Annotated in this window: 49 protein-coding genes (1 of these 49 running past the window's edge); 10 read left to right on the forward strand and 39 right to left on the reverse strand. The window is 53.5% G+C overall.

The genetic code is table 11. The annotated features are described in order from the left end of the window. Nucleotides 1-165: 165 nt before the first annotated feature. Complete coding sequence (locus KU854_RS10245; RefSeq protein ID WP_218358466.1) at nt 166-516, reverse strand: GFA family protein; 351 nt, start codon at nt 514-516, stop codon at nt 166-168. Between the two features lie 125 nt (nt 517-641). Between KU854_RS10245 and KU854_RS10250 the strand changes: the two genes are divergently transcribed. Beyond that, nucleotides 642-908, forward strand: a complete 267-nt coding sequence (locus KU854_RS10250) for a hypothetical protein (RefSeq protein WP_218358467.1) — start codon at nt 642-644, stop codon at nt 906-908. 22 nt (nt 909-930) lie between these two features. Here KU854_RS10250 and KU854_RS10255 read toward each other — a convergent pair whose 3' ends face one another. The 4 genes from KU854_RS10255 to KU854_RS10270 all read right to left on the reverse strand — a co-directional run bounded on the left by KU854_RS10255 (nt 931) and on the right by KU854_RS10270 (nt 5,380). Beyond that, complete coding sequence (locus KU854_RS10255; RefSeq protein ID WP_218358468.1) at nt 931-2,526, reverse strand: N-acyl-D-amino-acid deacylase family protein; 1,596 nt, start codon at nt 2,524-2,526, stop codon at nt 931-933. 11 nt (nt 2,527-2,537) lie between these two features. After that, nucleotides 2,538-3,821 carry a TRAP transporter large permease gene (locus KU854_RS10260; RefSeq protein WP_218358469.1) on the reverse strand — a complete coding sequence of 428 codons (1,284 nt, stop codon included), beginning with the start codon at nt 3,819-3,821 and terminating at the stop codon, nt 2,538-2,540. Next, nucleotides 3,818-4,300, reverse strand: a complete 483-nt coding sequence (locus KU854_RS10265; RefSeq protein WP_218358470.1) for a TRAP transporter small permease — start codon at nt 4,298-4,300, stop codon at nt 3,818-3,820. Before KU854_RS10265 ends, KU854_RS10260 begins: the two co-directional genes overlap by 4 nt. A gap of 81 nt (nt 4,301-4,381) precedes the next feature. Further along, entirely contained in the window at nt 4,382-5,380 is a 999-nt protein-coding gene (locus tag KU854_RS10270) for a TRAP transporter substrate-binding protein (RefSeq protein ID WP_218358471.1), read from the reverse strand. 388 nt (nt 5,381-5,768) lie between these two features. Here KU854_RS10270 and KU854_RS10275 point away from each other — a divergent pair, with 388 nt between their 5' ends. From KU854_RS10275 to KU854_RS10290, 4 genes are all read left to right on the forward strand, one after another. Beyond that, complete coding sequence (locus KU854_RS10275; protein ID WP_218358472.1) at nt 5,769-6,659, forward strand: LysR family transcriptional regulator; 891 nt, start codon at nt 5,769-5,771, stop codon at nt 6,657-6,659. 405 nt (nt 6,660-7,064) lie between these two features. Next, entirely contained in the window at nt 7,065-7,649 is a 585-nt protein-coding gene (locus tag KU854_RS10280; RefSeq protein WP_255555517.1) for a DUF3223 domain-containing protein, read from the forward strand. Continuing rightward, nucleotides 7,646-8,566, forward strand: coding sequence for a HamA C-terminal domain-containing protein (locus tag KU854_RS10285; protein ID WP_218358474.1), 921 nt, complete (start codon nt 7,646-7,648; stop codon nt 8,564-8,566). The genes KU854_RS10280 and KU854_RS10285 overlap by 4 nt, the downstream gene beginning before the upstream one ends. A gap of 13 nt (nt 8,567-8,579) precedes the next feature. Continuing rightward, nucleotides 8,580-11,105: a DEAD/DEAH box helicase gene (locus KU854_RS10290; protein WP_218358475.1), complete on the forward strand. Its 2,526-nt coding sequence runs from the start codon at nt 8,580-8,582 to the stop codon at nt 11,103-11,105. A 427-nt stretch (nt 11,106-11,532) separates the two neighbouring features. On the opposite strand, the gene KU854_RS10295 is transcribed toward KU854_RS10290, so the two are convergent. From KU854_RS10295 to cuyA, 8 genes are all read right to left on the reverse strand, one after another. Beyond that, nucleotides 11,533-12,009, reverse strand: coding sequence for a peroxiredoxin (locus KU854_RS10295; RefSeq protein ID WP_218358476.1), 477 nt, complete (start codon nt 12,007-12,009; stop codon nt 11,533-11,535). Nucleotides 12,010-12,126: 117 nt separating this feature from the next. Beyond that, nucleotides 12,127-12,840: a cysteate racemase gene (gene cuyB, locus KU854_RS10300; RefSeq protein ID WP_218358477.1), complete on the reverse strand. Its 714-nt coding sequence runs from the start codon at nt 12,838-12,840 to the stop codon at nt 12,127-12,129. 3 nt (nt 12,841-12,843) lie between these two features. Further along, nucleotides 12,844-14,124, reverse strand: coding sequence for a TRAP transporter large permease (locus KU854_RS10305; protein ID WP_218358478.1), 1,281 nt, complete (start codon nt 14,122-14,124; stop codon nt 12,844-12,846). A 44-nt stretch (nt 14,125-14,168) separates the two neighbouring features. Then, entirely contained in the window at nt 14,169-14,687 is a 519-nt protein-coding gene (locus KU854_RS10310; protein WP_218358479.1) for a TRAP transporter small permease, read from the reverse strand. 91 nt (nt 14,688-14,778) lie between these two features. Further along, nucleotides 14,779-15,768, reverse strand: a complete 990-nt coding sequence (locus tag KU854_RS10315) for a TRAP transporter substrate-binding protein (protein WP_218358480.1) — start codon at nt 15,766-15,768, stop codon at nt 14,779-14,781. A 64-nt stretch (nt 15,769-15,832) separates the two neighbouring features. Next, entirely contained in the window at nt 15,833-17,020 is a 1,188-nt protein-coding gene (locus KU854_RS10320; protein ID WP_218358481.1) for a DegT/DnrJ/EryC1/StrS family aminotransferase, read from the reverse strand. Between the two features lie 37 nt (nt 17,021-17,057). Then, on the reverse strand, nt 17,058-18,371 hold the full coding sequence (gene hisD / locus KU854_RS10325) for a histidinol dehydrogenase (protein ID WP_218358482.1): 1,314 nt from the start codon (nt 18,369-18,371) through the stop codon (nt 17,058-17,060). A gap of 32 nt (nt 18,372-18,403) precedes the next feature. Beyond that, nucleotides 18,404-19,414, reverse strand: coding sequence for a D-cysteate sulfo-lyase (cuyA, locus tag KU854_RS10330; protein ID WP_218358483.1), 1,011 nt, complete (start codon nt 19,412-19,414; stop codon nt 18,404-18,406). A 154-nt stretch (nt 19,415-19,568) separates the two neighbouring features. Between cuyA and KU854_RS10335 the strand changes: the two genes are divergently transcribed. The 3 genes from KU854_RS10335 to KU854_RS10345 all read left to right on the forward strand — a co-directional run bounded on the left by KU854_RS10335 (nt 19,569) and on the right by KU854_RS10345 (nt 23,153). Continuing rightward, complete coding sequence (locus tag KU854_RS10335; protein ID WP_218358484.1) at nt 19,569-20,471, forward strand: LysR family transcriptional regulator; 903 nt, start codon at nt 19,569-19,571, stop codon at nt 20,469-20,471. Between the two features lie 203 nt (nt 20,472-20,674). After that, nucleotides 20,675-21,925, forward strand: coding sequence for an L-methionine/branched-chain amino acid transporter (gene yjeH, locus KU854_RS10340; protein ID WP_218358485.1), 1,251 nt, complete (start codon nt 20,675-20,677; stop codon nt 21,923-21,925). Between the two features lie 337 nt (nt 21,926-22,262). After that, entirely contained in the window at nt 22,263-23,153 is an 891-nt protein-coding gene (locus KU854_RS10345) for a homocysteine S-methyltransferase family protein (protein ID WP_218358486.1), read from the forward strand. Here the strand turns inward: KU854_RS10345 and KU854_RS10350 are convergent. Genes KU854_RS10350 through dctP form a run of 4 tightly spaced genes read right to left on the reverse strand, consistent with a single transcriptional unit; the run spans nt 23,143 to nt 26,744 of the window. Continuing rightward, entirely contained in the window at nt 23,143-23,925 is a 783-nt protein-coding gene (locus KU854_RS10350) for an alpha/beta fold hydrolase (protein ID WP_218358487.1), read from the reverse strand. The genes KU854_RS10345 and KU854_RS10350 overlap by 11 nt on opposite strands. 5 nt (nt 23,926-23,930) lie before the next feature. Next, nucleotides 23,931-25,232 carry a TRAP transporter large permease gene (locus KU854_RS10355; RefSeq protein WP_218358488.1) on the reverse strand — a complete coding sequence of 434 codons (1,302 nt, stop codon included), beginning with the start codon at nt 25,230-25,232 and terminating at the stop codon, nt 23,931-23,933. Nucleotides 25,233-25,254: 22 nt separating this feature from the next. Continuing rightward, nucleotides 25,255-25,776, reverse strand: coding sequence for a TRAP transporter small permease (locus KU854_RS10360; RefSeq protein ID WP_218358489.1), 522 nt, complete (start codon nt 25,774-25,776; stop codon nt 25,255-25,257). A 17-nt stretch (nt 25,777-25,793) separates the two neighbouring features. Further along, entirely contained in the window at nt 25,794-26,744 is a 951-nt protein-coding gene (gene dctP, locus KU854_RS10365; protein ID WP_418885851.1) for a TRAP transporter substrate-binding protein DctP, read from the reverse strand. Between the two features lie 413 nt (nt 26,745-27,157). Here dctP and KU854_RS10370 point away from each other — a divergent pair, with 413 nt between their 5' ends. Continuing rightward, nucleotides 27,158-28,063 (forward strand): LysR family transcriptional regulator, encoded by a 906-nt coding sequence (locus KU854_RS10370; protein ID WP_054778641.1) that lies wholly within the window; start codon nt 27,158-27,160, stop codon nt 28,061-28,063. A 20-nt stretch (nt 28,064-28,083) separates the two neighbouring features. Here KU854_RS10370 and KU854_RS10375 read toward each other — a convergent pair whose 3' ends face one another. The 22 genes from KU854_RS10375 to KU854_RS10480 form a co-directional block, all read right to left on the reverse strand. Beyond that, entirely contained in the window at nt 28,084-28,662 is a 579-nt protein-coding gene (locus tag KU854_RS10375) for a hypothetical protein (RefSeq protein WP_218358491.1), read from the reverse strand. Next, entirely contained in the window at nt 28,663-29,973 is a 1,311-nt protein-coding gene (locus KU854_RS10380; protein ID WP_218358492.1) for an eCIS core domain-containing protein, read from the reverse strand. A gap of 38 nt (nt 29,974-30,011) precedes the next feature. Beyond that, the gene (locus tag KU854_RS10385) at nt 30,012-32,138 is read right to left on the reverse strand and encodes an eCIS core domain-containing protein (RefSeq protein ID WP_218358493.1); all 2,127 of its coding nucleotides are present in this window, start codon (nt 32,136-32,138) and stop codon (nt 30,012-30,014) included. A 12-nt stretch (nt 32,139-32,150) separates the two neighbouring features. Then, nucleotides 32,151-32,570, reverse strand: coding sequence for a hypothetical protein (locus KU854_RS10390; RefSeq protein WP_218358494.1), 420 nt, complete (start codon nt 32,568-32,570; stop codon nt 32,151-32,153). A 12-nt stretch (nt 32,571-32,582) separates the two neighbouring features. Continuing rightward, nucleotides 32,583-35,912: a DUF6519 domain-containing protein gene (locus KU854_RS10395; protein ID WP_218358495.1), complete on the reverse strand. Its 3,330-nt coding sequence runs from the start codon at nt 35,910-35,912 to the stop codon at nt 32,583-32,585. Between the two features lie 10 nt (nt 35,913-35,922). After that, nucleotides 35,923-38,007, reverse strand: coding sequence for a hypothetical protein (locus KU854_RS10400; RefSeq protein ID WP_218358496.1), 2,085 nt, complete (start codon nt 38,005-38,007; stop codon nt 35,923-35,925). Further along, nucleotides 38,004-40,700: a putative baseplate assembly protein gene (locus tag KU854_RS10405; RefSeq protein WP_218358497.1), complete on the reverse strand. Its 2,697-nt coding sequence runs from the start codon at nt 40,698-40,700 to the stop codon at nt 38,004-38,006. The genes KU854_RS10400 and KU854_RS10405 overlap by 4 nt, the downstream gene beginning before the upstream one ends. Nucleotide 40,701: 1 nt before the next feature. After that, nucleotides 40,702-43,233 (reverse strand): baseplate J/gp47 family protein, encoded by a 2,532-nt coding sequence (locus KU854_RS10410; RefSeq protein WP_218358498.1) that lies wholly within the window; start codon nt 43,231-43,233, stop codon nt 40,702-40,704. Continuing rightward, complete coding sequence (locus KU854_RS10415; protein ID WP_218358499.1) at nt 43,230-43,595, reverse strand: GPW/gp25 family protein; 366 nt, start codon at nt 43,593-43,595, stop codon at nt 43,230-43,232. The genes KU854_RS10410 and KU854_RS10415 overlap by 4 nt, the downstream gene beginning before the upstream one ends. Before the next feature lie 9 nt (nt 43,596-43,604). Next, the gene (locus KU854_RS10420) at nt 43,605-43,928 is read right to left on the reverse strand and encodes a hypothetical protein (protein ID WP_218358500.1); all 324 of its coding nucleotides are present in this window, start codon (nt 43,926-43,928) and stop codon (nt 43,605-43,607) included. An 11-nt stretch (nt 43,929-43,939) separates the two neighbouring features. Continuing rightward, nucleotides 43,940-44,449: a phage baseplate assembly protein V gene (locus KU854_RS10425; RefSeq protein ID WP_054778631.1), complete on the reverse strand. Its 510-nt coding sequence runs from the start codon at nt 44,447-44,449 to the stop codon at nt 43,940-43,942. Then, complete coding sequence (locus KU854_RS10430) at nt 44,446-45,573, reverse strand: hypothetical protein (protein ID WP_218358501.1); 1,128 nt, start codon at nt 45,571-45,573, stop codon at nt 44,446-44,448. Before KU854_RS10430 ends, KU854_RS10425 begins: the two co-directional genes overlap by 4 nt. Beyond that, nucleotides 45,573-45,917 carry a LysM domain-containing protein gene (locus tag KU854_RS10435; protein WP_218358502.1) on the reverse strand — a complete coding sequence of 115 codons (345 nt, stop codon included), beginning with the start codon at nt 45,915-45,917 and terminating at the stop codon, nt 45,573-45,575. The genes KU854_RS10430 and KU854_RS10435 overlap by 1 nt, the downstream gene beginning before the upstream one ends. 30 nt (nt 45,918-45,947) lie before the next feature. After that, entirely contained in the window at nt 45,948-46,571 is a 624-nt protein-coding gene (locus tag KU854_RS10440) for a CIS tube protein (RefSeq protein WP_218358503.1), read from the reverse strand. Then, on the reverse strand, nt 46,572-46,811 hold the full coding sequence (locus tag KU854_RS10445) for a hypothetical protein (RefSeq protein ID WP_218358504.1): 240 nt from the start codon (nt 46,809-46,811) through the stop codon (nt 46,572-46,574). A gap of 9 nt (nt 46,812-46,820) precedes the next feature. Further along, nucleotides 46,821-48,479 carry an eCIS core domain-containing protein gene (locus tag KU854_RS10450; RefSeq protein ID WP_255555518.1) on the reverse strand — a complete coding sequence of 553 codons (1,659 nt, stop codon included), beginning with the start codon at nt 48,477-48,479 and terminating at the stop codon, nt 46,821-46,823. Further along, nucleotides 48,472-50,484: an ATP-binding protein gene (locus KU854_RS10455; RefSeq protein ID WP_218358505.1), complete on the reverse strand. Its 2,013-nt coding sequence runs from the start codon at nt 50,482-50,484 to the stop codon at nt 48,472-48,474. Before KU854_RS10455 ends, KU854_RS10450 begins: the two co-directional genes overlap by 8 nt. Continuing rightward, nucleotides 50,481-51,788, reverse strand: a complete 1,308-nt coding sequence (locus KU854_RS10460) for a Pvc16 family protein (RefSeq protein ID WP_218358506.1) — start codon at nt 51,786-51,788, stop codon at nt 50,481-50,483. The genes KU854_RS10455 and KU854_RS10460 overlap by 4 nt, the downstream gene beginning before the upstream one ends. Next, nucleotides 51,785-52,642 carry a hypothetical protein gene (locus tag KU854_RS10465; RefSeq protein WP_218358507.1) on the reverse strand — a complete coding sequence of 286 codons (858 nt, stop codon included), beginning with the start codon at nt 52,640-52,642 and terminating at the stop codon, nt 51,785-51,787. The genes KU854_RS10460 and KU854_RS10465 overlap by 4 nt, the downstream gene beginning before the upstream one ends. A gap of 10 nt (nt 52,643-52,652) precedes the next feature. Then, complete coding sequence (locus KU854_RS10470) at nt 52,653-53,453, reverse strand: hypothetical protein (protein ID WP_218358508.1); 801 nt, start codon at nt 53,451-53,453, stop codon at nt 52,653-52,655. Nucleotides 53,454-53,463: 10 nt separating this feature from the next. Beyond that, entirely contained in the window at nt 53,464-53,991 is a 528-nt protein-coding gene (locus KU854_RS10475) for a phage tail protein (protein WP_054778626.1), read from the reverse strand. 76 nt (nt 53,992-54,067) lie between these two features. Next, nucleotides 54,068-56,014: a phage tail sheath family protein gene (locus KU854_RS10480; RefSeq protein WP_218358509.1), complete on the reverse strand. Its 1,947-nt coding sequence runs from the start codon at nt 56,012-56,014 to the stop codon at nt 54,068-54,070. A 547-nt stretch (nt 56,015-56,561) separates the two neighbouring features. Here KU854_RS10480 and KU854_RS10485 point away from each other — a divergent pair. Continuing rightward, nucleotides 56,562-57,671, forward strand: the 5' portion of a protein-coding gene (locus KU854_RS10485; RefSeq protein WP_218358651.1) for a DEAD/DEAH box helicase. Its footprint extends 456 nt past the window's final position; 1,110 of the gene's 1,566 nt are visible here — the first part of the coding sequence; its start codon is at nt 56,562-56,564; its stop codon lies beyond the right edge, outside the window.

Raw genomic sequence — 57,671 nt, forward strand, 5'->3', positions numbered from 1 at the left:
CGCGAGGGTAAGGGCTGTGGTCAATTGCAAAATAAAAGGCTCTAAGTATGGGGACTTAGAGCCTTTATAAGCCATCTGTTGGATCGTTCAACCGATCATTTATCTCTTAACTGATCGGCATTACCCGGAAGGGCCTTTTCTCTCACTGTATTGTCTCTGACAACCTCAGAGAGAAGCCCCGTCAAACACATCTGCGGGTAACTTGGTGGTGTCCAAACTGTCGATACATCCCAGATTCACACGATAGTGACCCGGTTTGCGCACCGTCTGGTGGAATGGGTAAATTCCGCACTGGCGACAAAAATGGTGTTTACCCACATCACTGCCAAAGGTGTAGGTGGCCAGCGCACCTTCATCCGCCGTGATGGTGATTTGCTCCGGCGACAAAGTAAACGCGCTCATCAAGGCGCCTTTACGCTTACATATTGAGCAGTTACAACGCAGGCCAGATTTAATTTCCTGCTCTTCAAATTCAAAGGTGACTGCGCCACAGTGGCAACTTCCGTTGTATTTCATATGCTGTCTCCAATTTAAACGCAACTCGCGTTATTGAGCATTTTTAAATCATATATGCAGATCTTGCAGAAGATGAATTGTATTCTGAAAAAGCGGGAGCAAATTGCAGTGTCGGGATTCAAACCATGAACAGAAAAGTCATCATCAACGGTAAAGAGATCACCAACCCAATCGTCATCATGGCGATTCAGGCTGGCGCACTGATCATCGCCGCACTGGCTATCGCCTTCTTCTTTTTTGTTGTTTTGCCACTGATTGGCATATTTATCGGTTCAGTGTTTATCGCCGTTATTACCCTGCTGGTGGTGATCGCCCTGTTGGTGATTCTGGGTGTTTACGGCAGTGTCATTATGGCTTACCTGTCTTCGCTGTTCAGCGGAAGAAGGCAGTAAACGCAAGCTCTCCCTTTCCCCGTTAATCGCGGTTAAACCTGAGTACCCTGCCCGCATCGCTTTCCGTTCTTTTTCCTTCAAACATAGAAAACACGCCATTGACCAGCACATGCACAATGCCAGATGCATACACGCGCGGCTGCGAAATACTGCATTCACTTTTCACCAGCGCCGGGTCAAAGACCGTGATATCGGCATAAAAGCCCTGCCTGAGTTGCCCACGTTGTTTTAGTCCCAACCTTTCCGCGGGCAACGCGGTTAACCGGCGGATGCCTTCAGCAAGGGAAAGGACGGCATTTTCCCGCACATAGTTTTGCAAGAAACGGGCAGCCCAGCCGTAGCCACTCAATGAGCCAATGTGCTCTTTCAATACGCCATAAGGCGCCAACGCCAACGTGTCTGAGATGACGCCACACTCCGGTTGGCTAAGGCAAAGGCGGATATCGTCATCGGAAAAGTTTTTCGATGTCCAAAGCACCGCTGCCATTTCTTCCTCTTCAAGCAACAGGTCAAACACACAGTCATAGGGCGATACATTCCGCTGCTTACTGATCTCGTCGAAACTCATGCCCACCGATGCCGCATTGGCTTTGGAATACAGCAGCACAATGTCCTGCCAACGGTTAGCCGACACCAGCCGCCACATCGGCGTAGGATTTTGTTTGATCTTTTCGCGCTGCACCGGATCCTGCAGTCGCAAACGGATCGCATCCTCTCCGCCTTCCAGCGCCCAGGCAGGTAAAATCTGCATCATACTGGTATGCGCCCAGGTGTGCGGAATGACATCAAACCCCACATCAACGCCGAGTTTCCTCGCCGATGCAATCAACTCAAGGGTATGGGGCACGGCATTTTCGGGTGCACCAAACTTGGGTTGAAGGTGGGAAATCTGCAAACGTACGCCGGACACCCTTGCCGTTGCCAGCGCTTCGGAAAAGCCCAGATCGTAAAACACATCGCGGTTGCGAACGTGAGTCGCGTATAAAACCCCGTGTTTGGCGGCCACTTCACACAGCGGCACCACATGTTCCGGCGAGGTCAGTTTCCCTGGCCAGTATTCAAGGCCGGATGAAAATCCCATCGCCCCTTCCTGAATGGATTTGTCGAGGAGCGCGGCCATTTCCTGCACTTTCTGGTGGGATGGCGCGTTTTTCTCATTGCCCATCACAGCGCGGTAGAGTGATCCATGGCCGACAAACGCCGCCACATTCACCCCCAGTGAACGCGCTTCCAATCGGTCGAGGTACTCGCCAAACGAACGCCAACCAAACTCCACACACCCTTTTTTAAAACCGAATGACATCTCCTGCGCGTCGTGGTCACAGGCTGCAGGCGCACTGCTGAAACCGCACTGGCCGACAACTTCTGTCGTCACACCCTGATGCACCTGGCTTTCCGCGCGTTTGTTTGCCAACAAGGTAAAATCCGAATGGGTGTGCATATCAATAAAGCCCGGGGACACAGCCAAACCGGTCACATCAACGTGTGAGTGCGATTCCGCCGCCGACAAATCGCCAATCGCCGTGATTTGCTGGTTTTCAATGCCAATATCCGCGATGTATCCCTCGCCGCCCAAACCGTCGTAGAGGGTTCCACCTTTCAATACCAAATCAAACATGAGCATTTCCTCTAACGCATTGGGCCAAGAACCAGATCAGGCAGGAAGGTCACCCAACCGGAGAAAAAGACGAGCAGCAGGATCATGAGCACATAAGGAATAAGCAACGGCAGAACGCCGATAGATATCTGCTCGATGGTGTCGTTACTGATACGGGAAGCAACAAACAGGTTTACCCCGATGGGCGGTGTCAGGAAGCCGATTTCACAGGTCATGACGGTGAACACACCAAAGACCACAGGGTCGATACCCAGACTGGTGACCAGCGGGAAGAAGACCGCGGTGAAGATGATGATCTGCGGAATACTTTCCAGCCACATGCCGACGATGATGTAAAACACACCAATCACCAGCCAAGGGGAATCAATCAGCCCCTGGAACAAGTTGAGCACGGCATCTGGAATATCAAACAGGGTCACAAGCTGACCGAATGCCTTGGTCGACCCGAGGATGATCAATACGGTGCCGATAACGATGGCGGTGAACTTGAACGCCTGGAACAGTTTCGCCCACGTCAAGCCGCGGTATATCACCAAGCCGACAAACAAGCCGTATGCCACCGCGACACCCGCCGCTTCGGACGGCGTGAAAATGCCGGCATAGATACCACCCAGGATCAGGATCGGCGCAAACACTGCCCATTTCCCATCCCATAACGCTTCAAGCAAAGGACGCCACTGGAAACGCTCACCGGTACCGCCGTAGCCGTTCTTCATTGAGATAACAAAGACCACCAACATCAACATCAATCCCAGCAGTAACCCGGGAACAATACCGGCCAGAAACAGGCGCGGAATGGAAACATCAGTGACCAACGCAAAAATAATCAGCAAGTTGGAGGGCGGGATCATGCTTCCCAAAGCACCGGCCGCCGCAGCAATGGCGCCTGCAAAGCGGGAGCGATAACCTTCCTGCTGCATAGCCGGAATGGTGATAGAACCGATTGCCGCCGTGGTCGCCGGGCCGGAGCCAGACAAGGCCGCGAAAAACATACAGGCTACGACAGTCACCAGCCCCATGCCGCCTTTGTACGAGCCCACCAGTTTCTGCGCAATATTCACCAGCTTTTCTGACATGCCCCCCTGCTCCATCAATTGCCCCGCAAGGATAAACAGGGGAATCGTCACAAGTGGGAAAGGTTCGAATGCCGTCCACGCGGCCTGCGCCATCAGGGTTAAGGGAATGTCCGCAATTAACAGTCCGGCAACAGTAGCAATGCCTGCGGCAAACGGGATCGGCACGCCAATCAACATGGTCATCACGAAGATAACGGCCATCACTAATGGTCCATTCATAGCGGCAGCCCCTTGAATCCATCTTTATGCCAGCGCCAGTAGACCTGAACGATGCGGAAAAACATCAGCGAAAACATGATGGGAATAAACATCTGCACCCAGCGCTGCTCAATACCGAGCCCCGGTGTCTGGTAGGTCACTTCAAAAAGTAATTGGGTGTAGATGGTGGTTTGAACAACCATGAAAGCCACAAAGGCCAGCCACAAACCGTCGGCAAGGACGATTGAACAAATCTGAAGGCTGCGTGGCAGACGCATCACCAACATGGTGATCCTCAAGTGCGCTCTTTCCCGCACCGCCATGCAGCCGCCGAGATAGACCGAAAAGATCATGCCGTAAACCGCGGTTTCTTCAGCCCAGGGCGCAGCGGAATCAAACATAAACCGCAGCACTACCTGTGTGAGCACCGAGCAAACCACCAGACTCAGGAAAAAGACGCACAGCACCTCTTCAAGATACTGATCTACTTTCGCCAGCATACTGCTCTCCTTTTTCGGGAAGAGGTAAGACGCTGACACCATCCTTTGGTGTCAGCAGGAAGGAGTTATTGAGGAGATGAATCAGTTATCGGCAGCCCGGACAGATTCCAGCAGGTTCTGGAAGTCTTCGCCCTTTCCGGCAGCAAACTCGTCCTGCACTTTTTTACCCGCTTCGATAAAGCCGCTCTTATCCACTTCGGCAGTTTGCATGCCCCCTTCCGTGGTGAGGAACTTACGGATATCTGCCACCTGCGCAGACACTACTTCTTTCTGGTAAGCACCGGCTTCGGCAGCCGCCCTCATCACGGCTTCACGCTGTTGGTCATCCAGCTTGTTCATAATGCGTGGGCTAGCGAAAAGCGGCGAGAAATAGGTGAAGTGTTCCAGCACCGAGAAGTAAGGCATAAATTCATAGAACTTTTGCGACTTCACAAATGGCGTACCGGCATCACCGCCATCGACGGCGCGGGTTTGTAGAGCCGTTGGGGTATCTGCCCAAGGAAGTGGGATTGCCGCAGCACCAAAGGCATCGAAGGTATCCAGCATTACCTGGTTTTTCGGCACACGCACTTTCATGCCTTTCATATCATCAATGTTGGTGATGAGGTTGCGGGAGTTGAAGAAGTCGCGGTCACCCACCACACCATACGTGAGCAGATATACACCGGTGTCTTCTTTCAGGCGATCCGCCATTTGCTGGCCGACATCCCCTTCCAATACACGGTAGGCGTGGTCTTTGCTTTCAAAAATATAGGGAAGGACAAACGCATCCATCAGGGGAAAATGAGGAGAGACGTTATTAGCAGTGATGATGTACATATCCACCGTGCCCAACTGCATCGCCTTGAATGCTTCATCTTCGGTGATCAACTGGCCGCAACAGCGGATTTTCACATCAATAGTGCCGTTGGAATGCTTTTCCGCCAGCTCTTCGAACTTGGTGGCAAGCACGCCATAACTGCTCGATTCAGCCGTCGCGTACCCCAGGTTGATCGTCACATCTTTAGCGAAAGAGACTTGGGGAAACAGCGCCAATGACGTCAGTAACATAGCTGACGGGATAAACTTCATATACTTCATTGCATTCTCCAGTTTTACTTAACTTTTCATCGCATGCTTTATCGGGAAAGCATGCTCGCCTGCCAGAACCCTTGTCCGGCGTCGTCACTCTGGTCTGCCGTTTCAACACATTGAAAAGGCGAACTCAATTAACTCTCAGGCTTAACGAAAAACATCGAGCCGCGCGTAGCGCAAAACTGGAGGGCAACTGCTTCCTCTGTACATATGTCGGGAAGTTTAGCCAGCATTCAGGAGTCAGCGGGTTGCTGCGTGTTACATCCTGTAACTGAGGGGAATAATCCGGATACAAATTACGCCCAGCCTCTCCTTTTACTCCTCAAGCATAGCCATGCTTTGATTACCTGCCTAATATCAATTAGGCATCCATCAATACCCATTAGGTATCGATATGAAAATCGAACTGAGACAAATCCGTTACTTTCTGGTCGTGGCTGAAGAACTGAGTTTCCGTAAAGCTGCACAGCGCCTGAACATGGCGCAACCAGCGTTAAGCCGCGCAATACAACAACTGGAAGACAGGTTGAACGCCCCACTTTTTACCCGCACCAGCCGCAGTGTGGTGTTAACCGCTGCCGGTGAGGTATTTCTGCAAGGATGTGGGGCAATCTGCGAACAGGTTGATGCGCTGGAAAACCGGGTGCATCAAACCGTGGCCGGTAAAGTTGGCAGTTTAGTGATTGGCTATACCGACATCGCGATCAGCGGCGAGCTTCCCGCTCTGGTCAAAGCCTTTCAGGCGATCTATCCCGATATTCACATCGACTTGGTTCATGACTTCACCTTCCAACAAACTGAGAAACTGAGGAATGGCACGCTGGATTTTGGTTTTCTGACCCTGCCCGTCAACGATCCCCAGATTGAGCACCTGAACGTTCAGCGAGATGAATTTGTGGTGGTGATGCCAGAAGGCCACCCATTGGCACAGGAGGATGAAATAGAATTGGAATGGCTGGCCAATGAGCCGTTTATCATCGGGCCGGACGCTTCATGGAACAGCTACAACCCACAAATGAAAGCACTCTGCCTTGGCGCTGGTTTCCTGCCCAACGTCAAGCAGGAAGCCTATAACGGTGAAGGGATTCTGGGGCTGATTTCAGCCAATATGGGCGTCACTATCTACGCCTCCTGTATCGCCAATTACCACCGGCGAGGAATTGCTATTAAACCCATCGCCCACTGTGATGCAGAAATCATCACCGCAATGGCATGGAACAAATCCGACACCACACCCGTGCGACAGCGCTTTATCGACTTTGTGAAGGATTTGCAGGGAGAGTGAGTGGAAATAATGCTCTTGGTTCTTCCCCCTTTTTAAGGGGGAAGTTAGATGGGGTTTTGGCTCTTTGTGTTTTGGTGGCGTGAATTGGAAAGGAACAAAACCTTTAAGTGACTTTGCTACATTAGCAATCAATAAATTACTTCAAGTATAGGAAACTTCTACAAGCAAAGGGCAAGATCTGCCCCTTTCAATAATGTGCTTAACTCCTCTGATTTCAAAGCACAACTTGAAAACCGACATCTTCGTTAACTGACTAAAGTAAGATGTTATCCCGCTTCGCCTACCTGCAAGGTCTTTTTGATAACTCCCTCCGCTAATAGCCTGATAGATAGAGATTTGTTTTGTAGCTCACCATATCTCAATGCAATAATGCTAGTTGCTATTGATCGCATTTATGGAGTGAATATGGCTAAACCAGTGGAACTTGCTAATGGAACCAGTTTCAAAACTCAATCAGAAGCAAAGAAGTATTTCAAATCTATCCTAAACTCTTCGCCTTTTGACAAGACGTTCACAACACATGATGAAGAGTTTTCAAACATACTTGCTCTATACAAACGGCATCCAGAGTTTCATTGGAAAACTAAAGACGTATCTCAAATAAAAGAGTTCACCATAAAAAGCTCAGGACAATTCCGTACTAGATGTTTCCACGTAGTTCATCAAGATGGTTCTCTCGCAGACTGGAGTTATATAACCGCTATAAGTTCACAATCAAAGAGTCAATTTCAGTGTTTTATGGACGGTGCAAGGTCTTTACTTGAAAGCCATTCCTATAGTTTTCGTGATGCGGATTTTAAAACTAAATGCGTCAGTTTCATCGAATCCCGAGGTTTTGCTACAGATACATTCCCTTCAAACTGGATATCTAGACCTGAAAAACTTCAATACCGTTCTAGCTTAACCGACGATGTCTCAAAGGATTTTCTAAATTGGTATGAAGAAATGAATTATAGAGCTTCCCTAGCGTCACTTGAGGATAGCAAATGACCATCAATATTAATCGATATTTATCAGTAGATAAAAATGCATATGATGCTTGCATTGGTTGTTTGGAGCACGAGTATGAAATAGAAGGTTACAATACCAACATAAGGCTCCACTACCTAAAGTTCGATGGTAACGGGCAGCCTATGGTTAAAGCACTTGCCAATCTACTGTACGAATTCATAATCGATTACTGCATTTCATCTGCAAATAGGCCAGCTCAACTTACCGCTAGAGAGTCCGCCAGACTGACTAAGGAAGCTAGAAAACTATTTCGTCATCCTGAAATAGATGAAGACAATCCAGATAGAACAGGTGAAGCTGGTGAGTTACTTTTGTTCTTCTTAATCGAAGCTATCTTAGGGGCTCCTCAAATGGTCTCTAAAATGGAATTGAAAACTAACCACAAAGACGAAGTCAAAGGCTCGGATGGTATTCATGCGAAGTACAACCAAGAAGATGACCTCGTAGACTTCTTTTTTGGAGAAGCCAAGCTTTACGTCGATTCAAATTCAGCTATTCAGGCAGCATTGTATAGCATTGACGACTTTCATAGTGTCGAGATGCTTGAACATGAGTTCACGATGGTGACTAAACATTTCAAGTATTCGAATGAAGAGACTAAGAAGGCTCTGACGTCTCTAATCATTTGCGGGGAGCCAGGGCCTAAAGCTCGACTAAATCACGCCTGCCTAATCGGATATAACTACAAAGACTTTAGTACTATCGATGGCGGAAATCCCAAGGCTCTAACAGAGAATTTTGTATCAAAGTTTCAAGAAGAAGGGTTACGCTTGACTAGAACTCTACAGAAAAAAATAGCCAATATGAATTGTAATCACCTTTCTTTCGAGTTTTTTTTCCTTCCGTTTCCTTCAGTAGATGATTTCAGAAATGCCTTTAATAAAGCGTTAGACTAAGGATTAGATCAGCATGAGTGAAATACTCGACATTCAAATGCTAGTAAGGAAACTAGAAAAGGCCAGCATTCAAAACCAGTTGCCCTCTAGCTTCACCTCAGAAAATACAGTTTATTTAGAAGAAAAGGAAATTAAAGCGCTTGTAAGCCATGCTTCTGTTCTATCTCTTGGAACAAGTGATGACGTCAATGAATCATACGAAATCATTACTAGGCTTCTTGAGCAAACTAACGGGAATAGCAAACTCGTTAAAGCGGCTGCTGAAGTTATCTTATCTAGGATCGGTAATTTTCCTGGTAGGGAACTATTACGACGCAGATACGCAATTGAGAGTGGCATACCTGCCCCTTTAAGACTGGAAATCATCGCTCGAGAATCAGAAAATACAATTATTGACGAGGCCGAAAATGAAATACAACTCACTGACTTCCAGCTTCAGCTGTTCAAATCATTAGAAAATGAACAAAACCTGAGCATTTCCGCACCTACATCTGCTGGAAAATCTTTTGTATTGAACCTTTCTTTATCCAATCAGATCAAAGAGAAAGAATGTAGTAGTATTGTTTATGTAGTTCCTACGCGCGCCCTAATCTCAGAAGTGTCTATGAGAGTCCGTGAAGCTATCAAACGAATTGGTCAAGATAAAGCTATTATACGAACAACACCATTTCCTGTTGATAGAAAAAAGATTCCCACCAATGTTGTATATATTTTCACACAAGAACGTCTATTGAACTTTTTAAGCGCAACAGATGTAGAGCCTGAAATAGATACTCTAATCATCGACGAAGCACACGAGATACAAAATGGTAAACGAGGAATAATCCTTCAAACAGCAATTGATGTTGCCTTAAAGAAGTTTAGTAACGCTAAACTCCTTTTTGCAAGTCCTTTGATAAAAAATCCTGAGTACTTCTTATCTCTATTTAAACGAACGACTAATGGCAAGTTCTTTACAGAAGTGATATCACCTGTATCTCAAAATATATTATTAATAAATCAAGTGGCAAGAAAAACAACCAAAATGCACACCTCATTGCTTAACAGCAAAGGGACTACAGAAATTGGTGAGTTCAACCTCCCTTTTCAACTAAGAGGTAGTAAAAACCAGCAAATAGCCAATTTGGCGCTATCGTTATCAGATGACGACTCTGTCATTGCTTTTTCAAATACTCCTTCAAGTGCAGAAGAACGTGCAATTCAAGCCTCTCAGTTAGCTCAAAGCATTGATATGAATGAAGATATAGAAATGTTTATAAGCTTCATTAAGCAAGAGATTCATCCTAACTACGCGCTGATAAACTGCTTAAGAAAAGGGATTGCTTTTCACTATGGAAACATGCCCTCGCTGCTACGTACGGGTGTAGAAGATCTTTTCCGAAATGGTGATATTAAACTCGTGTTCTGCACGAGCACTTTATTACAAGGGGTAAACCTTCCTGCTAAACACATTATTATTGAAAACCCAAAATCTGGCGATAATGGTATGACCCGTGCTGATTTCCTCAATCTGGCAGGAAGAGCTGGTCGACTACTCAATGAATTTCATGGAAATGTGTGGTGCATTAGACCTGAGGAATGGGATAGTCAGTGTTATACCGGAGATAGGCTACAAACTATCACATCATCTATCAACAACATATTGGCCGATGGTGGCACAGAGTTGCAGAAAGCAATTAATCCAGATACCTTCGAGGACTCTTGGAATGACAAAAGGCAGGATGAAGCCGATGTAGCAATAGGTAAGCTATATAGTGACTATATCGATACCAAAGATTTTTCATTCATGGAGCAATATCGCACAGATGTAAATAGCAGTGAATTGGACCAGACTATTGAACTTGTTAAATCATTAGAAGTTACCCTACCTGAAGAAATTATTAATAGAAACCAGTCATTGCGACCAGATCAGTTAGATAGGTTATATGCGAACTTGTTGGATCAAGACAATATCGAGGACTTCTACCCCATATACCCATATCTATCAGGTGCAAAGGCCAGAGTCGAAAAAATACTAGAGGTTATTGAAGTTAGCTTCGAGTGGAAACTACATGAAAAGTTCAAATCCTGGCTCAGTTTTCTAGCTTATGAATGGGTACGGGGTGTACCGATTGGGAAGATACTCCATGAAAGAGTTTCTTTTCTAGAGGATACCAAGGGAAGCGACAACATTAACCCTACTAAGGAAGTAAGGTCTTGTCTAAAAGTTCTAGAGACGGATATTCGATTTAAGATGGTGAAGTATTTTTCTGCCTATCTGGAAATTCTAAAATATATAGCTCTTGAAAAAGAGTTAGAATCTGCAGAGACAATAGAGCCTTATCACATATATCTTGAGTTCGGCTCATGTCAAAAGAGTGTTCTAAATCTAATGTCGATTGGTCTTTCTCGGTTTACTGCGATACATCTAGATAAGTGCTTTAACTTCAGTGAAAATGAGGAACCAGAAGGATATTTAGCAGAGTTGAAGCATATAAATATACATAAGCTAAAAATGCCTAAGTTATGTATAAATGAAGTAATGACGCTGGTTAGCTAATGCAACAACAATGCCTACGCTAATAGTCATAAGTATTCGCGCTAGTAGAATCAAACAACCGGAGAACATATTCAAAGCTCGGTGTTAGGTTTTGTTTGCGCTAGCTTGTCCTCAACTAGGTCGACTTCAAATATAAACTAGGGACAGCTCTTGATTTTTACCTTTCATTAGCTCAGGTATTGTGAAATCGAGTATTCAAATCAGGGGAACGAACGGTGCTGGCTCACTTTGGGACAAAACCAACCCCATCCTAACCTTCCCCTTGAAAAGGGGAAGGGACTAAAAGCTGGAGGCGCATACAGGCTTGGAGCAAAAACGCGTCAAACCAATCTTTCGGCAGGGATTTAAAACTAAGAAATGTGCTTTTGAGGATGTGGACGAAAATTGGTTCAGAACAAGCCATTCTGAACCACTTTTATCTCAGAAATTACTTTAGCGTTGCCAAAATAGTCTCAGCGTTGCTGACTTCAAATTGCTTTGGTTCTTCAACGTTAAGCTGGGTTACTACGCCATTCTCAATCACCATTGCATAGCGTTTTGAGCGAATGCCACCAAACGTGGCGGTGTCCATCTCAAGGCCGAGGGCTTTGGTAAAGCTGGCATCTCCATCACCCAGCATCCGGATCTCTGTTGCGTTTTGCGCTTCGCCCCACGCTTGCATCACAAACGCATCGTTAACAGAAACACACGCAATAAGATCAACACCCGCCGCTTTAATCTCATCAGCCAAAACGACATAACCCGGTAAGTGAGCATTAGAACAGGTGGGTGTAAACGCGCCGGGTACAGCAAAAAGCACAACACGTTTGTTGGCAAACAACTCATCGGTGTTGTGGTTTACCATCCCTTCATTGGTGAGTTCGCTCAGCGTTGCTGTAGGTAGTTTTTGACCTTTCTGGATCATGTCGCCGTTCCTTGTTTGATTGTCTTCAAGCAGTGTAACGACCCATGCATGAACAAACCACTCATTCGCGAACTGAGTCAGTCATTGTTACAGTCGTTGGGGCCAACAAATCCAGGTTTAATAACTCTTCCCCTTCACTTTCTCTACAACGTGTTCAGCGAGGATCTGCGCCGCATCAAAGACTGGCAGTTCAGTTTTCAGCACAGTCGAAATCACGGAAAGCTCGGTGCAGGCGATAAGCAAACAGCCAGCGCCTTGTTGACGAAGGTCGTCCGCCGCCTGATTCAGATCGTCGATCATTTCCGGGGTTTGGGTTTTCGCTTTCACCGCTTTAATCAGCGTCATCACTTTTTCCTGCAAATCGGCTTGCGGGAAAATGGGCGTCGTCTCGTATCGGGCAAAGGCTGGCACGTAGAGCTCGGTCATTTGCACGGCTGTCGATGCGAGCAAACCGACTTTTTTGATATCCGGAAAATGGTGGTTGATGGTAGTCGCGGCCAATTCCAGCAAATTCACCACCGGCACAGACACCGCCTCTGCCACATCTGGGTAGAACTTGTGTGCGGTATTGCAGGGAATGACCAGAAAATCCGCCCCGCCCTTCACCAACCCCAGCGCCATTTTCGCCATGTAGGGGCCCGGGCTTTCACCGGTTTTCTCAATCAGCGCCTTGATGCGCGATGGTACTTTCGGATCGTTATCCACCAACATACGGATGTGGTCGGCATCATCATCCGCCGGGGTGGCGGTGATGATACGCTGCATTAAATCAACAGTGGCTTCCGGCCCCATTCCGCCAAGGATCCCGACGGTTAGTTCCTTTTGGTTCATTCGCTAATATCCCATCATACTTGGCAGCCACAACACGGTTTCCGGGAAGTAGCTCATCAAAAATACCACTGCAATTTCCACCAGCACAAACGGTAATGCTTTCACGGAAATCTCTTCTATCGTCACCTTGGCAATGCTGGAACTGATAAACATGTTCTCGCCCAACGGCGGCGTTGAAAAACCGATTTCACAGCAACAGACCAGCACCACGCCAAAGTGAATTGGGTCGACCCCAAACTGAACCATTACCGGAAGCAGCACTGGCGTAACAATCATGATGGTCGCCAGCGTTTCCATAAACATCCCTATCAGGATAAGAAACAGGATCACCACCAGCCAGATCAGCGCCAAGCTATCGGTCATGGAAAGCAGTGCATTGGCAATGGCGGTTGGCGTGTCGTTTTCTACCAGAATCCGGCCGAATGCCGTGGCTGCAAACATGATGATCAGTACACGCCCCGTCAGCCAAGTGGTAGAGCTGAGCGATTCTTTCAGGCCGTCGAGGGTCAGTTCTTTATGCAGAAACTTACCCACGAACAGGGTATAAAACACAGAGACTACCGCCGCCTCTGTTGGTGTAAATAGGCCAGAATAGATGCCGCCCAATATCACCAAAGGAGCCAGAATCGACCAGATGCCCTCTTTGCACGCTTTGCCCAGCGCACCTGGTTCACGTTTGTCTGCGCCGACATAGCCGCGTTTTTTACTGATGACATAGTTGGCAAGCATCAAACCGCCCGCCAGCATAATGCCGGGGATGACACCGGCGATAAACAGCTTGCCAATAGACTCACTGGCCGTGACGCCGTAAATCACCATGGGAATACTTGGCGGGATCACCACGCCTAACCCGCCGGACGAAGCTGTCAGTGCCGCCGCGTAGCCTTTGTTGTAGCCCTTATCTGCCAGTGCCGGGATCATCAGCATACCGACAGCGGCGGTTGTTGCCGGGCCCGAGCCTGAAATCGCGCCGAAGAACATGCTGGCAAGAATGGCGGAAAAGCCAAGGCCACCGGCCATTGAGCCTGCCATTAACTCAGCAATATGCACCAAGCGGCGGGAAATACCGGAGGCCTGCATCAGCGCGCCGGAAAGAATAAACGCGGGCAGCGCCATGATGGGGAACGAATCCACGGCGTTCCAAGCGGTCTGCACCAGCGAGACATAATCATCGCCTGATAGCAGATACACCAACATGGCAGAGCCACCGAGGGCGATCACTATCGGCGCACCTATCAAGAGCAAGCCGAAAAAAGAACTGAACAATACAAGGGATGCCGCCATGACAGGCTCCTTTTAATGGTTAACGCAACACTCCGTGTCGCCCCTTAAATTTTGTTTTGCTCCATCTCAATGTCATCGACATCTTTGAATTCCACCCCTTTCACCAGCTTGAGGTAGTTCACCTGCAAGATACGGATGGAAGTCAGGGTGAACGAGATGGGGAAAATGAGATAGAGAAATGCCATCGACCAATCCAGCGCCGGTGAGCGGAACGGAAACTCCATCAGGCTCTCAATCACTTCAATGCTCTTGATGGTCATCAGGGTGTTAAAGGCAATCCAAAACAGGTCGGCGATAAATTCCACGCCGTTGCGGACTTTAGTTGGCAGCAGTTTCAGATGGAATGTGACCCGGTTATGGGCAGAAAGCCGCGCCGCATATGACGCCCCCAGAAACACGAACCAGACGAAAGCAAAGCGCGATAACTCCTCACTCCACGGAATGCCGTAATTGAACACGACCCGCAGAATGACCTGGATAAACAGTAAGGTGACGAAAAGACAAAGCAACGCCTGACAGGCATAGCTTTCGAACTTATCCAGTTCTTTTAGAAAACGTCGCATTTGGGCTCCTTAACAAAGGGAATCGTCCCTTTGGTGTAGTGAAGAAACCATCCTCTCCCGCACAATGCAGGAGAGGATATCTGGCTCAGTTTTACTTTTGCTGCAGTTTATTCAGCACGTTGTCGAAGCTTTCTTTGCCACCAATGTCGTCATAAAACGCTGGCCAAACTTTCTCTTTCGCCAGTTTGATCCATTGGTCTTCATCTTCCAGCTCGAACACTTCCACACCGTTCGCAATCATGTTCTGCTTGGCGTTTTCAGATTCTGTCATCTGGAATACCAGCGCATACTCTTGCGCTTCAAGGCCTGAACGAATCAGGATCGCTTGATCTTCTTCACTCAGTTTGCCCATGGTGCGGTTACCAATCAGCAGAGGTTGCAGAGAATATTGGTGATGGACTTCCGTCAGGTAAGGCTGCACTTCGTAGAATTTCATGGTGTTGTTCACGATGTACGGGTTGTCCTGTCCGTCCACCACTTTTTGCTGCAGTGCGGTGAAGGTTTCTGTCCACGCCATCGCGATGGGGTTCGCCCCGAACACTTCCCACGATTTCAGCATGATGCTGTTTTGCGGTACGCGAATTTTCAGCCCTTTTACGTCTTCCAGGTTTTTCACCGGACGCTTGGAGTTTGTCAGGTAACGGAAGTTGGAATAGGTCCAGCCCAGAATGTTCATGCCTGCTTCTTCTTTGGCAAGACCATTCCAGTACGCGCCCAGTTCACCAGTTGTCGCCAACACTGCTTGTGTTGAGTTGGTGATCAGGTACGGCATGGTCAGCGCGCCCAGTTTTTTCGAAAATGGGGTCACGTTACCAATACCCACCAGTGCCATATCCAGCGAGCCAAGACGGGCGTTTTGTACCATTTCCGTTTCACTGCCCAGTGCACCACCGGGGAACAGTTTCACTTTGATGTCGCCGTCTGAGTAATACTCCACCAACTCCGCAAAACGGGTCGCGAATGCCCCCTGATCAGAATCGATTGGGTCACCCATACCGAGCTTCATGGTCTTCGCACTTGCCAGAACAGGCAGTGCCAGAGCGGAAATTGCCAGATACTTCACCAGTTGTTTGCACTTCATATCCTTTACCTCAATGTTGGATTACATCCGTGAATGTTTAGCGTGTTAACGCTGGTTTGATGGCTTAGCGTTCGTTGAGAACTTCAGCGATAACAGACGCAATGATTTGTCCGTCTGCTTCGTCGAACGTGAGTGGAATACGCATGTCGAGCAAGGTGCCGAGCACGCGTTCGGTTTGGGGAAGTTCCCGGGACGTATCGAGATACGCCCAGTGGTTATATTTGCTGCTGTAGCCGGAAGGCTTGCTGTCGCCCAGCCATTTGAGCACCACACCGCGGGCTTCACAGCCACTGACCAGTGCGGACAATTGCGCAGGACTCAGATCCGGAAAGGAGAACTGGATTGAGCTGCCGACAAACTCTTCCTCTGGCGGACGGTTTGGTAAACGCACGCCCGGCAAGGTGGAAAGCGCATCCGCAAAGGCGTGATACAAACGATTCCAGCGCTGGCATTGCTCGTCCAGACCTTCCAGTTGCGGTGCCAGAATAGCCGCACGCAGGTTGTCCATCCGTCCGCTGTAGTTAGGCGTTGCTGTTGCAATCTCGCTGAAGGTTTCCAGCGGCGGCAGTGTCGGGTGGCGGTCAAACAGCATGTAGGAGCCCGAATAGATGATGGCTTTGGCCATCACTTCATCGTTATCCGTTACCAGAAAACCGCCTTCACCGGAGTTGATGTGTTTGTAAGTCTGGGTGCTGAAGCAGGACACCAATCCAAAGGTGCCGCTTTTGCGCCCGTTCCAGCTTGCGCCCATGGTGTGGGCGCAATCTTCAATCACCACAATGCCTTTCTGGTTACACAGCGCCATCAGGGCATCCATATCCACCAGATGACCGCGCATGTGGGAGAGCAGCAAAAACTTCGCGCCGCTCTCCTCTGCTTTGGCGGCAAGATCTGCCAGATCAATGGTCAGATCTTCCGTGGTTTCCACCAACACAGGTACGCCACCGGCATTATTGATAGCCCCCGGCACCGGTGCCAGCGTGAAGGCATTACACAGCACCGGATCACCGTTTTTTACCCCTGCGCACAGCAGCGCAATGTAGAGGGCGTAACCGCCGGAGGCACAGCTCAGGCAATATTTCATGCCCAGATAGGTGGCAAACTGTAAATCCAGCAAGTCAGCCACACTGTGCTCGCCTTGCAAAGTATTGTAGCGGTGCAAACGTCCGGTTCGCATCACGTCAATCGCACTGGCAATCGCAGATTCCGGGATCGGTAACTGCTGGGTAAAAGGCTTGGTAAACCTGCGCATACTGTTGTCCTTCACAGTCCGGAGAAGTCGTTCGCAATCAGTCATAGCGTTTTTGCTGGTAGACGTTGAAATCCCAGTCTGATTCAGGGAAATACTTGGTCAGTCGCCAGTCACACGCCCGTGCATGCCCTTCCATTCCTTCGGTACGGGAGATGCGTGAACCCGCCGTGCTGAAGGTCAAGCTGGCATCCACGTCCAGCTCCTGCGTGGTCAGGATCTTGAGGAATTTCTGCACATTCAGGCCGCCGCTGTACCGCGCCGCTTTTTTGGTCGGCAGGATATGGTTGGTGCCGGAGCATTTGTCACCGTGGCTGACGGTGCTGCCTTCACCCAGAAACAGGGAGCCGTAATTGCGCAAATGCGCTTTCCACCAAGCCAAATCCTGCGCTTGCACCTGAACGTGCTCACACGCCCATTCATCACTGACCTGCGCCGCTTCTTCGCGATCGTCACACGCAATCACCACACCGTAGTCACGCCATGCCGCTTCACACACATCGGCATTCGGCATGTCTGCGATCACCATAGGCATCAGCTCAATCACCTTTTCACCCAGCGATTTACTGGTGGTGAACAGCCAGACCGGTGAATTGGGGCCATGCTCAGCCTGCGACACCAGATCCACCGCGATGGTCATTGGGTCGGCGGTTTCGTCTGCAATCACTGCTGATTCTGTGGGGCCAGCGAATACATCAATGCCCACTTCCCCAAACAACAGCCGCTTGGCCTCTGCCACGTAGGCATTGCCCGGCCCGACAAGGATGTCGGCTTTTTTGCCGGTAAAGAGACCGAATGCCATGGTTGCAATCGCATGAACGCCACCCATTTCAAGAATGATGTCTGCGCCCGCTACGTCCATGGCGTACACCACGGCAGGGTTGATGCTGTCGCCGCGGGGCGGTGAGCAGGCAATCACGGTTGGCACGCCCGCGGCTTTCGCAGTGGCAATGCTCATCAGGGCAGATGCGGCGTGGGCGTAGCGGCCACCCGGCACATAACACCCGGCGCAATCCACCGGAATCACACGTTGGCTCAGCTTCACGCCGGCTTCGGTTTCAATTTCAAATTCCGTTAGGCTGGCGCGTTGTGCTTCAGCGAAACGGCGGATCTGGCGGTGGGCAAAGTCGATATCGTCTTTCACCTGCTGCGGCACAGATGCAATCAGCGCGGCTTTTTTTTCTTCTGACAGGATGAACTCACCCTGCCAGTTATCGAATTGCTTGGCGTACTCTTCCACGGCCGCCGTCCCTTCACGGCGGATGTGGGCGAGGATGTCTTTCACTACCTGCTGGATGCGCTCGTCTTCGGTCTGCATCTCGGACTCACGCTCAGCGCGTTTCAGATATTCCATGTCTGTACTCTCTCAATCCGTGATGAAAACAATCAGCAGTACGGGGTAAATTCAAACGCTTCACGATAGCCAGGTAGCGCCTGCGCACCGCCGGTGTGAAGGAAGACGATGTTTTCGCAGTCGTTGAATTCGCCTTTACGGATAAGGTCAATCAGGCCTGCTGCACCTTTGCCGGAGTAAACAGGATCCAGCAGGATGCCTTCATAGCGGGCAAACATTTCAATCGCTTCAAGGGTGCTGTCAGCAGGAATACCGTAGCCTTCGCCGACATAATCGCAGTTGGCACGCACATCTTCGCGCTTCACCGCGCCCGGAATACCCAGCAGTTCGCAGGTGCGTTCTGCCAGCGCGAACACATTGCCTTCCTGTTGTGGTTGCGGCACACGTACGCCGATACCCAGCAGAGGAATTTGGCTGTTGGTGGCGATAAGGCCAGTCACCAAACCCGCCTGAGTACCTGCTGAACCAGTGGCATGCACCAGATGGTCGATCTTCAGTCCCATGTCATTGGCTTGTGCCAGCAGTTCCAGCGCACAGTTGGCGTAGCCCAGCGCACCGATTGGGTTCGAGCCACCGCCCGGAATGATGTAAGGGTTTTTGCCTTCTTCGCGCAGTGTCGCCGCCACTTCTTCCATCGCCGCATTCATGTCTGTGCCACCCGGATATTTGCTCAGTGACGCGCCGAACAGTTGATCCAGCATCACGTTGCCGTTGCTTACATAGTCCACATCTTCTGAGCCGGTGCGATCTTCCAACAGGATGTGGCATTCCATGCCGCATTTCGCTGCGATTGCCGCAGTCTGGCGGCCGTGGTTCGTCTGGGTCGCGCCCTGGGTGATGATGGTGTCAGCGCCTTTGGCTTTGGCATCTGCCATTAAAAATTCGAGTTTGCGGGTTTTGTTACCACCGCCGGCAAGGCCGGTGCAGTCATCACGCTTGATCCAGATAGTTGGGCCACCCAGCGCTTCTGACAAACGTGTCAGTGGCTCCAGTGGCGTTGGCAGATGGGCAAAGCGCAGGCGAGGAAAGCGAGATAAATGCATAGTCGTAGTCCCTTTTGATAGAAAGTAATGAGCAACATATTTGCAACAATTTCAGAGTGTGAGACGTTAGGGACTTACGCCAATACCTATATTGAAGACGTAGCGGTTACTTTTCGGCATAGCACAACTGGCAGGACGCTAAGAGGCTGTATATATGGAATTAAAGTGGTTAAAAGACTTCATCGCACTGCACGAATCGGGCAGTTTTTCAAAAGCAGCGGAAGCACGATTTGTGACACAACCCGCATTCAGCCGTCGCATCCGTTCTTTGGAAAATTGGTTAGGTGTGGCATTGGTCAATCGGGATTCCCTGCCCACAACCCTCACCGAGGAAGGTCGGCTTTTTGTCGACGATGCCCAGCGCCTGTGCAATGAAATGGATGCTATTCGCGCCCGTTTGCAATCGCGCAAAAACAGCCACTCGCTGATTTTTCTGGCGCAGCATTCAACCGCAGTGTCGTTTTTCCCGTCTTGGATCCAGACGCTCAGCCCTTTGGTTGGCGACACACTGGTAAAACTTGTGCCGGGTAATATCCATACCCTGAACGAATCTTTTCTCGCGGGTTCCGGTGATTTTATGCTGACCTTTGGCTCCCAGGAGTTCGACAACCCGCAGGTTAAACGCACCAGTCTTTGCATCCAGGTAGGAACAGATACCCTGGTACCGGTCTCCGCCCCCGATGAATACGGCTATCCCCTGCATACCTTTGCGGAAGGAAAATCCTGCCGTTTGCTCGCTTTTCCGGATGAAACCTACCTTGGTAGCCTTATCAAGAAATCGGCTATCGCCAACATACCGGGAAGATACCGTTTTGATCTTGTGTGTGAAAACGAGATGGCGGAAGGGTTGAAGGCGATGGCGAAACAGGGATTTGGCGCAACCTGGCTGCCATCAAGCCTGATCAAACAGGAGCTTGCTGAACAGAAACTGGTGATTCTGGGTGCCCCCTTCCCCACGCTTGAGTTGCGGATTTTGCTCTACCGCAACCGCCACAGCACCAAGCCGGAAGTAGAGCGTTTCTGGCAGTACCTGAGGGAGCTTTACGGGCAGGAATAACGCGCTAGTTGCTGGTGTTGACGTCATCGTAGTCTTTGAGCGAACAGTGCGCGAAAACCGTCATTTTGTCAGCTTCCTTAACAAAATCCGTCAAAGTGACCGCTATCTAAGACAGATTGCGCGGTGCTTTTTTGTCCGTTACGGATTAATCTTGCGTTTCATCACTCACAGAAACTCCCCTGAGCCGGACATAGGACGTGACCATGCATCAGTTGAAAAAAGAGATCACCCTACTCTCCGGCATTGGACAACTGTCCACTACCCTGATGGGAACCGGACTTTTTATGATCCCCGCCATTGCTGCCGGGATCGCAGGAGGTTTGTCTCTCTGGGCATGGTTCATTTTGTTTATCGCTATTTGCCCGATAGCCCTCACGTTTGCCCAACTCGGCAAACGCTACCCAAGTGCAGGCGGCACCGCCTATTTCGTCCGTCAGGCCTTCAACCGCCGCGCCGAACGCAGTGTCGCCTGGCTGTTTGTCAGCGTGATCCCGGTTGGTGTCCCCGCCGCCATCGCCCTTGCCGCGGGCTTTTTGCAGCAGTTGCTTCCTTCTCCACTGGACACTTCCCTGATCGCACAGCTGATCACCATTCTGTTGTTGGTGGGGGTTAACCTTGCGGGCACCAAATCCTCCGGCCAACTGCAAACCTTGATCGCCCTGAGCATTTTCCTTCTGGTAGGCAGTTTTTTATGGCGTGGCGACATCACCACCGCCGATCTTGCCATGCCGCCTTTGCAGGACGGTGCAATCTGGCCAATTGGCGCCGCGCTGGCCGTCATGTTCTGGTGCTTTGTTGGTATCGAAGCCTTCGCCCACATGGGGGAAGAGTTTAAAAACCCGCAGCGCGATTTCCCTATCGCCATCATTGCCGGCTGTTTTGTTGCAGGTGCGACCTATTGGGCCATGTCTGTCGTGATCCTTAAATTCGGCGCCTATGGGACGCCGGAGTTCGACAGCACCTCCATTCCCTGGCTGAGCGAAAAACTGTTCGGCCCCAACCTCAAACTGCTCGTCAGCGTGATTGGTTTTTCTGCCTGCTTTGCCAGCGTCAACCTCTACACCCAAAGCCTTTCCCGCATGGTGTGGGCGCAAGCCCGCGAATACCGCCCCAGCGGAAAAATGGCGCAGATTTCCAAACGCGGCGTACCGCACAATGCCACATTGGCGATTGGGGCTGTGTTGGCTGTCTCCTGCGTTATTGGTGAGTGGTCAGGCTTCGATTTGGAGTTTTTCCTCAAGCTCGCCAACAGCATTTTCGTGCTGGTCTACCTGATGGCGATGCTGGCGGCCGTGAAGCTGCTGTCCGGCGCGGGTAAATGGCTGGCGATGATTGCGCTGGCGCTGTGTACCTTTGTTTTCATTTGCCTTGGCTGGTCAATGCTTTATGCGCTTACCATTTTTGGTCTGTTGATGCTGCAACGCGACAAAACAGGTTGTAAAGCCGCCGCCTGATTGTGCCACATCGACAATCCGGTCAAAGTGTGCAATTTTTCACTAAAGCCTCTTAGGGGCTGTTGATCTTTGGTGATGATTTTTGCAGCAGTTTGTGGGGATTTTGTGCAAGGCAGAGGCTTCGATGTGTAGCTAGCCTACATGAGAAGCCGATAACGCAGCAGAAATTCCCCACAAACGCTGCCCGAAGGGTTCTGCTCTAAGCGTTTTATGCTTTGTTGAGGTGTCTTTGCTTAGAATGACTAGGCTGCACACACCTCGCCGCGCCTAAAACGCTTATAGCGAGAACAAAATTTAACCACCAAAGATCAACAGCCCCTATGATTAAGGAAAACCGATGTTCGTATTACTTGATGGCGGAATGGGACGCGAACTCCAGCGCATTGGCGCGCCCTTTTCGCAACCGCTTTGGAGCGCACAGGCGCTGATTGAAGCACCGGACTTCGTCTATCAGGCGCACGAAAACTTTATTGATGCCGGATGCGATGTGATCACGGTAAACAGCTATGCCTGTGTGCCGTTCCATCTTGGCGATGAACGTTATCAGCAGCAGGGTTTCGCACTGGCGCAACTGGCGGCTGAAATCGCCCGCCGCGCTGCGGATGACAGCGAACGTGAGGTACGCGTTGCAGGCTGCATTCCCCCCGCTATGGGTTCTTACCGTCCCGATCTGTTTGATGCTCTAAAAGCTGCCCCGATTATCAAAACCCTGATTGATGCCCAGGCCGACTATGTCGATTTCTGGCTGGCGGAAACCATCAGCGCGATAGAAGAATTCCGCACCGTGAATCAGGCGCTGGCGCTCTCTGCGCTTCCTGCCTATTACGCCTTTTCCCTAATGGATACCGAAGTAGACCAGCCACGCCTGCGTTCAGGCGAGCCGGTGATTGAAGCCATTCAGGCCGCCTGCGAAAGCGGCGTGGATGGGATTTTGTTTAACTGCTCACAGCCGGAAGTAATGCTGGATGCGATTGGTGTCGCAAAGCACGTGATTGACCAGTATGGCGCTGAGATTTCGCTGGGTGCGTATGCCAACGGCTTTACGGTGATCAGCCACGACCACGAAGCGAATGACAGCCTCACCACAGTGCGGGATTTAACCGCCGATCAGTATGCAGCCTTCGTCAAAGCCTGGCTTGACGCGGGTTCCAACATCATCGGCGGTTGTTGTGCCATTTTCCCTGAGCATATTGCCTATCTGGATGCCCTGAGAAAAACTAGCCGGTGATCGCCAGTCGCCTCGCTTTCACCTTCTCGCTGGTGAGGAAATCCAGCACCAGCAGGTTAAAAATCGGGGATTTCTCCAAGTGGGCATTGTGGGCGGCCTGCGGGATCACCGCGAGGTTGGTATCGCCAATATTGCGCCACAGGGTTTCTTCCTGCTCCCACATGTAAGAGCGGTCACTGTCCGGCCAAAGCACAAGGGTTTTGGCTTTGATCTGGCTGAGCCTGTCTACTGACGACCAGCCATCCATTGCCTTCAGGCCGTTAATGTAAGTTTGGGTAGAAACCCGGTTCGCCAACTCCATCCCTTCGAAATAGTCCGGGTCTTCATCACCGTCTGAAAACCAGGTTTTGACCGTGTCACTGGCGACCTGCGCTGTACCTTCAGTTTCCGCGCGGCGAATACTTTCCTTGATAGGCTCGAAACGTCCCGGCAGCGCTCCCATCGGGCCTGTCGCGTAGAGCACCAGCCCTGCCACCCTGTCAGCAGCTTTAATAGCTACTTCCTGTGCAATCATCCCGCCCATGGAGTGACCAATCAGGTGGAAGCAATCAATCCCCAGCGCATCGAGTTTTGCCAGCACGAAATCGGCGAAACCCTCAACAGAGTCCAGCCCCACTTCGTGCGCCTTACCGCCGTAACCCGGCAAATCAAACGCCACCACATCAAAGCGGGTGGAAAAGAGTTCAAACTGCTTTTCCCAATAGGTCAGACCGCTCAAAAACCCGTGAACCAATACCAAGGTTGGTCCCGTGCCAACACGCAAACAATTCATCGACATTATTCCATTAAGTTAGGCAGCCAAAGCGCCGTATCCGGCAGGCCAATTAGCACAAAAAGCAGAACCAGAAGCGCACCAATAAACGGCAGACAGCCGATAATCACATCGCCTATTGTCACTTCATCCCGCGCAAGGTTTTGTATGACGAAAAGATTGAGCCCGACCGGCGGCGTCAATACCGCGACTTCCATGGTGATGGTGTACACCACGCCGAACCAGATAAGGTCAAAGCCCGCGGCGGAAACCAGTGGATAGAGGGTCGGCAGGGTAATAAACGTCATGGAGACAGGTTCAAGGAACATGCCCAGTACGATGTAAAACACCACAATCATCGCCAGTACCGCATAAGGAGACAGGTTCATCTCAACGAACAGCTGGGTAAACTGCTGCGGGATTTGGTGATAGGTCATCACAAACCCAAACAGCACGCCGGAGGAAAGCAGTAGGCCGAGGTAACCCATGGTCTGCATGGTGGACTTGAGCGCCTCCAACAGCCCTTTAAGCCGCAATCCGCCGAAGAAATACGCCAGCACCAACGTAAAGACTGCTGACACACCTGCCGCTTCAGTCGGTGTCGCAATACCTGCGTATATTGAAACCGTGATCACCAGACCCACGATAGTGACGGGCAGAATCGCAGACAGCGCCACCAGCCAGGGAATAGGCGTAATGCTCTCCCTGCCCGGAATATCCTGCGGTGCCACTTTGCCCCAGATAGTCACAATAAGGAAAAACATCGACACCAGCAGCAGTCCCGGCAGCACACCGGCGATAAACAGCGCACCGATAGACTGGTCAGTCACAATGCCGTAAAACAGCAGGATAAGGCTCGGTGGCAGCAAAACACTTAACGTGCCCCCGGCAGCCAGTACCCCGCTCGACAAGCGTTTGCCATAGCCAAGCTTAAGCATTTCCGGCAGCGCCACACCACCAATGGTGAGCGCACCCACCATGCTGGAGCCACACACCGCACCGAACCCCGCGCAAGCACCAATACTGCCGTAAGCCGCTGCGCCTTTAAGCGGCAGTTTGCTGTGCATAAACCAGTAAAGGTTCGGGCCAATGGTTGAACGCCCAATCAGTTCGCCAAGAAAGACAAACAGCGGCACCGCGAGGAGGATGTAGTCAAACCACACGCCCCAGAGTTTGAGCTCTACCGTCACCAGAGACGATTTGAGGCTCAGGATATCCAATAAAAACGGGATGGACGCTGCGGCCAGCGCAAAGGGGATCGGCAATCCGATGACGATAAACCCCATCAGCAGCCCCAGCATTCCTAACCCGACGACATACCATTCCATATCACTTCCCTATGATTGAGGCTTATTGATCGCCCAGTTCCGATGCGGTTTCATCGTTCGCTGCATGTTCCTGCTCGCCGAAAACCAACAGGCAAAGCGCGGTGATGCAGAACATCAGCAAGGCGATAACAACGGGGATCCAGAAGTAGAAGCGCGGCCAGAGCAGGATTTCCGAGGCTGCACCGGAGTCCATCGACTTAAACATGGCTTTGGAAGAAGCAGCGAGGAAAAAGCTCCCTACCGCCAACATCACCAGCATGTTGAGTTTATCGACAACCCGTTGCAGCCCTTTCGGAAATCTGTCGCGGAAAATCCCGACCTTGGGGTAAGCGTTATTTAGCAGCGCATAGGACACGCCGAGAAACGCTACCGGTACCAGCAAAAGTGCGGTCGCTTCCGTGACCATGCCATCCGGTTGGTTAAGCAGGTAACGTACGCCGACGCCGTAAGTGATCCAGAAGGTCTGAACCAGCACTATCGCGGCGCCGATATACAACAGCGCCAGCGACAGCAGGTTGAGCCATTTAAACAACTGCGTTTTCATGGACACACCCACATTGGTTACTCGGTATGGGCAGCAAACAGAGCACGGACTTTATCAGCCAACGGCACGCCACACGCTTCATTCACTTCCGGTGTCCATTTTTCCTGGATGCCTTTCAGCAGCGCTTCTGTGCGTTCTTCCGGCATAGAAACCGCCGAACCACCGTTTGCCATCACCGCATTGCCCACACGCTCATCAACCCAGAATTCATAACGCGGCTTGAGCCAGGTTTCCGCTTCTACGGCTGCCTCTTTCAGCGCTTTCTGGTTCGCCGGGCTGAGGGAATCAAACTTGTCTTTGTTCATCATGTAGATGATGTTGCCGTAGAACATGTTGGCGTTAACCATGTACGGCATCACCGACCAGAGCTTCCACGAACTGTAGGTCGCGACGCCCATGTTGATGCCATCCACCACGCCACGTTCGGCAGATTGGAACACCTCTTTTGGCGCTACAAATACCGGTTTGCCGCCCCAGGTTTCAATCATCAGGCTGACCAGTGGGCCAATGGATCGCACCAGCTTGCCGTCCAGTTTACCGATGTCAGAAATTGGCTCTTCAAACCACCACTCCTGATCGTAGGAATAGTTCGAATTGATAAGGGGGATCAAATCAGATTTGGCGGCTTCCGCTTCAATCAGCGCAGCATAGTCGCGGTCGAGTTCGATCTGCTTTTCCAGATTGATAGCAACCGGATATAAAGACGTGACACGGTAACATGGAAGGCGTTTATCCGCCGGGATCCAACTGATGTCAGACACCCCACCCTGCACCGCATCCACTCCTTCACTCCAGCCATGAAGCGTTGAAGACGGGAACACCTGCACTTTCAACTCGCCGTTACTTTTCTGCTCGGCAAGTTCGGCAAATTTCTGGAAGCCTTCATAACGGACATCCGTTTCATTGACGTAAGTGGAAAGACGGATAGTTTCCGCTGCCTGTGCGCAAAACGGCAATACGCCGACCATGGCAATTCCCAGTGCAGTTTTGACGCTTCGGCTGATATTGAGGTGACAATTCATAGGACATCTCCCTTGTTCGATCCTGGTTTACCTCACCGGACGAGTGATTCCGGCCAAAAGACTTATTTAAGGATGAACAGGCAGGGGCATTTTGCGTTATGCCAAATCAGTTGGCAGTCATACCGCTTTTTAAGGTGGCAGATTTAATTCCTAATTTACAGAAAGTTAGCTAGGGATATCTGCCCTGCCAGAGAAGATAAAAAGTTTTCCGCCTTTACGTTCAAAAACACAGGGAGATAGCCAAAATCCACGATGTCTTATCCTTGAGCCTGACACATACCATCACTCTGATAGTGTTTAAATTGAGTTACGCTTCATGGAACGAAGCGCATCCAATTGCAGTAAGTCTGGAGGGAATATTGGACTTTAAACTGTTGGAAGACTTCGTCTGCCTGGCGCAGGCAAACAGCTTTACTGCCGCCGCGCGGGAACGTTTTGTCACGCAGCCCGCATTCAGTCGCCGCATCAAAGCGCTGGAACAATGGGTTGGCACTGAGTTGGTGAACCGGGACTCTCCCCAACTGGAATTGACAGCGCAGGGTCAGGCATTCGTCAAAGAAGCCGAAGAGATCTTAAGCCGCCTGTATCTGGCGCGGGAGTCAGCGCGGGCGCTGAAAAAAACCACCGGAAATGAAATCTCCGTCGCGGCGCAGAATTCGATTGTGCAGACCCTCTTTATGCACTGGATGCAGGAAATTGAGCGCGAAATCGGCCCGGTTTATGTCCGCCTTTCTTCCGATCGCCTTGCCGACTGCATCGAGATGTTTCGCAATGGTTCGGTGGACTACCTGCTTTGTTATACCCATGAGGATTTGGGCAACGCACTGGATGACGCCCGCTTTCAGAGCACGGTGATTGGCGCAGAAACATTGGTTCCGGTTTCACTGGCGGTCGACAGAAAACCGCGCTTTCAATTACCGGGCAATGTGAGCGACCCGACACCACTTGTGGCTTACACTCACCAGTCCCTGTTTGGCAAAGCGATTGATCAACTGATGGAACGGGAAGATTGCTACCTCAGCCGCCGCTATGAAAACCCTTTTGCCCATACCCTGAAATCCATGGTGGTTGGCGGCTATGGCATGGCGTGGTTGCCCCATTCCTTTGTGAAAGGCGAACTGAAGCGCGGCGAACTGGCCCTCGCTGGGGATGAAAGCTGGAATGTGCCTTTTGATGTCCGGCTTTACTACCGCGAACCGGAAGATACGCTGCATTCTAAGATCAAAGAGATCTCAGCGCGATTGGCGGCGAAAAACACGTCATAACTGTACTGCTTCAATTCCTGTTAACGATAAGCTGACCAGTAGCGCGTAATCACCTCTCCCAGTTCATCATCCGGATAGTCATCGCCATACAATTCACGAAAACGCTCGATACACACCAGTACGGCGTGTTTTTCTGCGTCGGTCAATGTGCCGTAGCGATGCAAAAAGAGCGTGTCCGGCCAACCCGATGAATACCACTCGTGATAGATGCTGCCGAGACTGCTGACAAACGCCAACTCACTTTGCCCATCAAACCGCTCAAGCAGTAACTCAGCGTCACCCACGTTTGGGCGGGTCAGGCTGTCCACCATTTCGTCGGAAAACAGCCCAAGGTTTCCGTCATCTTGCAACATGGCAGCGAGAAACGCCGGAAGGTAATAGTGAAAAGCCGCTGGAGTCAGCATCCACAGGTTTCCGCTGATCACATCGCGGATTTCTGTTGGCGTTAACTCCCAGGGGGACTTGGCAACCAACAGCGTTTCCAACGGCTCTCTTTCCGGATCAAAAGCGTCAGCCACCAGTAAACGGTGGTTGTCTGGCTTTTTTCTGTGCCCAAACGCAACTTTCAATGTTTCGATGACTGCCTGGTTCGATCCCATTTATGCTCCGCTATCCTCATCACTGGGTGAAATGGCTTCTTGCAACGACGTCAGCAACGCAAGCAGTGCTGTAGCCGCGGCACCAATGGCAGCCGCTTCGCCCGCAGCAACGCCTGCCGCTGCAATCGCCGCAATGATTGCTTTAATCAGCAGTATAATCGCCGCTATCAAAGCAACAATCACTGCCAGCGCCACAGCCGCCATGCCGCCCAAAATCGCCGCGTGGGAAGCTGCTACTACCGCTTCCATCGCAGCCACCAGCTCAGGCGGACAACCGGAGGCGGCAAAGAAACGCTGGCAACGCATGATGGAGTTTATCAGGTTACAGACGCGCTCCCTGTGACCACGGTTGCCCCCGCGAAAACAGGTGGCATCCAGCGCTAAACGCGCGGTCATTTCCGTTGCCATCGCTGCGATTTTGATCGCAAGCGAAACACAACTTTCCCCCGGCGTACAACGTCCGAGCGGATTGGTAATCGCCTTAGCCGCGACAACAGATGCCCGTAACGGAATATATTTCGCCCAGGAGCAATCCCCCGGCGGACCCAGACCATCGCCGGGAAATGGCCCCGGCCCCGGTGGGCAGGTTCGGGAAACCACATGCTGGTTCAGCCCCGTCGACACCCTTGGAACGGCAGGCATCCGCTGAACTTGCTGCCTTGCCCCTCCCTGCTGGATCACATGTGTCAGTTCGTGGGCGATCAGTTTGCGTCCCGCAAAAGAGCGCGGATTGAACTCGCCTTTGCGAAACACGATGTCATTTCCTCGTGTATACGCCCTAGCATGAATCGAACGCGCTGCAATATCGGCGGAGGAATCCGTATGAACACGAACGTGACCAAAATCAGCGCCAAAGCGTGATTCGAAAAACTGTCTCGGTTCCGTGGGTAGTGGCTGTCCCCCACCAACGGCGTTCAATCTGCCCACCGCATTGCCAGAAATGTCAGCACCGGAATGGGAAGGATCGACATCCCGCATCACTTCGTCCTCTTCCTCACAGGCCGCGCACTTTCGCTGGACTGTCGGTGAACTGCCGCCTGATGCGGGCGTGACCGCATCATTCGACGGGCTGCCCATCACAGCATCTGCGACACGATCTGCTTCTACTTCGTACCTGTCGTTCGGATCGCTGACGGAGAGCTTGGCCTGCACAAACGGCGCTTGGCGCTGATTGGTGGAGTGTGAGGATAAAATCGGCGAGTCCGGCTTTTGCAGGTACTTGCTGATGTTTCGTAGCAGCGGATTAAACCCTTGCGTCTCGGACTGGCCGCTGTCCAGTCCGGTTTGGTACATCGATGTGAACGTCATCATGATGAAGTTCCTCAATGGGTTAGCCCGTAAAGGCCAACTTAAGATTCAAACTGCAGGCTCCAACCACTTGAACTGCGTGTGGCGATAATTCGATATTGCCCAATAGGTTCCCTTGCCGCCTGCCCCACCATGATGGCCATAATGCTGCGCATGGATTCGCCCTGTTCACTCATCGGCGATTGCTCGGTAGCCATTTCAAAGCCCGGGCTGATCTCGGTAGCTGTGCGCTGAATGGTGAAGACAACACGGCGGTAGCCTTGGCGGTCGGCGCTTGAAAGCGTGCCGACAAAGATATCGACGGTGGTATCAATCTGGCCCTGTGGCACCGGCTGCGCCACAGGTGCGGCGGACGCATCTCCTGAATCGCCCGGGCGTCCCAAGGCTGCCCGCTCCTCTGGGGTGTGGTCTCCAAGATCCAGGAAAACGCGCAGCATGGTGGTGGTAATCGCCGGGATCACGCCCCCTGCGGCGACCATGGCTTCCTGTATGGCGGTGCCGCGAATGATGTTCGCCATACCCCCTTCCACCAGCCTTAACCCCGCGCCACTTGTCGCCATGTGATCCAACATGGTGATCGGCACCAGACGGCTCGCTACGCCGGATGGCAGCAAACGGGCAAGGGTCTCCGCGGACAATTCAGACGCTTCCAACAACGCCCCCTGGAGAATCCCGCAACTGGTTGGCCTACCCGTAAGCCAACGCACGATTGCCGGTGCGCTGTTTTGGACGATACCGGTGGCGCGCTCTATATCTACCGCGGCTTCACCGGCTTCAATCACCACATAGGCGTTCACCCTGCGGCCAAGGCTTTCCACAGCTTCTTGTCCGAGCACACGCGGCGCTTCGTGAAACAGCACCCTCAATGGCCCGCCATGGACGCGAACCAACTGACCCGCTGCATTTCTTGCGTACATCACTGCATGATTTAAGCCCCCTTCCGTCACCAGCAACATGGCACCGCGCTCCAACGCCTGCATCATTTCTGTTGTCGCCGCAGCGCGGGTCGCAAAAACTGCACCGCCTTCCCGGACAAAGCCTTCTGCAGCTTCCCTGGCGAGAGCCTCCGTGGCGATTTCACCCCCTTCCGTCACCACCAGACGTCCACCTTGTCTCGTTACCGCGGTTCTGACCAAGGCCGCCGGCGCGCGAATCAGCGCCCTCGCAGCAACGCCAGCCGAGCCAAGTGTCGCCATATCCAGCATCAAAAAGCCGACGCCGAGCACACGCTGGAAGTAGGTTTCTGCCTCGCGGATTTGTTGGATTGAGCCGTAGATGGGCACCAGTGTCCAAAGGCTTCGGGAGGCGTCTTCTTCACCTGCCGCATGTCGGGCACGGTTTTCTTCCGGACTGTCTGATGCCGCCCAGGTGATAAGGCCAGCCGCCAAACCAATGCCCGCCAGGATTAACCAAGGCGCGATTTGATGGATATCCCGGTCTACCGCTTGGCGGATGTCGTATCTCTGGCCGCGGAGCGCCGCATGGGTTGCCGCTTCTGCTTCACGCTCTGAGTGCCAATTGGGCTGGCTTATCTGGGGAACATGGGCGGCATTCCCGCCACCCAATCGTCCTTGCACAGCATGGGCGATTTCATGCCCCAATACGTGTTGTCCTGCCTTGCTGGTTAAATCAAGCCCACGATCAACCACAATGTGGTCACTGACGGTGAAAGCCACGGTATTGAGCGCTTTGAGTGCCCGTTGCCCGGCACCACTTCTGTGCAACCGGATCGGCGAAAGATCGTAACCATAAGAGTGTTCGAACGGCGTGCGCTGGGAAGGCGAGAGTGGCAGCCCGCCGGAAAATGGCGCGGCCGCAAGCGAAGCGGCCAATCCCGGCGAAACTTGCTGGGGTAACGCGGGGGGCGCTCTGTCGGCATTGGTTATGTTGCTTTTGGCTTCTTTGGCCGCATGCAGCAAGGAAAGCCCCAGCCCTCCGACAGAAGCAGCAACGGAGTGCGGCACTGAATTGGGCTGCGAAGGTGCGCCTGATGCAGAAGCAGTGAAACGCCGGATCACAGGTGCGATATCGCTTGTCCGGCTCATGCTCCCGCCGGGCAGTTCCCGCTTGATTTCAGCAGGTGCAGACGCACGCTTCAGGCTAAAGTTGGCACTTTCTGGTTTGCTGCCATTTTCAGCTTTCGGTGTCTGGGCGGCGAAGCTTGCCATACCAATCACACACTATTTTTTCGGTGTGCGGCGTTTAGGTGTCGTGGTTGCTGTTTTCCTTACATTGGCTTTTAACACCGTATCCACTTTCACATTCGGTTTTTTCGGTGTTGGTTTGGTCGGCGTCGGCTTATTAGGTTTGGTTGGCGTATCGTCGGTTTTTACTTCATCCCGCTCTTTCACCATCTCTTCAAAGCGCTCTATCTCTTTCACTTCACGCTGCGCGGCTTCTATCGCCGCATCCATCTTTTTGTTGTATGCCAGACGCTGTTTTTCCAGCTCGGCAATCCGGTTTTCCACACGGGATTTCTGCGCGGCCGCAGCCGCCCGGGTTGTCACCAATGGTTCTTTTACCGTATCCGGCCGCCCTGCTTTTTGCAGTTCGCTGATGAGCGACAGGTGTTTGGTCATTACTGTGCTTGCCTTTGCCATGATTCGCTCCTTTTACACCCTTGAATTAAATGAATTTTCCGGAACCGGGAATTCAACGTGGTTAATCACGCGTCCCGTGGTGATGTTGCCAATGTAAGGGCCATCCATGCCGCTGAAATCAAACGAAGGCAGGAAGCGGGTACCCGATTTCACCTGATTGCCCATGACGGTGGCTTCGCTGCCGGTGAGGATCACGGTGGCCCCGTTAGCGATTTCGTCACCGTTGCTGCCGACATGCTCAACAAAGTTATTACTGAAGAACACACGTTCGAAGCGCATTCGCACCATATCACTGATATTTCGCGACAACATTTCCACCAGGGTATCCGCTCCCCGCCCCAGGAACTTGTTGTTGGTGATTTGGGCAGAATAGCCAAGCAGCACGAAGGGACGGTCGCCAAATGCCACACTGATTTCGAGCAAACCCTGCAACATCAGGGCACGATCTTCGAGCAGCCGCACCCGGGTCAAGAGATCAGAGTAGGAAACCAGATTGCTTTCCACTCTTGCTTCCAGCACAAACAGCGCACCAATGCCCACCGTGCGCTGCGGGTTGATGACTTCATCGCGCCCGACGCCGGTATTGAGCACTTCGTTGGATTCAATGTGGCATTCACCGAGGTGGAACAGGCACATGATGGAGGAAGCGAAAATGCTCGCGCCCCGCGCACCCACATTGTTGAGCCGGTTGCCAATCAATGCGCCACGGGCAATACAGAGGAAGAGGAATATTCCGCCATGACTGCAATCGCTAACCTGGTTGTTGGTGATATCAACCCGTACGCAGCGCTCACAGGCAATAGCCGCGGCATCATCACGGATTTGGTTGGAGCTGATCTGCACGTCTTCACATTGGCTGGTAAAGACAGCCGCCGAGCAGGTCACCACGGTGTTGTTTTCAATGCTGACCAGTGAAGATTCAGAGACAGAGATAGCCACTTCTACCCCGCCGCCATCACCGGAAATGTCATTGTTGTCGATGCGAATACCTGCCACATCATCCGCCACCACGCCGCCAGCGCAGCCACGGATCCAGTTTTGTGCCACCGTAATGCCGCCACTAAAGACTTCAGCATCTTCGCCGACCAACACGCCGATTTGCTGCTCGAATTCTTCCTGCGATTCAATGCGGTTACGTTCCACCAGACTGCCCACGCCTCTGGCGACAATACCGATACAATCTTCCGCAGCCAGGGTGATCTGGTTTTCAGACACAGTCCCAAACGTACAGTTACTCTCGATGGCAATGGCATCCTGATCGCTCTGCATGCGCCCAAGGGCGATACGGTTGCCGACCACCTCGCTGTGGGAAGCGGTTGAAAACGGTGCGCCGAGCGGCTGGTTGTTCAAGGTCACACCGCGGACATACCCTGTGATGTTGTTATTGAGCACGCGCGCGCGTCCCGTCAGCTCCGCGACCGCTACACCAATCAGGCCGCTTTGTTGTTCGGCCTGCGCGTCGATGTCATTGCCCTCAACCAGCAAATCTTCGCCACCGTTATCCAACAAGACACCAATGGATGTACCTGCCAACCGGCAATGCATCACCCGCACACCTTCGCAGCCAAACAGTGCGACCGCAGCATTGATGCCGCCGCGTTGCTCACCTGCCGCCAACACCCGGCAATCTTCCACCAGGCTGTGCTGAACGTTTCGCAGCGTAATGACGCCTTCTGATTTCTCCGTACCTCCTTCAAGCTGAATGCCGATGGTGGAGATGTGGATACCTGAAAGGAGCCCGCCGTCGTCTGCAAATGCATCGATGGCTGCGCCGCCACTGAGGTTACGGATTTGCGCACCGTGGCTTTCACCGTGCAAGGTGACATTGGGGTATCGGATACGGAGTGGCCGGCGGATAGTGTGAATGCCGACTTTCAGACAGACACATCCACCAAATTCCGGCGAGAGACTGTCGAGCGCGGTCTGGATATCTTCGCCCGGCCTGACGACCACAGTACAACAGCCTGCGGTGCCAATCGGGTCGCGGCAGTCCTGAAAAATTGGCTCTACGAATTCGCCTTCTTCAACATCGACCACCGCCAGACGACAGAAGTGATGATGGAACGCCTGCGGCGGTGCTTCATTCAGTTCTTCAACAGAGCTGTCGGCATAGCGGGTAATAAAGCTCCAGTTATCGCCAACGTGGTAAAGACCTTCATCATCGAGGGTAATGGCGATCTCCACGCCGTCTTCCAGCGCGATAAACACCCCTTCCGGCGCCGGGATCAAACCGTCGCTGCCCGCCGCATCAAGATTGACGATTTCATTGCCGTCAGTATCCAGAACGATCCCCGACTGATCCCAGCGGCGCAGAATAGGATGGACACTTTGGTCGGCTGCCGTTGAAGCAGGCACCAGCATGATCTCGCCCGCTGCCAGCGGCGCTTCCAGCACAATGGTATTCGACGCATCGTCGACAGAGAGTACCCGCACCATGGTGCCTGGATTGCCTTCCAAAACACGGACATCATCGGTGATTTCTGCCCAGTCACCGGCGTTGAATCTCAGGTAATCGTCTTTCGCGACTTGCTCCAGTGTCAGGGTATTGTTGGCCGGTTGCGCCAGAATACGCCCCGCAAACGCGCCGTTAACCCGCGACCATTTGATCAGCGCGTCACCGTCTTCGTTAATATCGTGTATCGCCACCATGTAGGTGCGGTTTTCCAAGCCGCGGTAACCGCCTTCCGGCGGCAACAAACAGGGATCATCCACCGCTGATGCAGGGTTCGCCCGGCTGGTAAGACGCGCACCGGATGGAAGGGTAAATTCGAGCCAGTCATCAATGTCTTCATCTTCTGTGCTGCAGGTAACGCCGTCATCCACAGCAAAGAGTTTGACCTGCCAGACTGTCTGGATCCGCGCACTGGTATCCACGCCAATCGCGGGATCAATCAGTTCCGGCGCTTCCAAAAAGGTGACCGGGCGTTTCCAGACATCCAGAAACACCAGATAGCGGCCATCATCCAGTTCCAGCGGCTCAATAATGGGTAAAAAAGGTTGCGACTGGAACGTCAGGGGTTCGGTGCTGTTCAGCTCTTCAAGCGGCAAGTAAAAGCTGTGCTCACCCGCGCCGAAGTTTTCCGCCAGCAAGCCGTCAACATAGTAACGGCCAGGATGGATAAGCAGCTCGCCGCCGGATATTTCAATACGGAAGCTGTCTGGCAGATGAGCGGGATAGCCGCAAAAGCCCGCCAGATCGATGGTTTCTGCACGAAAACGGCGGTCAACAATCGCCGCGCCTTCGTTCAGGGGCGTGTCCGATACCACCCGCCCCTGCATTGACACCAGTTCGGAGTAATTATGGCGCGGGTCGAACGTTTTTCCGGAAATGTCTACAGCCATGAAATCCTCCTCAGGTCACGTAAATCAAGCCCGCATCAAGCCCGATGGGTAAAAACTCGTTAAGACGGAACAGCAAAGCATCGTGCCGCTGCGGTTGATAAAGATGGTGGTAAACGCCCATTTCGCTGCCACTGTCTGCACCGCGCCGGATTTCTGCGGGGGCGGAAAGCAGCAACTGCCCATACGCCGGGGTGCCATAACGCGACGAGGTATAGGCAGGCACCACTCTTGCCCGCACGCCACGCACTATATGTTCGCGGGCACTGTCGGTCAGCAGCGGGTTACGTGCTTCCTCAGCTTCCACCGCCTTTGCCGCCGCAAACTGGGGCTGGCAACGGTGTTGGCGCGGCACACGGGAATTGGGTGGAATGTAGGAGAAACGGGCGCAACCGGTCTGGCGCTGCAACGCCCAGACGGGCGATGTCCAGTCATCGGCTTCGGCGAGCGCCGCGTCCAAAATGGTATTGCTGATGAGCGGAAACGAACGGGCAGCAACCTTGCCGATCACCGTGGTTTCACACAGAGTCAACACGCCGCCATGACTGGTCTCATCCAGCGCCGAAAACGCAATACCGGTGCGGCTTGTAGCATCGACAATGCTGTCGGTGATGGCAACAGCCGAGCCTTCCACGGTGCGGATGCCGCCAATAATGGAGCGCTCTATCTCGACGGTGACATTGGGTATTTCAACTACCAGTGACGGCAACGTCGGTGAAACGGGCTCACCGTCGATGGTCAACGTCCTGCCCGGCACAAGCGTGACATGACGAAGCACAAGACGGCGAAGGTTGTTGTCGCCGGTATCCGGCACCACCAGCCGACCGCCGGAGATCACCAAGCCATCGAGCACGATCTCCGCTTCACTGCCCCCCACGAGCGTCATCTCGTCGCCATCCAAATCAATAAAGGCACGGTGTCCGTCAGCGGCGCGCAGAGAAAGGGTTCGGTCAGCGTTGACCAACACATCCGGCGCTTGGGTAAACCGGTGCGAAACACCGATTTGCGCGACACCGCCATTGACTATGTTATCCAGTGCCGCCTGAATGCTGTCCCCTTCGCCAATGTGCTCAGGCGCGGCAGACGAGACAATAAAACCTTCACGCCGCGAATAACTGCCACCGCCCATGTCGGCGCAGGCGCCATAGTGGAACGTCACTTCCACCCGGTCGGGCTCATCCAGCGATGCAGGAAGCGCCAGCCTGCCAAGCTCGGGGTCGACAGAGACACGGTCAATGGGCACGTGTGCCCACCCCGCCCCGCTGTCACTGAGGTTACAGATTTGGATTTGATCCGGTGTCAGCAAAATGCCGTCCAGGATGACAGTAAAAGCATGGGGGCAGAACAGCGGCAACCTGTCACCGGCGATACTGCGCCGAAGCAGCGGCACGGGCAGGTTTTCCTCCCGCGCCAGATGGTTGATATCCGGCTCCGGCAATGGCTGGTTGAACAGTGGCGTGTTAATCGCCAGCGGATTAAACAGATAACGGCGTGCAGCCACACGGTGCGCGAGTGTGATGGGCTGGCGATAATGGCGAAGCCGCCACAGGAATAGGCCGACATGGCGGAAATGATGCCGCCCTTCCCCCTGGCTTATCCGGCCGGTCGCCACGGTATAACTCGCCGTATCAAAGGCGGTATTCAACGCTTCGCTTTTGGCGGAGTCGCGCAGGTTCAGGGTGTAATGGTGCTCAGTTTGCGGCGCTGCCATATGTTCAGGCCGTGCCAACAGTTGGAAAAACTCCACTACCCGTGCAGGCCAGCGCGTGGTGTCTGTTGCCAGTTGTTCCAGCGCCAGAGCCACACCACGGCGGCGCGTGAGGGCAATTTGGTTGGCGGCGGCTGCACGTTGGCTGACGCCGGGGATCGCCGGGCCATAACGGTAGCCGACCAACTCACCAAGATAAGGCACCGCCCACTCGTCACAGGTATCGATAAACTGGTTGTCGTAAAGTCGGTCGATATCGTGTTGGACGATGGCGGCCTGCTCGGCAAGGATCGCCATTAACGCCTTGAGTGGAAATCCCTGCTCCTCATCACGGCGGCGATAAACCTCCGGCAGCAGGTTGAATAAGGTTTCAGGTGACACGCTGCTCATAAGCTCGCCTCCAGAAAATCCAAAGCACCGGGATGCAGGCTGAGAATCGACGCCCCGAGGGCATCGCCATCCACCACTTCCGCCATGGGCGCGGCAATACCATCATGCCTCGTGGGTGTCGCGCCGGTGTAGAGCCTTTCAACAATCACGGCGTCTACGCCACCGACAGTGTGCAGCAACGCGATGATTTCACTGGCAAACACTGGCTGGCCGAAATCCCGCGCCTCAAACGACAGGGCATCCCGCAGCACGGTTTCAGCCAACGCCAGCACTTCGTCTTCCAGATACAGGCTGTTGACCTGCAACTTCACGCCAAGGCGAAAATAGGTCTGGCGGAAGCTTCGCAGCACAAAGCGAGCAAAGGGGTCACCCGCCAGCACCAGGGCATCACTCAATGCATCGTAAAGTTTGGAGCCCTCCGGCACCTGCGCCCCTTCTTCGGCGGCAACAGTCAGCACCACCTGAGGCCCTCCTGCAAGATGGAGCCATTGGGAAGAAGCTTTGGCTATGCCGCCGTAAGCGCGGGCAAAATCGGCATAATCCGTCAGGGACACCACACGTCCCAATGTGCGGCAGGAAAGCGGCGCACTTTGGCGAATGGCATCGCGGCTTTCCGGATCTGCCCCGCCTTCCGCTGCCATCGGGTTTCTCACGCCTTGCAGCCCCAAAGGTTGCGACATCAAAAGGTTGAGTTGCCCTGCTTTTACCCGTCCCATTAAGCCCAGGGTTTTACGGTAGCTGGCACGGATATTCTGCTGTCCTTTGCCGGGCATCGCGCCCAACACACCATCACCAAATGTGACTTTGCTGAAACCTGCCTCATCCATTTTCAGGGTATACACCCGGTCTGTCGGGCTGGCTTCGAGGAAATTGGGTACCTGTTGCCAAAGGATGTTATTAACCCGCACTTCAAGCGTTGGTTTCACGCCGCTTTCGGTTTCTGCGGGCACAAAGGTTTGCGGTGCCTGCTTGGTGACAAAGGAAAGATGCGGTGTGGCACTGCCATCGCCCAGCACTTCCGCCACCGTTTCGCCTTGTGTCGCTTCGGCGACGTTGGCAGCGATGGTTAATGTTTGCGGTAAATAACGTGAGCCGATAGATTCGGTAAACGTCACCGTTGTCCCACCATTGGTTTGCAGGGCATGGCTGACAGATTGCAATGTGCGTTTCACTATCACCGGCTCTTCGCCCAGCCCTTCCACCAAACCAGAGAGGATCACGTTACGATCTGCCTCCAGACCGGGGAACCAGCCATTGAGCATTAGGGAAATACTCTCTGCATCTAACGGCTCGGTGATGGGCGGCTCTGCAAGGGTAATCCATTCGCTGGCACCGTAAGCTGTGGTGCCCCGGATGGAGAAATCACCAAAATGATTTTCGGTATTCAGCGTCAACTGGGTGCTTTTTCCGGTCACAGCAAAAAACGACGCGGAGGTTTCATTGGTATCCACCACTTGATAGCGGAACCAGCTGTCGCCATCGCGCAGCACCACTACACTTTCTTTACCGATGCTCGATACCGCCCGCTCAAGATAGACATGGTTAACGCCTGCGCTCATCAGGGTGAGCGTGCCTTCATCCGCCCAGGTCGCTTCTGTTGCTCCGGCATAGGGACCGGGTTCCAGCGCATTGACCACTACCCCATCTTCGTTTTCTGTGTAAATGGGCACATTCCCTGTCAGCGAATGGTGCAGACTCGCCAAAGGCGGTGCAGCGTTGCCGAATATGCCAGCAGAGGTGCGGAATACCTGAACCTGCCGCTCTGGACTGGCAATCTCGATAAAGGGCGAGAAGAAGGCTTTTTCAGCGATGGCATCTTGGATCAGCACTGCCTTAAGATCGTCCTCGGCCAGAATGCTGTCGAGATAAACACCGCTCCCGCCTGACATGGCCATCACCATGGTGCCTCCGCCTGCCGCCGGAGAAGAAGAAAGCGGCTCTGTCGCCAACGGCGAGATGGAAAGCCAGGTCAGATCTTTGCTGTCTGGGTCTTTCGCAATGTCAGCGAGCACTGGCGTGACTTCGTTGATGGTGGCAAACACCGGGGTGTCATCGTCAGCGACAAAGTAGACCGCATCGCCGGGTTTTAGGTTGAGATTGGTGCCCGGCAACGGCAGCAATGTGGTTTCTGTGGTCAGCGGGTGTGGCGCGGTGAGTTTGGGGCGAATCGCATTCCAGGCGGCTCGCGCGGTTAAATCGTCCAGGGTTTCAAACAACACCGGATCTTCATCCTGCCCCGGCGTGCTCTGCACTTTGGTGCCTGCCGGAATGGTCACCACTTCAGGAATGCCCTCACCTGCCGCAACCGTAAATGCCAGATCTGCCGACGCCGCAGCACCGGGATGCGGCGCATAGTCAATCAGCGCGGCCAACATATGCAGGGAGGCGGTTTCCTGCGCAGTGCGGACATAAGCTTCGTTGATCCACATTTCGTTGTAGAAGGTCAGCACATCACAGCTGGCCGACCAGGCATCAATCAGCGCCAGCGTAAAATCTTTGCTGTCGCGGGTGGTGAGTACACCCAATGCACCGTACTGGGCAGATGACAGTCTTGCCGACATACTGAGGTAGAAGTCGCGGTATTCCCCGGCACGGTATCCCACCCAAGGCAAACCCGCCGTATTGTTCGGCGCTTGGGGGGTGAGAATTTCCGTACCGCTGCACGCGCCACAATGGGTTTCATGATTCGACATATCAGCGCCCTCCGTCCATATCCAGCGCAAACACGCCATTGCCCGGGTGGCTGGCATCGTTGTCAACGCGGGCAATTTCGGTGCGTGCGAAGGTCAGTTTCCGCTCTGCCAGACCGCTGGTTCTCGCATCACCAAAGCGGCGGAACCGGGTCATTTTGGCAGCGATCACCCCTTCGACATTCTGCGCGGCAGCTATCCAGGGTGAAAGATGGAGCGTTTCACCAGCACGGAAGCGATCCGGATGTAAAAGCCCTAACGATCCATCCGGCAGTTGGCGGGCAGAAAACAGTTTGCTGAGCCGCTGACGCACATGACTTTTGGATGCATTCGGGGCTACACAGACATGTAAGGTGATTTCAAGCGGCACATAGACAGGCGAACTCACCGCCACATCATGGGCAGCGAGACGGAATTTCTCGTAATGGTCGCGAAGCTGGGTTCGCAGGGTTTGCGACACCTCAACCCGCCCTTCCGGATCCGGCAGGGCGAACGTGGTGATCCAGCTGCCGGTGTGGATATAGGCGCAACTGACATCCTGAATACCGGAAAAACGCCGCCCAAGGGTTTGATAGTCTTCCCGCGTGACTGCCCGCTCCTGCGTTTTGAACAGGAAAGGTGCCCGTTTACGGATCTGGGCGTTGGATTCACGGTTTCGCGCCCCTTCACCCGGTGTCACATTGCGCACTTCAGTCACGGATGGCATCACCATGGCAAGGTGATGCAGCTTATCTGCACCGATTTGTCCTTCGCTGCCGAGCCCCACCCGGTAGGTGGCTGAAAGCGTTGTGCCCGGCAACGGCCTTTTGCCAAATACGTTATCGCCAAACCGCAGTGAAGCGCGGCCATTGCGCTCAATTTCCGTGGTAAATACCGTGGCGGCGCTGTCCACCGCCAGCAGGTCACGCACGACGTTGTAAGGGTGAACTTCTACACCGTCATCGGCAGAAAGGGAAATACAGGCATTGCATTCAAACGGCTGTGGCGTGCGCAGCAAATCAACCGCAGGGGCGCCTGCGGGATACGTCGGCGCAAATGTCAGTGGCATATTCGCCAGTTCAGGATGATAGCGCGGCGTAATGGTTTCCGCCTGCTGCGGCTCACAGTGGTCATTGCAGGACGTCGACTTACGCTCCGGTTCAATGGTGCCTTTGCCCGGCGCCCAGCTCAGCCAAGGTTCAGGTACTGGCTCCAAGAGTTCTCCGGTCAGGGTATGACCGTGATCCACCAGTACCAGATTGCCCCGCGCGACAGAAACCGGGGAGATAAACTGCCTGCCCGCTTCGATTGCAGTTTCTGATGAAATGCAGACAGGAAAACGCAGTGCGTCGCTGTCATGCCAGCGAATATTCGTGATAAGTGCGGAATTGCCGGGCTCATCAGCCACCGGGTCGGTAAGGGGCTCACCATCACTGTTGAATGCGTGCACTTCCGTGAGTAACACAACCTGACGCTGGGACAGTTTCCGGTCTGCCGGGTTACCGGTTTTCGCACCGGTTATCTCCTCAAACACCAGATACATGCCCGCTGTCAGGTTAGGGAAGTGCCCATCCAGCGTCGCCATCACGGCGCCTTTCGCCAGGTGGCAACGTGCATCACTCCAGGTGTAAAACAGCATCCGGTTGTGGGCAGCATACAGGGCGGGCACATCAAAGCAGGTTTCATACACTGCGCTGCTTTTAGCCAGTAATTCATCATCGCGGGCAAAGGTGCGCGGCTGTTCGCTGATACGGGTGCAAACCGCCGTGCCTTTAGGGATCACAATAGTGTCCGGTGCCATGGGCAACACATCGGCAGAAACGGCAAAATGGCAAAAACAGCGGGCATTACAGCCTTCATCGACGGCGTAATCTACCAGCCGCGTCATCCGTTTCAGCGAAATCCGTGACCGCGCTTTATCCAGATAGGCTTCTGTGGTGGCGGTGTCCTGTTGATGGGCGTATTGGTCAGCCAGGTAGGCCAGCACTTCCACTAACGCCGTCGACATATCAGCGGGATGCCCTGCCCCAAATTCCGGCGACGCCAACGCCAACCTGTCCAGCATCATGCGCCTGAAGGAATAAAAATCCCGCGCGGTGTAATCAATTTCAGTGTCTGTGATTTGCGGATCCGGGCATTCGCAATCCGGCAAGCAGTCAAACGGCGATGGGCATTCGACTTTGAATGAAAAGGTAACGGAAGCGAGAGCGGGGTCGATTTCCGGTGGCGGTGCGGGGTTCAAGGGGCTGGTAACCAGATTGATGGTATAAGGCGAGAAGTCACCGGGGTGATCGACTTCAATACCAATCACGTTGGCCTGCCCGTTAACGCCCATCACCACATTGACGATTTGTACACTGTTGGGCCCTTCGAGGCGCAGGTTGTCTTCGGTGTAAACAAACGCACCGGGATCGTTGACCAGATAAAGATGGAGAAAACGCTGGCGATCGGCTTCCACTGGCGCTTCTTTATCGATGACTTCGATAAAGTCGATACCATTCAAGGCAGAGCCGCGCACCGCTTCACGGCGTCGCTGATCACAGCAAAAGTAAATCATGCCGCCCCCTCCCGCACAAAGCTGGCCTGACCGGGGTCACCGTCCGGCAAGACGAGATAAGCCACATCAATAAACAAAGCGCCGTTATCAAAATGTACCTCGACGTCAGTCAGCTCGATGTCCTGCGGCATCCAGGTTTGCAGCGAGGTAGCAATCAGGGTGCGGGTGTTTTCCACCAGCGACTCACTGACGCCCGCAAACAAAAGGCGGTGCAAACCACAGCCGAAAGTTGGCAACATCACCCGCTCGCCGGGCTCGGTAAACAGCACCTGTTCGATGCGGTCACGGATCACGTCAAACCTGTCCGTCGTCGCTGTGCGGCCTTGCGTATCGATGCGGTAGGGAAAATCAGGATAAGCCATATTTCCTCCTCAGGTCGCCAGCACTCGGGGCTGAACCACACTCGGGATCAGCGGTGTGCCCGTTGGGGTACACAAGGACTGACCGGTTTGCAGGGCGAACGGCTGCCCCAGCGACAACACACGCACAGAGCCTGTCATCCACTGCGCCGTCACACAGGGGCCATTGCCTGCCGTTGGCGGCGGCATAGAACAACCTGCGACCGCATACGGTGCGGTTTGCAGCACCGTCGGTTGACCGGACACCATCACCCGCGGATTCGGCACCGTGGGCGTTGCCTGTCCGCCGTGGGAACACATCACGGTGGCACCGACATGGAGAATTGCACCTGGCATACCTTGTCTCCCTACGTGATGGTCAGGGCGCCGTTATTAATATCCACCGTGGGGCCAACCAAGGTGATCTGAGCGCCCTTGCCGTCTGAAATAAAAATGCCCGCATCCGTGACCGACAGCGTCGCGCCGGTCGCGGTTTGCAGCGTGATCCCCCCCATGCCCATTGGCCCGCCAATATCGGAAATGACAATGCCGTGCTTGGCCATACTCTGGAGGGTGATGGACGAAATCGGTGCCAGCGCGGTTTGCGCCAACATGGGAATATCCGCGGGAGAGCCAGCAAAGCAGCCTGACCAGATGGGGTAATCAATGTCACCCTGCTCAAACTCTATCCAGACGCCCGCACCAATTGGCGGCACAGCGAAGATGCCGGAATTCAGCCCCAGCACGGGCAAACAGGGCATGCACCAAGTGCCGGGCACCATGCCAGAGACACTCGGTACGGTTGCCATGATCCGCCCCTGTTGCATGGGGTCGATATTACTCACGACGGTTCCACGGAATTTTCCATATAAACTCATGCGGGCACCTTGTTAACGGTCGACAGCAGACCGTTCCTGCTCAGTTCAAACTGTTGTGTCAATTCGCCTTCCTTGAAACTGGTCGTGACCGATTCCACATAGTGAATGCCGTTGAATGGCGCGCCTGCACCACGCACCGAAACCAGCCGCCGTGCCTTTAATAGCGAACCGTACGCCAGCACGTCCAGCGAGCCCGACATGGTCACGGCTTTCACCGCTGAACGCGCCGCTTTGGCAAGGCCAATCAGCGCGGCCTGAACCGGTGAATACTTGGCGGTTTCATACACGTTTTCTGTGTTCAAGGTGATTGGCGGCAGCAAACCCAAAGGGGGATTAAGCGGGTTAACGCTCGGCACCGGGATCGTCAGAGGCACCTTGGTCTGCGGATTCTGGATAGTGATAAGCGGAATAAACGCATTTTGCCCGTTGAAGGTGCCGGTCATACCGGACACATTGCGGTTGGCATCAAGATCGTCATTGAGCGGGCGCTGCACTTTGCCGATGCGCACATCCGGCCCCCAGTACGCTTCCGATACGCCGACAATGTCGGTGGGTTCGATATAAAACACATAGCCGACCCGCTCTGCGAGTGAGAGGATGTACGCCAGATCTTTGCCCTGCTGCGATGGAATGCGCTGGGTTGGCACAGGCACATCAATCAGCACGGATGGAATGACTTTAGGGATGAGGCCGAGGAAGGCATATTTCGCCAGGACCAGATTCACCCGCGCAAAGTCCGGCATGGCCGGGAAGCGCATAAAGCTGAAATCGAGATAATCCAATACACGGCTGAGATCTTCGCCGTTGAGCGTCATGCGCGATATACCCGGCGCACTGCCGGGGTTGATACTGTGTTCAGTGACAACACCGTCAATCAGTACATTCTGTTGGCCATTCATCTCCACCGCGATCACGGTGCGCACCATTGGGATCGGGTTATTGCTGGCGAGCATAAACACGGTGAGCAGCGGCGAATTGGTTTCCACTTCAAACACCAGCTGGAAGCCGGATTTTCCTTCGGTGACCGAGCGCACCTCGCAGGAAACGAATGCATTGATCACCGCTTTTGAAACCGGCACGGGGGCAACAGGCCCGATGTAGAGACTCATGACGATGTCTGACATCAACCCTCCTCACCGTCACTGCGGATAAAAATGCGCTGGCCGGGCGTGGCGACCAATTCAGCTGGCGTAAACACCAGATTGGTATCGGCTATCCGCCACCACAGGCTTGGGTCGGCGTAGTAGGCCGCGCCCAGTAAATCGAGCCTGTCCCCTTCACGAATCATTACCGATGGCGCCGTTCCTGACACAGCCGGTTGCGGCACAAAACGGCGACTGACGAACACCCGCTCGCGTCCGGTGGCATCGGTCATCACTTTTAACGGCGCACCCGCATAACGACTATTTGGCGTGAAATCCGCCGTTTCGTCCGTGTTACTGAGAAGAAATTGGGTTAAATCCGTCATCGTCTCCGCCTTTTTAAGCCTTTATGTGGGTTAAGCGTCCGGCACCGGTTTGATCACTTTGGCCGCCTGTTTTTCAAGCTCACCAAGGTAGTGCAGGAACAGGGATGAAGCAGGATGATCAAAGCCAAGATCATCAACCGACAACACTTGCAGCGTCATACTCACCTTGGCGCTGAGCGGATTGAGCTGGGCGCTGAAAAAATCTTCCGTCAGGGACATACTGCTGACTTTCACCGGCACCCGGCGGCGTAAACCCCAACTGAAAACCGGCAATGGCTGGATCATTGGCATGATGGTGAGCTTGCCCTCTTTGGCCAGAGCATCGTTGTCCAGCAGCTGTTTCTTACTCGGCGTGATAAGACTGCGAAGCGCGGCGATGTAATGGCCGATACCAAAATCCAGCGCATCCTGATCGCCCCGCTCCAACGCATCCGTGGCATCGAGGATCGCTTCAAAGCTGATGGTCTCTTTGGGCGGGCCATTCAGGCGCATTTGTTCATTCCGGGTATCCGATGAGCCCGGCGCTTTGATCTCAAACTGAGTGGTCAAGGTTTGCGGATTGATCATCAGCGGGATCGCATCCCGTGGCTCACCGCTCTGCGGATCCAACAGCACAATGCCTGCCCGCAAATAGTTGGGTTGGCTGGATAACATTTAGCCCTCCCTCCTGCCCGGCTGGCGGGTTCTCAGCGTTGTCATCAACTGCTCTGTCGATGCATGGATTGCCCGATCAGCGACCTGTCGCTGCACCAGCGCCGACACACCGTCCTGATACGGCCAGTTCGCCTGTACCGCTTGTTCTACCGCCCGATAGACCTGCTGGTAACTGGCATCTGCCGCAATGCTGACCTTCTCAATGTTCAAGGCCACGTTCATACTCGAACCCTTCTCCATAGCCACCTCCTAAGGCACCGCCAGATTGCCGGGAATTGTCCACCATAACGGTGGTGCCAGTGACGGAAGCATCCTTACGCCGCGGTAGATGAGATAGCCAAGCCCGACAGCTGCAGCCCCTGCCACGACCGGTTTAACCGCCGGACGCAAATCAGGCATCTCTGGCAATTCTGGCATTTCCCAAGGCTCAGACTGCGGCTCGACCGGTCTTGGCGCAGGACGGGGAGCAGGCCTTGGCACCGGGACAGGGGTCGGCGTTGGCACCACTCTGGGCACGGTGCGCGGCAATAAAACAGGCACAGGCAAACGCACCCGGATCCTGACCCTGCGCGGTACCCGTCTTCTCCGCGTGTTGCGGCAACGGTAGTAATACACGCCATTTGACGCTGCGCCGCCCAAAGCAGGCCAGACATCAATGTTCTGCAGTGGGTTGGCAACAAAAGGCATGGTTGGGAATGCATACGACCACATGGTGGTCGCTGGGCCAATGATGGCTTGGTAATTGGCGATATCGCGGTTCAGCTGCGCTTCGGCATCCGCTTGACGGCCATTAAGCCAAGACGCTGGTTTGATCTCGCCGACCTCATCAATAAATGGTCCTGCTGTATATTGCTTCACCATGTCAGGACGGGTAGAACCAGGGATTTGGAACCCCGGATGTCCGCCACCCAGACAAGGCGTAGACGGCGAAATTGCCTGATGCAACAGGCCACAGAACCCACCGATTTGACGGTGTGCCACGACCCCGATTTGTCCCATGGTCATGGTAGGTACTTGACACCCTGCGACAACGGCGCGCTGGATAATTGGAAGGCGTTTGCTGCGTGAAACCCCATCAAGCAATTTGGCTTGTGGAAACGGGGCGGGAGCGGCAGGTTGCCCACTGTTGTCGCCAAACGATTCCACCGCCGATTCCGGGATGAGATACAGCTTCTGATCGGCGGTTTCCAGTGATTGCATATCGGTAAAGAGATCTTCGACCTCACTTTCTTCCATCATTTCGCCGAGAAAATCGAGATCGTGTGTGGGTTCATCCAGACCCACAGCTTCGGCGGACTCCTCCGCCCCCATCCTTTGTGGAAACCGTCCAATCGCACCTTGTGGCGACGACACTTCGAAGCGTTCACCGGCGGCAAACGCATCGCCACCGCGATCGGCTTCCTGCTCATAGGTGTCGCCTTCACCGTGAAGCTTTGAAAACGCCAGCCCGCGGCGTTGTTGCACAACGTGGGTGAGTTCATGGCCTATCAAGCGCAGCCCTTCCGGCGTATCTGGGCGGTAAAATCCGGCACCGAAATAGACATCTCTACCCGCCGTAAAGGCTTTGGCCTGAAGCAAACGGGTGTAATGCTGCGCCCTGCCGCCGGTGTAAAACTGCACATCCGGCAAAGCCTGACCGAACGTTTCCCTTGCGCGCTGACGAAGGGACTCCGGCATGTCACCGTCCGGCGCAATGGCACTGCCCGACGATGAAGGTTTGGTCAAAATGGGGCTTTGGGCAGCCAGTGCCGCTTTCGCTGCACACGCGGGACAAGGTGTACTGGTTGCAGGCGCGTGGTCGCAAGCACATTTTCGCTGAATGACACCCTGGGGCCTGTCTGCGTTGGGTGCCGAATCTTTCACAACAGCCGGTTTTTTGGCAACGGGCGCCATCACGCATTCAGACATAATCCAGATCCCCCGATTTAATAGGACGATCCAGTTTCTGCATTTCCACCGCAGCCGCTTCCATCACAGCGCGCATGGAAACCGATTCCCCCTGTTGCGCTGATAAAAATGCAGCATTCAGCGCCACGTTGTGAATGCTGCCGCCAGTCAGGTTAAGTTTGGCGAGACGCGCTGGATTCATGTCTTCCGACAGCGGGGTTTGTTCAGGGAAAACCGTGCGCCAGATGCGCTCGCGCTCGGCAGGCCCCGGGAAAGGGAAATCAATCACAAAACGCAGGCGGCGCAGAAAGGCTTTGTCGACTGCCGATTTCAGGTTGGTCGCCAAAATCGCCACGCCGTTGTACATCTCAATACGCTGAAGCAAATCATCAATACCGATGTTGGCAAATCTGTCGTTGCTGTTACGCACTTCGCCGCGCTTACCGAACAGAGCATCAGCTTCGTCGAAAAACAGCATGGCCCCGCAACGCTCTGCAGCTTGAAATAACTCCCGCAGCCGTTTTTCCGTTTCGCCGATGTATTTGCTGATAACACTGGCGAGGTCAATGCGGTATAAGTCGAGGTTCAACGCATTAGCAATCACTTCCGCCGCCATGGTTTTCCCCGTACCGCTTTCACCGGCAAACATGGCGCTTATTCCCAGCCCACGGCTCATGCGCTCGCGAAATCCCCACTGCTGGTAAACCCGGTTACGAAGCTCGACCTGGGCGGTAAGTTGCTTGAGAAGCTTGGTCTGGGCTTCAGGTAACACCAGGGTATCCCAGTTGGCTTTGCATTCGATTCTGCTCGCCAGTTTTGAAAGCTCGGCCGAGGCACGGCGCTGACAGATACGCCAGATTGCCTTTGAAAAATCCGTCTCACTGGCGCTACTTTCTGACAGTGCAATGCGGGTGAACTGGCTGATTTCCTGCTCGCTGAGGGCAAATTGCTCGGCAAGGCGGGACGACAAAAGGGAGTCTGAAGATAAGTGCGTTTGCCAGAGCGACCGCTGCTCATCCACCGTGGGTCGGGAAACCAACAGCGGCAGGCTGTCTGCACTGACACCGATAGGCGCATGCCCTGCATCCACCAGCGTTAATCCGCCAATGCGGGAAACAAACTGTTTTAGAGCGGGCGATCTTGCGCCGTCGTTGCTGGCATCAATCAACAGCAACAAGGGCGTCAGGCTGGATTCGCGCAGCCAGAGCCTGGCGAGTGCATCCAGATCCGCTGCATGGCTGGGGATGGATGCCAAGTTTATTCGCTGTAAATCAAGGTTCAAACGCTGGGCGATGGCGGTTGCCATCAAGGTTTTCGCTTCGGTATCGTCACCATACAGCTCAATCGATACCGCGCTGCCATGGGTCTGGTTCAGGTAGTTGATGGCGGTTTGCAGCTGTTTTTGTTGCGAAGGCATCAGGGAAGATGAGAAATCCGCTTTAGGCGGCTCCAATAGAACACTTAGCCGCTCGTCGATATAGTTCAGTCCACGGACGTAATTCAGCACCCGCTCGTCGATAACCAGACGGGCATCACCATTCCCCGCTGGCTGCCACTCCACCAGCAACCAGTATCGAAGCGGCGCATGAGGAGAAAAAACGCTCCAATCCACCTCAGGAAAACAGGCCAATGCCAGAGACATGGTCGGCGTTTCGCCATGGGCAATGCCCACCAGCTCCCCACATTTTTGCGCCACACGGGCGTCCACCGCCGTCGCTATCGATAACGCTAACACCGCCTGATCGCCCTTTGACAGCCGGTACTGCCGCGAGATAAGGGCAAACGCCGTTGGCGGTTGAATATCTGGTGATTGCGGAATGGGATGCTGGGTTTCATTACTTTCCAGCCGGCTCAACACCCAGGCCGAAAGCGCCATCAAATGCGCATTGTTTTCCGTCTGCCAACGCGCCATTGCCTCATTTTGGGCCTCGCTTTGAGTCGCGCTTTGGGCGTCATAAGCGGAATCACCCTGCGCCTGTCCTTTGCGGCCGTTCACTGCATGTAAGGGTTGGATGGATTCTGTCATGGCACCACCACTACCTGCGTTGGATCGTACACTGGCGGCCTTGGTGCGAAATCAGGCGCAATAGGTGGCCTGTCACGCAGGATAAACCAGCTGTCGACACCGTCTACACGCAGCCTGACCGGATAATTCCCCGCGTCAATCGGCCCGAATACAAACACCAGGGTGTCTGTCACTGCAGTGACTGTCTCTGCCTGCGCGCCTTCGCTGCCAAGCCACAGGCTTGCCTGCTGGCCGGGGTGACAATGTGGGCTGACACGGACGGTGACTGTCACCGTGGAACCTGCGCGGTTTACGCTTTGTGGCGGCAAGGTCATCACGGGGGCGATTTGTACTGATAAGCGATTCGAATCCTGTGGCCGCCCTGCGTCATCAGCCGTAAAGTGAATGGAATAGACGCCGGATGCCCAGGTTGCCGGTGCGTTAGGTACTGGCACCGATTGTGTCCGCGCGCTGCCGCCAGCAGCTGCATTCACTGTGTGGGTGATTGGCAAGGCAACGTGCTCAAAGGTAAAGCGCGGATTGGTGCCGTCCAGCGACATCCCTTCCACATCGAAGATATCACCCAATCGGGCGCTCGATTGCAATGCGGGCGGAATGATGCGCTGCAGCATTGGCAGTGGCGGGATCAGGCTTGGGGTGACATCTGCGCCGCGGTTGTCACTGCCGATAGTCAGTACCGGCAGTGCTTCGCGGGTAGCAAGTTCTGCCTGGATCAACACGGTCGAGACACGGATAGCCGCACAGGGGCGGTAATGGCTTTGCAGCGCACTCCAGAGCGACGCCATTTCTGACACCGGCATAAAATGGGGTGCGATGCGCAGTGCTTCGGCCTGATCCGCCAGTCCGGTATCTGCCAGCGCTTGCAACAGTGGCGGCAAACCGGCCGCAATCGCAGGCGATGGGTTCAACGCAGTTTGGATCTCCGCGCGGGTAAAACCGGGGTGTTCGTGCAGGATCTGCATGGCATAACCCAAAAGTACGTCGTTATGCAGATCCGCGGTACTGTAGGCACAGACCAGATAATACAAATCAAGCGGCAGCGGCGTGTTGTTGACCCGCATCCCTTCCCTGTCGCGGGTTGGCAGGCAAGAATTTGACCACGCGCCATTCACATCGGTGTGATAGAGAAATACGTTCAGCGCAGGGCCGCTGTCTTCTTCACGCGCCAGCATCACATCCGGAGCTAGTGCATGCACGGTGACATTGGTGTTCACCAGCGCACCGACATCATGATCCACCAATCCATCGTTCAACAAATCACGAAGCAATTGGGTGACACCGGCAATGGCAAGGGCGCTGCTCATCGTTTACCCTCCCGCTCACTCAGGTATTGCGACAGGGATTTCGGCGGCTGCCAGCTTGGTTTTTCTTTCACCGGCGCTGCGGGCGGCACAATGTTCACTTCGCGGATAGTGACAGAAACGGAGACATCATGGTTTGCATGCGGCGTCTGCCCTTCACTCTGTTTCCGCATTGACGCAGCGGAGGTTGGATTGGGTCGAGGCTCTGAAACCGGCTGTTGGCTGAAAATGGAGGCAGCCACTTCGCGAGTAAAATCACGGCGTTTGGCAGGACTGCCAACGGGCGGAAACTTTTCTTCCGGCGGATTAGGGCCTGAATACGCCGTTGGCGTCTCAGGATCCCTTACGTAGTCTGCGTGTCGGGGAGTGACTTCCCCACCAAAATCCGCAGTTGAATGATCTGCAGCTGACAAATGCAATGCTTCCAGGTTCTCCGGAGAATTCAGGGAAGAATCGCTGCTCGGTACCGTCTTTGGATCAGTTTTCGATAAGCCATGCCGTGACGCGCTCGCGGTTTGCTGGAAATGGGCAGTATTTGAAGCGCTGTGGTCGGTCAGTTGAGCATCATCAGCCGGTTTTGCAGGTTGGGGAGCGGCTTCATGGCTCGTGACCTGCAGCCTTCTTGCAGGTGACGAAGGGTTCGGCGTGTCGGTCAGTGAATCACTGCCCATTTCACCTTGGACTCCGTCAGTACCACCTATATTATTTGAGACACCCTCATATGTGACACTGTCACTACCAGTGTAAGAAAAACCCTGTTTGGTTGTTGGTGAGTGGGCATAGTACGAGCGCACAACAGGCTTGAGTGTCTGTTGTCCATGCAGGTTACGTTGAAGGAACTGCCTCAACTGACTCATACCCCAACCCTCACATTTCGGTAACCATTGCCACGTGACGACGGCGTCTTGCCGGCGACATGGCAAGAATGTCATGGCTCGACCAACCGTATGCAGACGCCAGAATGTGCACATCCCAGAACTGCTGCTCTACGTCTGCTGTCAGCCTTGCCCAATATTGACTGGCGATATCAAACTGGTGCGCCGTTTCTGCGCCGCAATCCGGGCAACGGGCATTGAGGGACACGATGGAAAGTGGCTCAATCGCCAAAAGTTGCGCTTCGATGTCATCAAAAAGCCCTTGCCAATCCCCTCCCGTTTCCAACGATGCAGCCACATCGCTAAAAGCAGAAGGTTCAATCACGCATTCAGCAAACGTCATCAAAGGTTCCCCGCTTTGCGCCACAAGGCGTAAATCACCAACGCTCGGCAACCGCATTTGGCAAGGAACATTCATTAGGGACACCGGCTGATAACCCGGTTCGTAGGCATCGCTTTCAATCTCAGTGGATGAAACCTGCGCGGCACTTAAGGCCTCAGAACAACTTGCCAAGACATCAGACACTGAAAACATCAGTTGCTGCTTGGTGTCACACGCGGCGCATTGCCCTTCCACATCCAGCTGTTCACCAAACTGTTGCTGAAACGCATGGAGCAGAAAATGGTCGCGCCCTGCGAGTGTCCACGCCGTCACATCTACACCGTGGTTCGCTGCCGAGGAGACGTAAGCGTGAAGCATGGCTTCACATCGCGCATAGACGGGTGCTTCCGCTCCGGCTTCCCAGAGCGCAAGACGTTGATTGTCGTTTAACGGCGCGAACGAAACCCGCATGACAGCTTACTCACTGCTCAGGATGGACAAAGCTAGGTTCTTTCGGCGGCGATACGCTAAGTTGCTCCCATCCCTCATTTTCCATCTTGATTGACTGGATCATGAAAGACGAACTGGTGGCATCCAGCGCCGGGATGGGCTTGTACTCCGACACCCAACAACGGTAAACGGCGTAACTCAGTACCTTCTGTCCCGCTTCATTAAGCACATCGATAATGATGTTCTTGCGAAAATCCGCCAGCGAGACTTCCCCACCCAGCTGAGTACCAATCCGCCACACTTTGTTTGCCCATTGCTCAAATTGCAGGTTTTCGGTGACGCCGCGTTCCAGCGTGATGGCTTCGAATTTCACCTGACCAGGCGACTTACGGGTATGGGAGGGATCCCCTCCTGAACGGTATTCGTTCACTTCGACCGATTTACTAAGGCCAGAGACTTTCTGCACGGCGGCGAGGACGTCTCCACCCTCTTCTTTGACGATGAATTTATAGCCCGGATAAGGCACAACCCGCTGTCCGTTTACGTTTAGCTGAGACATCGTGCTTCCTCACTGTGATTCATTGATTGGCGATGTCAGTTCAAAAAGACTGACCGCGACCTAAAGTCAACAGACTCTAGCTACCGCTGTTATTCATCAACTGCAGACTAACCACCACAAACTCAGCCGGTTTCAGCGGCGCAAAGCCAACCTGCACATTGACGATACCGGCATCGATATCTGCTTGGGTGGTGGTTTCGCCGTCACATTTGACCCTGAAAGCCTGATCGGGAGAGCTGCCCTGAAAGGCACCTTGACGGAAGAGGCTCTGCATAAAATTGGTCACTGCCAAGGTAATTTCCGCCCAGAGATCTTCATCGTTCGGACGGAACACCGACCATTGCAAACCACGGAACAAAGACTCTTCTATGAACAAGGCCGTGCGGCGAACCGGAATATAGGCCCACTCTGACGCCAACTCGTTCGCCCCCCGAAGGGTTCGGGCACCCCAGGCAATATTGCCGCTGATGCCGCCGTTTCTCAGGCAATTAAGCCCAATCGGGTTGAGCTGGCCGATCTCATTGTTGGTCATGGTGTGGTTAAAACTGATGACATTACGAAGGCTGGCGGTGATGCCCGCTGCGGCAGTCCATACCCCTTCGTCACCGTCTTTGCGTGCCATTAATCCTGCAATGGTGCCGCTTGGGGCGATAGTGCGCAGACGGTTGTCATTTTGCGGATCAGGAATTTGAACACTGGGGTAAAACGCTGCCGTGTTACGGTGGCGCAACCCTGCTCCGGCGGCTTCATCCAACCAGGCAATGGCTTCTTCTGTGCTGTTGGCGTCCGGTGGCGGGTCAATCAAAAGGAAAGCACGTTGCTCCTCGCAATAGGAAATGGCGGGGCTCATTACGCTGGAAAGATTGGCGACCGACCCCAGGCCTGATGCTTCCGGGATCACCAGCAAGTTGAACAAATCAACGTCTTCGAGCGCATAGATACCGGTGCGCAGGTTGCGATTACCGCGAAGCTGCGCAGCGGTTGGCGCGGCGCCATTGGCTCCGGCTGTCGCCGCGCTCTGGAACCCGGCGGGGGCGGCGGTGTTCATGGCGTACTGTTGTACGTTGGCCTCACCACTGCCTGCCAGACCGGTAACCGCACCAAAATCCCCTGCGGTATCAGCAATGCTAACGACTTGCCCAGCACGGTAATCGGTACTGTTTCGCCCTGTGTAGATGGCGATACGATCGCCTCTGGCGACCACCTGGCACTGTGCCCACAACGGATCGGCGGGTTGGGTATCACGAATGGCGTTTTGCAGCATCAGCGCCGCTTCCGCGATGGTCGTCGGCTTGGTCGTTGCGTCGAGCGCCACAGAAAGCGTTGTGCCATTGCCCAAATCAATATCCATGGCGTTGTTGTCCGCCATGCCTGCATAGTTTGCGATCGTTTGCACGCCTGAGTAGTAACCGGTTGGGGCGGGCATGCTGTTGCCCACAGTGCCTTTGCTGATAAAAACCATCTGCGAATCGTCGTTTACAACTGAGACGACGTATCTCGAATGGGTTTCAACCATAGAAACATTGCGATAGACCTCGCTCCGCACAGGCACTTCAAGGCCATCGACATGATTGATCTCAGTGACGGAAAGATTGAAAAGATTGGCGGGATCAGAGGTCAGGTAGTCAATGTCGACGCGGATATGGTTGTTCCAGCTACCGGGGTCATCCACTTGTTGATCCTGGAATTGGCGGCCAGCATCAAATACCAGCGAGGCTGCACCGTCCCAGCTTTCCACTTCCATGCTGCCGGTAGTACCACCTCCGACACGGATAGCGATCGCTTCACCGCCACCATTGGCATAAAACTGTGAGACGGCGTAGCTGGTTTCGCTGTTGCGTTCCACGCCACCCATATGTTTCTCAAAATCGCCGACGTGGAACATGCGCACTGGCGTATCTAATGGGCCGCGGGAAAAGTTGCCGACAAACGCGGCGATTGACGTGGCGACACCACTGATAGACCGTGCGCCGCTGGGAATCTCCTGAATGTAGACGCCGGGATAAGTCAATGCGACTGGCATGGGTAACCTCCTCAAACCAAGACAATTTGCTCTTTCATACAGGCGTTGGAAAGCGGCACGTTGTTCTGGCTGAGTCCCTTGACGACTTATCTACTACTACAACAGACAGAGTATCGGTGCTGCAATACACAAGGGAGAATGGCTAAGAATTGTCCAGAAATGTGTCCCAAGAATAAGAGAAGCGAGGTGTTACACTGGATGCATATACGCAAGATTCATCGAGATAAAAGACAGAATTCAAGGCATTAAAGCGAATGTAAACCTTTTTAGGCACGAGCGTTCTATTTTCAGAAAAAATAATTTAAGCGAGAACATGCGTATAGATAGTAAGGCTGGCTGATTGAAATCCCAGACATGAATGTCAGGCTTTCGCGTGTTGCTTTGTTGCTCATAGCGGAAAGTTGCCATGACAGAAGCTGCGAATTTATGGATGGGAACTGCCTTGCTAAACAAGCGGTTTCAGATATTCGTTGCCCAACCCAAATGAAAAGCGCAGAATAGCGCCCCTTTGCCGCTGTTCGGCATCCATCAAATGAGAAACGAATATATGGGTTTTACCGCTTTAGGTCTTTCTGCGCCAATCCTTCGCGCCATTCAGGAAAAAGGCTACGACACACCGTCTCCAATTCAGGCTCAGGCTATCCCTGCAGTGCTGGAAGGCAAAGACGTGATGGCTGCCGCGCAGACAGGTACAGGTAAAACCGCAGGTTTCGTTCTGCCTATTCTGGAGCGTCTGGACAATGGCCAACGCACCAAACCAAACCATGTTCGCGCTCTGATCCTGACGCCTACCCGCGAGCTTGCAGCGCAAATCCACGAAAACGCCGTGGTTTACAGCCGCCACACGCGCCTGCGTTCAAACGTGGTTTTCGGTGGTGTGAAGATCAACCCACAGATGATGGCGCTGCGTAAGGGCACTGACATTCTGGTGGCGACACCGGGTCGTCTGCTGGATTTGTACCAGCAAAACGCTGTGAAGTTCTCTCAGCTTGAAGTGCTGGTGCTGGATGAAGCAGACCGCATGCTGGACATGGGCTTTTTCCGCGACATTAAAAAGATCCTGGACCTGCTGCCGAAAAACCGTCAGAACCTGCTTTTCTCAGCGACTTTCTCCGCTGAAATCCGCGATCTGGCTAAAGGGCTGGTGAACAACCCGGTTGAAATTTCAGTGACACCGGCAAACTCCACCGCACGCACGGTTGAGCAACTGGTTTACCCGGCTGACAAGAAAAAGAAACCAGCGATGCTTTCCAAGCTCATCAAAGATGGCAACTGGAAACAGGTACTGGTGTTTACCCGTACCAAACACGGCGCAAACAAGCTTTCACACTTCCTGAATGACGAAGGCATCACTGCTGCGCCAATTCACGGTAACAAGAGTCAAAGCGCACGTACCAAAGCACTGGCTGATTTCAAATCCGGCGACGTTCGCGTGTTGGTAGCAACCGACATCGCTGCACGTGGTATCGACATTCCTCAGTTGCCACAAGTGGTGAACTTCGAAATTCCACACGTGGCCGAAGACTACGTGCACCGCATTGGACGTACTGGTCGCGCGGGTGAAGCCGGTAAAGCGGTTTCGCTGGTGTGTGCAGATGAAGCGGACGATCTGTTCGGTATCGAGCGTTTGATCCAGCAACTGCTGCCACGCGAAGAG

This window comes from Enterovibrio paralichthyis, assembly GCF_019209835.1.
Classification (GTDB): Bacteria; Pseudomonadota; Gammaproteobacteria; order Enterobacterales; family Vibrionaceae; genus Enterovibrio; species Enterovibrio paralichthyis.

What these genes read in the sequence shown, in the direction of transcription:
- KU854_RS10335 (WP_218358484.1), top strand. Translation starts at nt 19,569, where the DNA reads ATGGAATTAAAGTGGTTAAAAGACTTCATCGCACTGCACGAATCGGGC.
- KU854_RS10420 (WP_218358500.1), bottom strand. Translation starts at nt 43,928, where the DNA reads ATGCCAGGTGCAATTCTCCATGTCGGTGCCACCGTGATGTGTTCCCAC.
- KU854_RS10400 (WP_218358496.1), bottom strand. Translation starts at nt 38,007, where the DNA reads ATGAGCAGCGTGTCACCTGAAACCTTATTCAACCTGCTGCCGGAGGTT.
- KU854_RS10430 (WP_218358501.1), bottom strand. Translation starts at nt 45,573, where the DNA reads ATGTCAGACATCGTCATGAGTCTCTACATCGGGCCTGTTGCCCCCGTG.
- hisD (WP_218358482.1), bottom strand. Translation starts at nt 18,371, where the DNA reads ATGGAATATCTGAAACGCGCTGAGCGTGAGTCCGAGATGCAGACCGAA.
- KU854_RS10475 (WP_054778626.1), bottom strand. Translation starts at nt 53,991, where the DNA reads ATGTCTCAGCTAAACGTAAACGGACAGCGGGTTGTGCCTTATCCGGGC.
- cuyB (WP_218358477.1), bottom strand. Translation starts at nt 12,840, where the DNA reads ATGAACCAAAAGGAACTAACCGTCGGGATCCTTGGCGGAATGGGGCCG.
- KU854_RS10265 (WP_218358470.1), bottom strand. Translation starts at nt 4,300, where the DNA reads ATGCTGGCGAAAGTAGATCAGTATCTTGAAGAGGTGCTGTGCGTCTTT.
- KU854_RS10360 (WP_218358489.1), bottom strand. Translation starts at nt 25,776, where the DNA reads ATGAAAACGCAGTTGTTTAAATGGCTCAACCTGCTGTCGCTGGCGCTG.
- KU854_RS10395 (WP_218358495.1), bottom strand. Translation starts at nt 35,912, where the DNA reads ATGGCTGTAGACATTTCCGGAAAAACGTTCGACCCGCGCCATAATTAC.
- KU854_RS10250 (WP_218358467.1), top strand. Translation starts at nt 642, where the DNA reads ATGAACAGAAAAGTCATCATCAACGGTAAAGAGATCACCAACCCAATC.
- KU854_RS10385 (WP_218358493.1), bottom strand. Translation starts at nt 32,138, where the DNA reads ATGGCAAGCTTCGCCGCCCAGACACCGAAAGCTGAAAATGGCAGCAAA.
- KU854_RS10255 (WP_218358468.1), bottom strand. Translation starts at nt 2,526, where the DNA reads ATGTTTGATTTGGTATTGAAAGGTGGAACCCTCTACGACGGTTTGGGC.
- yjeH (WP_218358485.1), top strand. Translation starts at nt 20,675, where the DNA reads ATGCATCAGTTGAAAAAAGAGATCACCCTACTCTCCGGCATTGGACAA.
- KU854_RS10260 (WP_218358469.1), bottom strand. Translation starts at nt 3,821, where the DNA reads ATGAATGGACCATTAGTGATGGCCGTTATCTTCGTGATGACCATGTTG.
- KU854_RS10320 (WP_218358481.1), bottom strand. Translation starts at nt 17,020, where the DNA reads ATGCGCAGGTTTACCAAGCCTTTTACCCAGCAGTTACCGATCCCGGAA.
- KU854_RS10380 (WP_218358492.1), bottom strand. Translation starts at nt 29,973, where the DNA reads ATGATGACGTTCACATCGATGTACCAAACCGGACTGGACAGCGGCCAG.
- KU854_RS10425 (WP_054778631.1), bottom strand. Translation starts at nt 44,449, where the DNA reads ATGAGTTTATATGGAAAATTCCGTGGAACCGTCGTGAGTAATATCGAC.
- KU854_RS10455 (WP_218358505.1), bottom strand. Translation starts at nt 50,484, where the DNA reads ATGACAGAATCCATCCAACCCTTACATGCAGTGAACGGCCGCAAAGGA.
- KU854_RS10445 (WP_218358504.1), bottom strand. Translation starts at nt 46,811, where the DNA reads ATGGAGAAGGGTTCGAGTATGAACGTGGCCTTGAACATTGAGAAGGTC.
- KU854_RS10410 (WP_218358498.1), bottom strand. Translation starts at nt 43,233, where the DNA reads ATGATTTACTTTTGCTGTGATCAGCGACGCCGTGAAGCGGTGCGCGGC.
- dctP (WP_418885851.1), bottom strand. Translation starts at nt 26,744, where the DNA reads ATGGTCGGCGTATTGCCGTTTTGCGCACAGGCAGCGGAAACTATCCGT.
- KU854_RS10465 (WP_218358507.1), bottom strand. Translation starts at nt 52,642, where the DNA reads ATGAGTCAGTTGAGGCAGTTCCTTCAACGTAACCTGCATGGACAACAG.
- KU854_RS10310 (WP_218358479.1), bottom strand. Translation starts at nt 14,687, where the DNA reads ATGCGACGTTTTCTAAAAGAACTGGATAAGTTCGAAAGCTATGCCTGT.
- KU854_RS10450 (WP_255555518.1), bottom strand. Translation starts at nt 48,479, where the DNA reads ATGTCTGAATGCGTGATGGCGCCCGTTGCCAAAAAACCGGCTGTTGTG.
- KU854_RS10415 (WP_218358499.1), bottom strand. Translation starts at nt 43,595, where the DNA reads ATGGCTTATCCTGATTTTCCCTACCGCATCGATACGCAAGGCCGCACA.
- KU854_RS10470 (WP_218358508.1), bottom strand. Translation starts at nt 53,453, where the DNA reads ATGCGGGTTTCGTTCGCGCCGTTAAACGACAATCAACGTCTTGCGCTC.
- KU854_RS10295 (WP_218358476.1), bottom strand. Translation starts at nt 12,009, where the DNA reads ATGATCCAGAAAGGTCAAAAACTACCTACAGCAACGCTGAGCGAACTC.
- KU854_RS10355 (WP_218358488.1), bottom strand. Translation starts at nt 25,232, where the DNA reads ATGGAATGGTATGTCGTCGGGTTAGGAATGCTGGGGCTGCTGATGGGG.
- KU854_RS10350 (WP_218358487.1), bottom strand. Translation starts at nt 23,925, where the DNA reads ATGAATTGTTTGCGTGTTGGCACGGGACCAACCTTGGTATTGGTTCAC.
- KU854_RS10405 (WP_218358497.1), bottom strand. Translation starts at nt 40,700, where the DNA reads ATGTCGAATCATGAAACCCATTGTGGCGCGTGCAGCGGTACGGAAATT.
- KU854_RS10270 (WP_218358471.1), bottom strand. Translation starts at nt 5,380, where the DNA reads ATGAAGTATATGAAGTTTATCCCGTCAGCTATGTTACTGACGTCATTG.
- KU854_RS10440 (WP_218358503.1), bottom strand. Translation starts at nt 46,571, where the DNA reads ATGTTATCCAGCCAACCCAACTATTTGCGGGCAGGCATTGTGCTGTTG.
- KU854_RS10305 (WP_218358478.1), bottom strand. Translation starts at nt 14,124, where the DNA reads ATGGCGGCATCCCTTGTATTGTTCAGTTCTTTTTTCGGCTTGCTCTTG.
- KU854_RS10315 (WP_218358480.1), bottom strand. Translation starts at nt 15,768, where the DNA reads ATGAAGTGCAAACAACTGGTGAAGTATCTGGCAATTTCCGCTCTGGCA.
- KU854_RS10245 (WP_218358466.1), bottom strand. Translation starts at nt 516, where the DNA reads ATGAAATACAACGGAAGTTGCCACTGTGGCGCAGTCACCTTTGAATTT.
- KU854_RS10280 (WP_255555517.1), top strand. Translation starts at nt 7,065, where the DNA reads ATGGCTAAACCAGTGGAACTTGCTAATGGAACCAGTTTCAAAACTCAA.
- KU854_RS10435 (WP_218358502.1), bottom strand. Translation starts at nt 45,917, where the DNA reads ATGACGGATTTAACCCAATTTCTTCTCAGTAACACGGACGAAACGGCG.
- KU854_RS10345 (WP_218358486.1), top strand. Translation starts at nt 22,263, where the DNA reads ATGTTCGTATTACTTGATGGCGGAATGGGACGCGAACTCCAGCGCATT.
- KU854_RS10390 (WP_218358494.1), bottom strand. Translation starts at nt 32,570, where the DNA reads ATGGCAAAGGCAAGCACAGTAATGACCAAACACCTGTCGCTCATCAGC.
- KU854_RS10290 (WP_218358475.1), top strand. Translation starts at nt 8,580, where the DNA reads ATGAGTGAAATACTCGACATTCAAATGCTAGTAAGGAAACTAGAAAAG.
- KU854_RS10460 (WP_218358506.1), bottom strand. Translation starts at nt 51,788, where the DNA reads ATGAGCAGCGCCCTTGCCATTGCCGGTGTCACCCAATTGCTTCGTGAT.
- KU854_RS10285 (WP_218358474.1), top strand. Translation starts at nt 7,646, where the DNA reads ATGACCATCAATATTAATCGATATTTATCAGTAGATAAAAATGCATAT.
- KU854_RS10480 (WP_218358509.1), bottom strand. Translation starts at nt 56,014, where the DNA reads ATGCCAGTCGCATTGACTTATCCCGGCGTCTACATTCAGGAGATTCCC.
- cuyA (WP_218358483.1), bottom strand. Translation starts at nt 19,414, where the DNA reads ATGCATTTATCTCGCTTTCCTCGCCTGCGCTTTGCCCATCTGCCAACG.
- KU854_RS10375 (WP_218358491.1), bottom strand. Translation starts at nt 28,662, where the DNA reads ATGGGATCGAACCAGGCAGTCATCGAAACATTGAAAGTTGCGTTTGGG.
- KU854_RS10275 (WP_218358472.1), top strand. Translation starts at nt 5,769, where the DNA reads ATGAAAATCGAACTGAGACAAATCCGTTACTTTCTGGTCGTGGCTGAA.